This window comes from Allobosea sp. P1_A7, assembly GCF_056406775.1.
The window spans coordinates 1-53,877 of the sequence record NZ_JBFTZN010000029.1; the positions used below are offsets into that span (position 1 = coordinate 1).

Genomic DNA, 53,877 nt, shown 5'->3' on the forward strand with positions numbered 1-53,877 from the left:
CATCCAGGCCGTGCCGCATGGCCAGAGCGAGGCGTCTGCAGCGCTCGGGCTGCGTCCCGGCCAGATCCTGCGGCTCGTCGTCATCCCGCAGGCGCTGCGCGTGATCGTGCCGCCGATGACCAACCAATATCTCAACGTGCTGAAGAACTCGTCCTTCGGTGCGGCCATCGCCTATCCCGACGTCGTCAGCCTGTTCATGGGCTCGGCGCTGAACAATACCGGGCAGGCGATCGAGATCATCGCCATGACGCTAGCGGTCTATCTGGTGATCGGGCTTGCCGTCTCCGCCTTCATGAACTGGTACAATGCCAGGATCGCGCTGGTGACCCGATGAGCGCAGCGACCTTTCCGCTCTGGCGCCAGAGGCTGTTCGGCACGCCGGCAACCGCCGCCCTCACAGTGGTCCTCGCACTCGGCATCGCCTGGGTCGCGGTCCCGCTGATCCGCTGGGCGCTGATCGACGCGACCTGGTCCGGCACCACGCGCAATGATTGCACCGGCAGCGGTGCCTGCTGGGTCTTCATTCGGGCCCGCTTCGGCCAGTTCATGTATGGGCTCTATCCCGTCGACGAGCGCTGGCGGGCCGATCTCACCGGAGCAATCTTCGCACTCTCTGGGCTCGGCCTCTATCTCTCGCCGAAATCCATGCGGATCCGGCTCGCGATCCTGGCGCTGATCATCCTGCCACCGCTCGGCGTCTGGCTGCTTGCCGGCGGGTTCGGTCTGCGCCCGGTCGAGACGCGCGAGTGGGGCGGGCTGATGCTGACGCTCTTCATCTCGGTCTATTCCAGCCTGATCGCGATCCCGCTCGGCATCCTGCTCGCGCTTGGACGCCAGTCGCAGCTCAAGGTGGTGCGGCTGATCAGCGTGCTGTTCATCGAGTTCTGGCGCGGCGTGCCGATCATCGCGGTCATCTTCCTCGCCTCGCTGCTGCTGCCGCTGATCCTGCCGAGCGGCACGGGCATCGACCGCCTGGCGCGCGCCGTGATCGGGCTCGGCCTCGTCATCGCCGCCTATATGGCCGAAGCCGTCCGCGGCGGATTGCAGGCGCTTCCCTCCGGCCAGCGCGAGGCCGCAACCGCGCTGGGACTGACCTATTGGAAGGCAACCGGGCTGATCGTTCTGCCGCAGGCCTTGCGGATTTCGCTGCCGGCGATGACCAACGAATTCATCGCGCTGATCAAGAACACGACGCTCGTGCTCGTCGTCTCGATCCTCGACCTGCTCGGCATCGCCCAGGCCTCGCTTGCCGACCCCAACTGGGTCGGGATGAACATGGAGGCCTATGCCTTTGCCGGGGCGATCTATTGGCTGATCTGCTACGCGCTATCGCGCTGGAGCAAGCGCCTCGAGCGACGCAAACTGGGTTAAGCGACCGTAAAGTCGGGATCACCCGCTCCGCTCCCGCGGGCCCCAATGAAAAAGCCGGCCTTGCGGGGCCGGCTTCGATTTCAGATCCAAGGAGCCTTGGCTCAGGCGCGCACGACCTTGCGGTCGCGACGGCGATCGGCCGCGGGCTGATAGGCAATCCGGGCGTGGTAGCTGCAATAGGGCATGCCGGTCTGCGAACGGCCGCCGCAGAAGCGGAATTCCGCCGTGGTCGGGTCGCCCATCGGCCAGCGGCACATATATTCGCGCAGGTCCATGATGGTGACCCGATCGGAGAACGGCACCACGACGTCCTCAGGCAAAGCCGGCGCCTGTTGTGCCTCGACCTCGACCTCGGGCTCATATTGCGGCGCGAGCGCATTGGCGCCACGGGTCATGCCGGCATTGCCGCCGACAGGATGGCTCGGCGCGCGGGTCGGCGCCTTGCGGGGGCGCGGCGTCGACGAAGCGGCCGGGCTCTTGGCTCGCCCGGAAAGACCAAGCCGGTGCACCTTGCCGATCACGGCATTACGCGTGACGTTGCCGAGTTCGCCCGCAATCTGGCTGGCGCTCAGTCCGTCGCTCCAGAGCTTCTTGAGAAGCTCGACGCGTTCGTCCGTCCATGCTCCGACGTCGTTCATGGCTTCACCTGTCTCATCGGGCCAGCTCCTTCACGGAACCGGCCTATGGGCCGATCGTGGGCGGAATCCGAAACCGGCAGCTCCCGCTGTTAAACGGAGGCCGTTACACCCGGAATTGACGGTACAGGAGACGCCGCACGAGATGTCGTATCTGACAAACCGGACCATACAAGATGCCGGGACTCGGCCACAAGAGTCCCCGAATCGGAAATTGGTTTTTCCCCAGCCATTCGCGGATCGCGGGTCAAGCCCCCATCTGCGGAGCAACTGACCTTACGGCGCGGAATTGACAGCGGGGGACCGGTTTTGCATAGTCTCGCCGACCTAGCCGCCCTTCCACGGGCGGCGCTTATGTTTTTGACGGATCAAGGTCTTCTTGGTGATGCGGATGACGGCGCGACGAGACGTCGGGAACTGGCTGCGACGATAATGTCGCCGGCGGGTCGCAGAGGGCTGCCAATTCTTGCCCCGCGACTCCGTTCTTCGATCCAGCGCCCACCCGTTCTCATTCGCCCTTCCGTGAGGATCGCCTGTCATGACCCCTGCTCCCGTTAATCCCTCCCAGTCCGTGCTGTTGCCGACCTATGCTCGCGCGCCGATCGCGCTTGAGCGCGGCGAAGGCGCCTGGGTGGTCGCCTCGGACGGCCAGCGCTATCTCGATTTCGGCGCAGGCATCGCCGTCAATGCGCTCGGCCATGCGCATCCGCATCTGGTCCAGGCGCTGACCGAGCAGGCCTCGCGCATCTGGCACACCTCAAACCTCTACAGCATGCCGGAAGGAGAACGGCTGGCCCGGCGGCTCTGCGAGGCGACCTTCGCGGAACGGGCGTTCTTCACCAATTCCGGCGCCGAGGCCAATGAGTGCGCCATCAAGATGGCGCGCAAGTACCATGCTGCGAAAGGCCATCCCGAGCGCTATCGCATCATCACCTTCGAGGGCGCCTTCCACGGTCGTACGCTTGCGACCATCGCTGCCGGCGGCCAGCAGAAATATATCGACGGCTTCGGCCCGAAGGTCGACGGCTTCGACCAGGTGCCCTTCGACGACGAGGCCGCGCTGAAGGCCGCGATCGGGCCCGAGACGGCTGCGCTGATGATCGAGCCGATCCAGGGCGAGGGTGGCCTGCGCTCCGCGCCCGTGCGCTTCCTCAAGCTGCTCCGCGAGCTCTGCGACACGCATGGCCTGATGCTGATCTTCGACGAGATCCAGACCGGCGTGGGGCGCACCGGCAAGTTCTTCTCCTATGAGCTCTCGGGCGTCGCGCCCGACATCATGGCGATCGCCAAGGGCATTGGCGGCGGGTTCCCGATGGGCGCCTGCCTCGCCACCGAGGAAGCGGCTTCGGGCATGACGCTCGGCACGCATGGCACGACGTTCGGCGGCAATCCGCTCGCCATGGCGGTCGGCAATGCCGTGCTCGATGTCGTGCTGGCGCCGGGCTTCCTCGATCACGTCCAGCAGATGAGTCTGCGCCTGCGACAGTCGCTGGCCCAGCTCAGGGATCACCATCCCGACGTGATCTCGGAGATCCGCGGCGAGGGGCTGATGATCGGCCTGAAGCTCAACACGCCGAACACCGATTTCGTGGTCGAGGCGCGTGCGGCCGGGCTGCTGGTCGTCGCAGCCGGCGACAATGTCGTGCGCCTGCTGCCGCCGCTGGTCATCACCGAGGCCGATGCCGCGGAGGCGATCGTGCGGCTCGAAAGGGCTGCGCAAGCGGTCGAGGCCACCCTGAAGCGACCGGCGGCCGAATAACGAACCCTCCGCCCACGGCACGTTTTTTTTGAAGGAAGCGCCGACGATGCGCCATTTCCTCGATCTTTCCGATTTCTCCAGCGACCAGCTCCGCGCCATCCTGCGCGGAGATCGAGCTCGGCGAGCGCGAGACCATTGCCGATACCGCCCGCGTGCTGTCGCGCTATGTCGACGCCATCATGATCCGCATGCTCGACCATGATTCCGTGGTCGAGATGGCGAAATATGCCACCGTGCCGGTCATCAACGGGCTGACCAAGCGCCAGCATCCCTGCCAGGTCATGGCCGACGTCATGACCTTCGAGGAGCGCAGGGGGCCGATCACCGGCAAGCGCATCGCCTGGACAGGCGACACGAACAATGTCCTGACCTCCTGGGTGCACGCGGCCGGGCGGCTCGATTTCGAGCTTGCGATCGCGACGCCGGAAGAGCTGTCGCCCCCGCCGGCCCTGATCGACTGGGCTCGCAAGCAGGGCGCCAAGATCCGGCTGACCAGCCGGCCCGAAGCCGCGGTCGAGGGCGCAGATTGCGTCATCACCGATTGCTGGGTCTCGATGGGGGACGAGGAAGGCACGCGCCACAATCTGCTGCGCCCCTACCAGGTCGACGAGCGCCTGCTCGGTCGCGCCGAAAAGGATGCGATCTTCATGCACTGCCTGCCGGCGAGCCGCGGCGAGGAAGTCACCGATGCGGTCATGGACGGCCCGCAATCGGCCGTCTTCGACGAAGCCGAGAACCGGCTGCATGCGCAAAAGGGCATCCTGGCCTGGTGCTTTGGCGGCGTCGCAGCCTGATGGCCGTCGCTGACACCCCCTCGGAGACGGCGGCGCTAGACGATCGGGTCGTGCCGTTCACGGTCCCGGACCTCGACATTCGCGGCCGGGTCGTACGGCTCGGCGCCTCGATCGACACAGTCCTCGAGCGTCACAACTATCCGGAGCCGGTCTCGCGCGTCCTTGGCGAAGCAGCCGCGCTTACCGTTCTGCTCGGCACCGCACTTAAATTCGAAGGCCGTTTCCAGCTCCAGACCAAGAGCGACGGGCCGATCTCCATGCTGGTGGTCGATTTCAACGCGCCCGACAATTATCGCGCCGTCGCGCATTACGACGAGGCGCGGCTACAGCAGGCGGTCGCTGAGGGCACGTTGAGCACGGGCGATCTGCTCGGCAAGGGCCATCTCGGCCTGACGGTCGATCAGGGCTCGCAGTCGACGCGCTATCAGGGCGTGGTCGCGCTCGAACATCAGAGCCTCGAAGACGCGGCGCACCAGTACTTCAAGCAGTCCGAACAGATTCCGAGCCGGGTGCGGCTCGGCGTCGGCAGCGTCGTCACAGGCGCGGGACGGCAATGGCGAGCTGGCGGGCTGATCGTGCAGTTCATGCCGACCTCGCCCGACCGGCTACGCGCCGCCGACATCCATCCGGGCGATGCCCCGCAGGGGCACGAGATCCTGGCCAGCGACCACCCCGACGGGATCGCCGACGATGCCTGGGCCGAGGCCCGCTCGCTGGTCGAGACGGTCGAGGACCACGAACTGCTCGACCCGATGCTGGAAAGCGAGCGGCTGCTCTATCGCCTGTTCCACGAGCGTGGCGCACGCGTCTTCGAGCCGGTGATCGTGCATGAATCCTGCCGCTGCTCGCGTGAGCGCGTGCTCGGCATGCTGCGCGGCTTTTCCGCCGAGGACCGCCGGGCCATGGTCGCCGATGACGGCACGCTCGCCGTCACCTGCGAATTCTGCTCGCGGCGCTATGATTTCGACCCGACCGAGGTCGAGGCGGGGCTGAACACCTCGCCCTGACGCTGCCGCGATTCTCGCTCCGGCGCTGTTCTCTCAGAGCGACAGCCCGGCGGCCTTCATCAGAAGACGGAAGCCGAGGGCAACGACGCCGAGCGAGAGCACGCTTGCGCCCCAGATCAGGACGAGCCAGCCGAAGCGGCTGAGCCAGGACTTGCGAGGGGCAGTGACCGGCTCCATCAGTGGTAGCCCTCCCCCGCCTTCACCTTGCCGCGAAACACGTAATAGGACCACGCGGTGTAGGCGAGGATGATCGGGATGATAAAGAGCGCCCCGACCAGGGTGAAGCCCAGGCTCTGCGGCGGAGCCGCTGCCGCGCGGATCGAGATGTCGGGCGGGATGATGTTGGGCCAGAGGCTGATCGCAAGGCCGCTATAGCCGAGGAAGAGCAGCACCAGCGACAGCAGGAAGGGCGCTGCATGCGGCGACCGCTTCAGCACCGACAGGATCAGCGCGGCCGTCGCGAAGACAAGGATGGGGACGGGCGCGAAGAAGAACAGGTTCGGCAGCGTGAACCAGCGTTCCGCCACGCGCTGATGCAGCCATGGCGTCCACAGGCTGACAAGCACGATGGCGACGAGCAGGGCGATGACGATCGGGCGGGCGAGCGCGATCATGCGCTGCTGCAGCTGTTCCTCCGTCTTCATGATCAGCCAGGTGCTGCCCAGCAGCGCATAGGCCACCAGGAGACCAAGTCCGGTGAACAGGCTGAACGGTGTCAGCCAGTCGAGCGCGCCGCCGGCGAAGGCGCCGTCGCGCACCACAAAGCCATTGATGAAGGCGCCGAGCGACACGCCCTGGAAATAGGTGGCGATGTAGGAGCCCCAGGCAAAGGCCTTGTCCCAGAACGGCTTGTGCGCCTCATCGGCCTTGAAGCGGAACTCGAAGGCGACGCCGCGCCAGATCAGCCCGGCCAGCATCAGGACGAGCGGAAGATAAAGCGCGCTGAGGATCACGGCATAGGCGAGCGGGAAGGCGGCCATCAGCGCTGCGCCGCCCAGCACCAGCCAGGTTTCATTGCCATCCCAGACCGGCGCCACCGTGTTGACCATGGTGTCGCGATCCTCCCGCCCCTTCACGAAGGGGAACAGGATCCCGATGCCGAGGTCGAAACCGTCCATGATCACATACATCATCAGGCCGAAGCCGATGATCACCGCCCAGATGATCGGAAGATCGATACCCATCTCGCTCACGCTCCCTTGCCGGCGCCGCTGGGGGCATCGAGGTGATCCGGCGCGGCCGAGAGCGGCCGGGCCGGGCGTTGATTCAAGAGCTCATCGCCATGGGCTTCCGGCTCCGGGCCGTGGCTCTCTGGACCATGTCCCACCAGCTTCAGCATGTAGCTGACACCGGTTCCGAAGACCGCGATGTACATGACGATGAAGACGATCAGCGTCGCCGACAGCGCCAGTGCCGAGTGGTTGGAGACTGCGTCCTTCGTTCGCATCACGCCATAGACGATCCAAGGCTGACGACCGATCTCCGTCGTGAACCAGCCTGCGAGGATGGCGACCAGCCCCGACGGCCCCATCAGCAAGGCAAAGCGCAGGAACAGCTTCGACTCGTACAATCCTCCGCGCCAGCGCAGCCAGACGCTCCAGAGGCCGAGCGCCAGCATGAGGAAGCCGAGGCCGACCATGATGCGGAAGCTCCAGAACACGATGGTCGAATTGGGCCGGTCCTCGGGAGCGAACTCCTTCAGGCCCTGAATCTGGCCATTCCAGTCATGGGTCAGGATCAGGCTTCCCAGGCGGGGGATTTCGAGCTTGTAGCGCGTTGTCTCGGCTGCCATGTCGGGCCAACCGAACAGCACCAGCGGCACGCCCTCGCCGGGTTTGTTCTCCCAGTGTCCTTCCATCGCGGCGATCTTGGCCGGCTGATATTTGAGCGTGTTCAGGCCATGCGCATCGCCAACGGCAACCTGCAGCGGCGCGACGACCAGCAGCATCCACATCGCCATCGACAGCATCGTCCTGATCGCCGGCGTGTCGCGGCCGCGTAGCAGATGCCAGGCGCCGGAGGCGGCGACGAACAGGGCCGTCGCGAGAAAGGCGGCGATGGTCATATGCACGAGACGATAGGGGAAGGACGGGTTGAAGATGACCTTCAGCCAGTCGACCGGGATGACCCGGCCATCGATGATCTCAAAGCCCTGCGGCGTCTGCATCCAGCTGTTGGACGCAAGAATCCAGGTCGCAGAGACGAGCGTGCCCAACGCGACCATGATCGTCGCGAAGAAATGCAGGCCAGGTCCGACCTTGTTCCAGCCGAACAGCATGACGCCGAGGAAGCCGGCCTCGAGGAAGAACGCGGTCAGCACCTCATAGGTGAGGAGCGGCCCGGTGACGCTGCCGGCAAAGGAGGAGAAATAGCTCCAGTTCGTGCCGAACTGGTAGGCCATGACCAGCCCCGAGACGACGCCCATGGCAAAGTTCACGGCAAAGATCGCCGACCAGAAATGGTAGAGGTCGCGATAGACAGTGTCGCGCTTCCACAGCCACAGGCCTTCCAGCACGGCGAGATAGCTCGCGAGCCCGATCGTGATTGCAGGGAAGACGATGTGGAACGAGATGGTGAAGCCGAACTGGATGCGGGCCAGCTCGAGTGCGGTCAGACCGAACATCTCAGCTCCTCACCCATGCCGCTGCCGAGGCAGGTTTCCCGCAGGCGAGCGCCGAGATTGACGCGTTTTCCATCGCTTCACCAGAGTTCGGCGAGCAACGGATCATCGCTCGCTACATCCAATCAATGTCTGCATACATTATTACTAAGCGTATGCATTTTCCAGTGAAGCGTGCCGCGCGCAAGCGAGGCAAGACAGCGCAGGCGTCCCTGCACGGGCACCTGCGCTGCGACGTGTACGGCGTTATGCGAGCAAGTTCAGCACGGGCAAGACGACGCACCTGGCCGGGACGGTGCGCCGGGGCGCGCCGAACGGCAGAACATCGGGCTGCGGCTGGCTGGGCAGACCTCGCCCCCAACGCACCGAGGCGACGCTCGCCCCGGCGGCCTGCCGTCACCGATGCGGGGCTCAGAGCCTCTCAGCTCCGGCAGCTCTCCATCAGATCACGCATGAATGCCTCGCCGGCGGCGAGCTGTTCGAGCGTGATGAACTCGTCAGGCTGATGCGCCTGATCGATCGAGCCCGGGCCGCAGACGACCGTGGGCAGGCCGGCGCGCTGGAAATGTCCGGCCTCGGTCGCATAGGGCACGGCAATCGTGCTGTTGCGGCCGGCAAGCCGCATCGTGAGGGCCTCCGCCGTCGAGCCGGCATCGGGCCCGAGGCCCGGCACATCCGATGTCATCACGGTCGTGATCGTCGAGGACGGCGCGGTGCGGCGCATGCGCGCGAGCACCGTCTCGGCATAGGCGGCGAAGCGACCCGGCACCTCGTCGGGATCCGAGCCGGGCAGGGTGCGCACCTCCCAGCCGAGCTCGCAGCGATCGGCCAGGATGTTGCGGGCAATGCCGCCATGGAACTTGCCGACATGGACCGTGTCGTAGGGCGGATCGAAGCGATCTGCCGGGTCGGCCCGCTCCATCAGCTCCTGCGCCATCCGGTCGAGCTCGGCGGCGAGCAACGCCCCGGCATGGACGGCGCTGGCGCCGAGATGCGGCTTAGAGGAATGGGCGGCGAAGCCGGTGACGATCGTGTTGAAGGTGCGGATGCCCTTATGGGCGTCGGCAATTTCGAGCGAGGTCGGCTCGCCGACGATGACAGCGCGCGGCAGCGGCAGGTCGCGCCCCATGCGGGCAATGCCGTCCACCACGCCGAGGCAGGTAAGTTCCTCGTCATAGGACAGGAAGAGATGGATCGGCGTCGTCAGCCTGGCGGCCAGGAATTCCGGCACGAGGGCCAGTCCCAGCGCCACAAAACCCTTCATGTCGACGGCGCCTCGACCATAGGCCCTGCCATCGGCAATGCGCAGGGTGAAGGGGTCGCTCGACCAGGCCTGCCCCGCGACGGGCACGACATCGGTGTGGCCGGACAGGACGATGCCGCCACGATCGGCCGGGCCAATTGTGGCGAAAAGCGCAGCCTTGTCGCCCTCGGCATTGGGAATCCGGATCGAGGACACACCCCAACTCTCGAGATAGTCCGCAACGAAGGCGATGAGATCGAGATTGGACTTGGCGCTCACCGTGTCGAAGGCGACGAGGCGCGACAGCATTTCGAGCGGCGTGTAGCGCCGCGCGGCCGTGGTCGGAATGGTCAATGCAGAACCTTCTTCACATAGGGGGAATCGAGCGGAAACAGCGGCACCTCGACATCGAAGACCACACCATCCTCGCCCAGCATGGCGTAATAGCCACGCATCGAGCCGTCGGGCGTCATCAGCGGGCAGCCCGAGGTGTAGCTGAAGCTCTCGCCCGGCCGCAGCACCGGCTGCTTGCCGACGACGCCATCGCCGCGCACTTCATGGACCTCACCACGGCCATCGGTGATGAACCAGTGGCGGGTCATCAACTGCACGGTCTGTCGCGACTGGTTCACGATCTCGATCGTATAGGCCCAGAAATAGCGACCCTGCTCATGGGCGGATTCCCGTTCCATGAACTCGGGAACGGCGGTCACGCGCACGCCTCGGGTTTGCGCCTGATACATGCTCAGCGGCTCCGTGCCGTTGCGGTTCGCCGGCGGGCGGAATTGGGCCGGGAACGACGTCCCTGTTATGGACCGGCCGGCGGCAGCGTCAATCCCGAAGCCGCGCTGGCCAGTCCTGCGTCCGGCCCGGCGCGGCGGCGGGCAGAATGATTCCCGCATGGACAACCGCCCCGAAAACGGGCGATAGGACTGGCCCGCCTGGCCCTCATGCCAGGCTTCGCTAGCTCAGGCTGAACAGGTCCGACGCTCATGCTGCCCTTCCTGCCCGGCATCCAGCCCGACAGCCGCATCCGTGCCTTCATCGAAGAAGGTGTGATCAAGCTCGCGCGGCCGCCCGCAGAGGGCCAGATCCAGCCGGCCAGCCTCGACCTCAGACTCGGCGACAAGGCCTACCGCGTCCGCGCCAGTTTTCTGCCCGGCCCGGGATCGACCGTCGCACGGCGGCTCGACCAGCTCGCCCTGCATGAGATCGACCTGACCAGGGGTGCTGTGCTCGAGACCGGCTGCGTCTATGTCGCCGAGCTGATGGAAGGGCTGGCGCTGCCCCAGGGCCTGCGCGCCGCGGCGAACCCGAAGAGCTCGACGGGCCGGCTCGATGTCTTCACCCGCGTCATCACCGACCGGGCGCGCGAGTTCGATCTGGTCGAGGAAGGCTATGAGGGCCCGCTCTTCATCGAGATCTCGCCGCGCACCTTCCCCGTCCTCGTGCGCTCTGGCTCGCGGCTCTCGCAGATCCGCTTCCGAGCCGGCGATGCCCGGCTCGACGACCGCACGTTGGGCGAATTGCACGAGCGCGAGACGCTGGTCAGCGCAGCCACTCCCTCCTTCCAGAGCGGCGTTGCCGTCAGCGTCGATCTCGCCGGCTTCGACGGCCTCGTGGGCTATCGCGGCAAGCGGCATACCGCGCTCGTCGATGTCGACCGGGTCGGTGCCTACCGCGTCGCCGATTTCTGGGAGCCGATCCAGGCGGACGCCTCGCGCTCCCTGATCCTCGATCCGGACCAGTTCTACATCCTGGCCTCGAAGGAGGCGGTGCATGTGCCCCCGGACTATGCCGTCGAGATGACGCCATTCGATGCGCTCGTCGGCGAGTTCCGCGTCCACTATGCCGGCTTCTTCGACCCCGGCTTCGGCCATGGCGGCGCCGGTGGCAAGGGCTCACGCGCCGTTCTCGAGGTCCGCTCGCGCGACGTGCCCTTCATCATCGAGGACGGCCAGATCGTCGGCCGGCTGGTCTACGAGCACATGGCGGCACGCCCGGACGCGCTCTATGGCGCCGACCTGAAATCGAACTACCAGGGCCAGGCGCTCAAGCTCTCGAAGCATTTTCGCGACTGAGTGAATCGCAGGCTCCCATCCCGCACGATTGCCGGATGACACCCGCGCAGGAAGCCGCTATGAGATTCGTGTCCTCGCCGTTGATCTGCGGTCGCTGCGAGCGCATGCGGGCGTAGTTCAGTGGTAGAACGTCAGCTTCCCAAGCTGAATGTCGTCGGTTCGATCCCGATCGCCCGCTCCAAATCCTTTTTACGACAATATGTTAGAGCGCTGTTTCTCGAACAGCGCCGGTCATTCGACCCCTCCGGCATGGCCTGGCTGGGAACGCTGGCGAGCATCTTAAATCGCGCCGCGCAGGCATCTCAGCCGGTGCGTTCGGCGATAGCGGTCCCTGCGGCCCAGCCTGATGACCACGCCCATTGGAAGTTGTAGCCGCCGAGCCAGCCCGTGACGTCCACCACTTCACCGATGAAGTACAGGCCGTCGACCGTCCTTGCTTCCATCGTCCGTGAGTTCAGACCGGACGTATCGACACCACCGAGCGTCACCTCCGCGGTCCGGTACCCCTCCGATCCAATGGGCATGACCTCCCAGCCGTGAATGATGGAAGCGATCGCGGCCAGCTTCTTGTCGCTTGCGTCGCCGATGGGTCCCGTCCAACCGTGGGCATCTGCGAGATAAGCGGCCAATCGCTTCGGCAGAATATCACCAAGCGTATTTGCGATGCTTCTGCGGCCGTTTTCCTGTCTGGAAGCGCGCAAGTCGGCGAACACGTCCTGCGTGGGCAGGAACGCGATCCTGATCGGTTCCTTCTCGCGCCAGTACGACGAGATCTGCAGAATCGCAGGGCCGGACAGCCCGCGATGCGTGAACAGCAGCGCCTCATCGAATGTGGTCTTGCCGCGCGAGACCCGCGCATCCGCCGCGACGCCGGCAATCTCGCGAAACCCGGCAAGAACGTCTTCACCGAATGTCAACGGCACCAGGGCCGGGCGCGTTTCCGTCACCGCCAAACCAAACCGGCCGGCGATCTGATAGCCAAGGCTGGATGCCCCCATTTTCGGGATGGAATTTCCTCCGGACGCGACGACAAAATGCCGGCACCGAATTTTTGCAGCCCCATCGCCGGCAAGCGTGATCGCAAAGCCGTCATCAACCCGCTCAAGGCTTTCCAGTGTGGTTCTGAGGCGCAATTCGCATGCCGCGCGCGCCATTTCATCCATCAGCATTGCGATGATATCCTTGGCGGAATCATCGCAGAAGAGCTGCCCGAGCGTCTTCTCGTGATAGGCAATGCCGTGTTTTTCGACCAACGCAACGAAATCATGCTGCGTGTATCGGCCAAGCGCAGATTTTGCGAAATGTGGGTTGTTCGACAGAAAATTCCGCGCGCTCGTGCCGATATTGGTGAAGTTGCAGCGCCCCCCGCCTGAAATGCGGATCTTTTCGCCGGGTGCTTTGGCCTGATCGACGATGAGAACACGCCCGCCGCGTGATGCGGCATGGATCGCGCACATCATTCCAGCAGCACCCGCGCCCAGGATGACAGTGTCGAAACGCTCAATTGGCATCGAATGCTGCTAGCCCCAGACCAGCCCTGACGGGCATTGCGCGGCATTCCGGATGACATCGCGCTACACTCGGCTTCGGGTAGATGATCCGCGACCGTCCATCAACAGTGGGACTGCGATCGAGAGTTTTTCGTGCCCGGCGCTCCCGTCAGCTTTTCTGCCTGGGAGCGAGGAAGAGAGATTCGACGTCATAGAACTGCTCCCCAAGCCCAATACCGCCCGTTCGATCCCGATCGCCCGCTCTCGTCTCCTTGCACTCCCCCTGCGTCACGGTTGCCGCTTCCGGCCTCAGCCTGGCGCGGCTATGCTCGCGGTCATGACGCAATCGGACCAGACAGCCGCCGAGCATGAGGCCGAGGCCTCGCGGACCGGGCTATGGCTGCTCGGCGGCGGCGCTTTTGCGCTGCTGCTGACCGGGCTGCTGCTCTGGTGGCGCGAGGGCGACCGGCTCTTCACCGACGGCCTCATCGCCGCCATCGTTGCCTGTTTCTGAGGCGCCCCTGCGCCGTCCGAGTTTTTTCGAGGATCCCTGTGAACCGTCGCCTCATCCTGCCTCTCGTGGTCTTCCTGTTCGGCGCAGTCGCCCTGGCGGCTGCCGCGATCCTGACTTTCAGCCCGGTGCGTCAGGGCCAGAGCGCGACCTCGAGTGTCGGCGGCCCCTTCACGCTGACGACGGCCGAAGGCAAGCCGCTGACCGACGTCGATCTGCGCGGCGCACCCTTCCTCGTCTTCTTCGGCTTCACCCATTGCCCCGATATCTGCCCGACCAAGCTCTTCGAGATTTCCGAGACCCTGCGCGCCGCCGGCCCCAAGGGCGAAAAGCTGCGCGCGCTGTTCATCAGCGTCGACCCTGAGCGTGACACGCCGGAGGTGCTGAAGAGCTATCTTGGCAGCTTCGACCCGCGCATCGTCGGCCTGACCGGCGACCGCGCCGCGATCGACGCCACGATCAAGGCCTATCGCGCCTATTCCAAGAAGGTGCCGCTCAAGGAAGGCGATTACACGATGGATCACACCGCGCTCGTCTATCTCATGGACAAGAAGGGTGGTTTCGTCGGCGCCTTCAATATCGAGCGGCCGCCGGCGGAAGCGGCGGCGGAATGGCTCAGGCATCTGTGAGGCTGCGATAGCGCGCAATCCGCGCGCCTTCGGTTCGTCTTGCTCGCGCCCCGAGGGGATAGCACCGGCGCCCCCACGGACCACGGGTGGGGCCAAAGCGAGCAGGAAGCCGGCGGGCAAGCCGCGCGGCGCCTCTGGCCTGCTGGAGCGACAGGAGCGGCGCGCTCTCCGCTCAGCTCTGGGGAATGAGCGTGACGCCCGAATTGGCAAAGGAGAGCCCGACCTCGCGGCCATAAGGCAGCAGATCGCGCCCGCCCGGCTGGACGACGAAGAGCTCGCCGACCTCGGTCTCGATCATCAGATCAAGGTGGTTGCCGAGATAGGCGCATTTGCGGACGGTGCCGCGCAGGCCCGGCCCGGAGGCAGGCCCCATCAACAGGCTTTCCGGCCGGATCGCCGCCCTGGCCGGTCCGGCCACCAGGCCACGCGCCGGCAATTTCACCTTCGCCGAGCCGATCATCACATCGGCCATGCCTTCGGAAACCTCCGCGATCGTGACTGCGACCATGTTGGCATCGCCGATGAAGTCGGCGACGAAGGGATTGGCCGGCTCCTCATAGAGTTCGCGGGGCGAGCCCTCCTGCGCGATCCGGGCATTCGACATCACGATGATCCGGTCCGAGACGGCGAGCGCCTCCTCCTGGTCATGGGTGACATAGGCAACCGTCAGATTGAGGCTCTGCTGCAGCTCGCGGATCTCCTCCCGCACCTTGCGGCGCAGCTTGGCGTCGAGATTCGACAATGGTTCGTCGAAGAGCAGCACCTGCGGCTCGAGCACCAGCGCGCGCGCCACGGCGACGCGTTGCTGCTGTCCGCCCGAGAGCTCGGACGGGTAGCGCTTCTCAAAACCCTTGAGGCCGACGAGGGCGAGCTTGGTCAGCGCCATGTCCTGCGCCTCGGCCTTCGGGAGCCCCTTCACCAGCGGCCCGTAGGCGGCATTCTCCAGCACGCTCATATGCGGAAACAGCGCATAGGACTGGAAGACCATGCTGACGTCACGGTCGGCAGCCGAGAGCCGCGTGACATCCTTGCCGCCGATCAGGACCTGGCCTTCGCTCGCGATCTCAAGTCCGGCGATCATGCGCAAGGTCGTGGTCTTGCCGCAGCCGGAGGGGCCGAGCAGGGTCACCAGCTTTCCCGGCTCGATCGTGAAGCTGATATTGTCGACGGCAGTCACCGCGCCATAGCGCATGCTGACATTGCGGAATTCGACTGAGGCAGGTCCCGCCTTGGCCATGAGAGGTGCTGCTCCTTACTTGACGGGCTGTGCGGCGGATGTGGCGAGCGGGATCGCGCTGCGCCGTCCGAGCTTGCGCTCGCCGACGCCGAGCTGGATCAGGGCGATACCAACGGCCATGACCACGATCAGCACCGAGGAATAGGCAATGGCGAGCCCGAACTCGCCGGCCTCGACGCGCCCGACGATATAGGCCGTCGCCAGGTTGTACTCGGCGGAGACCAGGAAGATCACCGCGCTGACCGAAGTGATGCTGCGCACGAAGCTATAGACCAACGCGGAGACGAGCGCAGGGCGCAGCAAGGGCAGCACCACGCGCCAGAGCGTGGTGAAGCTGCGTGCCCGCAAGGTGATCGAAGCCTCGTCCAGGCTCTTGTCGATCTGCGACAAGCCGGCGATGCCGGAACGGACGCCGACGGGCATGTTCCGGAAGACGAAGGCGATGATCAGGATCAGCCCGGTCCCAGTGATCTCGACCGGCGGCACGTTGAAGGCGAGGATATAGGCGACGCCGAGCACCGTGCCGGGGATGGCGAAGCTCAGCATGGTGGTGAATTCGAGCACGTGGCGGCCGCGGAACTGCTGCCGCATCAACAGATAGGCGGTGAGCAGGCCGAGCACCGCCGTCAGCGGGGCCGAGATCGCCGCGACCTTCAGCGTCGTGAACAGCGAATCCCACGCCGCACCCTCGAAGAATATTCCACGGCTGAAATCGATGGCGAAACCGGTGCGGTAATGCTCCAGCGTCGGCGTGTGGTCGCGGCCCATGGTCTTCACGAAACCACCCATCAGGATGATCACGTAGATCACGAAGGTCAGCGCCACCCAGGGCACGATCACCAGTGCGGAGACGAAGGTGACCGGCTTCGGCAGTTTTGCCGGCAGGCCGGAATCACCCTTGCCGGTGACGGTCGTATAGGATTTGCCGCCGAGCCAGCGCTGCTGCACCCAGAAGGCGCCGAGCGTGAAGACGAGGAGCACCATCGCGAGCACCGCCGCCTGCCCCTGATTATGAGCGGCGCCGACCACGGCGAAGAAGATCTTGGTCGACAGCACCTCGAAATTGCCGCCGAGCACCAGCGGATTGCCGAAATCGGCCATGCTCTCGACGAAGCCGAGCAGGAAGGCATTGGCGAGGCCGGGCTTGAGCAGCGGCCAGGTCACCGTTCGGAAGGTCGCCCAGCGCTTGGCGCCCAGCGTCTGCGAGGCCTCCTCCAGGCTGGGGCTGATGCCCTGCACGACCCCGATCAGGACGAGGAATGCGATCGGCGCGAAGGCCAGGACCTGCGCCAGCAGCACGCCGGGCAGCCCGTAGATCCAGCGCGAGCGCGGAATCGAAAACCAGTCATAGAGCAGCCCGGAGACCACGCCGGAGCGGCCGAAGAGCAAAATCAGCGCGAGACCGATGACGAAGGGCGGCGTGATGATCGGCAACACGGTGAGCGCGCGCATCACACGTTTGCCGGGCATGCGCGTCCGCAGCACGAGCAGCGCGCAGGCAAGCCCGAGCAGCGTCGTGATGACGCCGGTCAGCACGGCAAGGATCAGCGTGTTCCAGGCGACGCCGCAATTGGTGTTCGCGGTGACGCAGCCAAGTCCCCAGATCGAGGAATCGAACAGGCGCGCGACGAAGATGCCCGGCGCGAAGGCGCCGGCCTGATCGACAAGCGCGCTTTGCAGGATCGTCGCCACCGGGAAGAAGATGAAGAGCCCGATCAGCAGGACGATGATGCCGATCGAGCTGGTGGTGAAGATGTCGCCCCGGCAGAAGCCGCGATAGGCGAGCCCATGACAGAGCAGCAGCAGGAGCGAAAGCACCGTCAGGAAGGCGCCGAAGCCCATGCCGCCCTGAGCCGCGCCGTTGCCGCCGAGCAACGCTGCGAGCCAGGGGATACCCTGGCCCTGCAGCGTGATGGCAAAGCCCTGCGCGAAGAACAGGACCATGCCGGTCAGCCCCGCCCAGATCAGCGTCCTGCCGACCGCAGCACTCTCGCTGCGGCCGAGCAGCAGCGTCACGGCCAGCAGCGCCACGCCAACCGGCAGCAGCCAGGGGGCCGTTCCGGACAGGGCCAGCGCGAGCGCCGTGCCGACCTTGCCGAACGGATACCCCGCGAGCCAGCCGAACTGGCTGAGACTGACGCCGTCAGGCAGGTACCAGGGAATGACCGCATAGCCGAGCCAGCCGAGCAGCAGGACGAGCCGTGTCGCAGGACGCATCGCAGGGGATCTCTTCAGAGCGCTGGACGGAAAATTACTTCGGCAGCGCCTTGACCTCCTTGTCCCACTTCGTCAGCAGCCGCGTCCGCTCCGCGGACGAGCCGTATTTGACGAAGTCGTAGTCGATCATCTTCATCTCGGACATCTTCGGCGCCTGCGGAGGCACCGTCGAGTTCTTGTTGGAGGGGACCTGATAGGACTTGGCGGGAGCCGCCAGCGCCTGAGCCGCCGGGGTCAGCGCCCAGTCATAGAACTTCTTGGCGTTGTCGAGATTGCGCGCGCCCTTGATGATCGACATCGAGCCGATTTCGTAGCCGGTGCCCTCGCAAGGCGCGACCGCCTTGATCGGATCTCCCTGGACCGCGAAGACGACCGCGTCGTGGATGAAGACGATGCCGACGGCGGTTTCGCCGAGGCTCGCGGCCTTGGCGGGGGCGGCGCCCGACTTGGTGTACTGGCTGACGTTCTTGTGCAGCTTCTTGAGATAGTCGAAGCCCTTCTCCTCGCCCATCAGCTGGACCACGGTCGCAAGCAGGTTATAGGCCGTTCCCGAGGAGTTCGGATCGGCGACCTGGACGTCGTCCTTGAGCTTCGGATCAAGCAGGTCAGCCCAGCATTTCGGCTCGTTCAGGCCCTTCTGCTTGATCTGCTGGGTGTTGAAGCCGAAGCCGAGAGCGCCGGCGTAAATGCCGACGGAGCGCTTCTGAGCCGCCTTCCACTGCGACAGCGCCCAGTCGTGAAGGTCCTTGTTGACCGGCGATTCATATTCGAGGGTCAGCCCTTCCTCGGCAGCCTGGAGATGGGGGTCACCCGTGCCACCCCACCAGATATCGCCGCGCGGATTGGCCGATTCCGCCTTGAGCTGGGCATAGATCTCGCCCGCCGATTTGCGGGTCATCGCGACCTTGATCCCCGTATCGCGCTCGAACGCGGTCGACATGGCGCGGCACCATTCCTCCTGGACGCCGCAATACATGACGAGTGCACCCTGGGCCTGTGCGGGGGCCGCCGCAAAAGCAGCCCCGCTGGCCAGCGCTGCCAGGACCCCGGTCCGGAGCCATTGAAATCCCTGCATGTCATCCTCCCGTTACGTGTCGTTCTTGGACTTGTTATTGGCTTGATAGTGACGTGTTGCCGGCAAAGATCAATCGTTCGCCTGCCGGCTCCCGATCTGCGTGACCTGTTCGAGTTCGCGGCGAAGCCCCGGCGTGCAGCACAGGATCGGGTTGCCTTTGGCAATACCGTCCCCGCTGAAGAAATCGCTGACATACGCGCCGGCTTCGGCTGCGATCACGACACCGGCCGCAACATCCCATGCGTTGATGTGGAGTTCGGCATAGGCCTCCGTCCGGCCATTCGCGACATGGGCCAGGCCGAGCGCGCCGGAGCCACCGCGCTTCACCGAGGCGCCTGCGGCGTAGCCACGCCCGATCATCGCGACATAGCGTTCGGCCGGGATGCGCGTCGACCAGCCCAGTTCGACATAGGCGCGCTTGATATCGGTCTGCCCGGACACCTTGATCGCCTCGCCATTCAGGGTCGCGCCTTGCCCCTTGCGTCCGACATAGATCTCGCCCAGCGCCGGCGCAGAGAGAATGCCGATTTCGGGAACGCCGTTCAGCAGAAAACCGATCGAGATGCACCAGTTGCGGTCGCCGCGGGCGAAATTCGAGGTGCCGTCGATCGGGTCGATGATCCAGACCGCGTCCGAGGCTTCGCCGCCACCCTCTTCGCCGATGATCGCATCCTGCGGGAACATCACGGCAAGGCGCTGCCGCAGGAAATCCTCGACAGCACCATCGGCGACGGTGAGCCAGTCCTGGGCGCCCTTCATGGTGACGCCAAGGCTTTCGCTCTTATTGAAATAGTCGAGCGCCATGAAGCCGGCCTGCTGGACGAGGCCCAGCACGGCATATTGGCGCAGATCGAGTTCAGCGGGCGTCATGATCAGATCGCCCCGAGATCGACAGCGACCGGCTTGCCGCTGCGAGCGGATTCGGTCGCCGCATCGGCCAGGATCTGTGCCTTCAGGCCATCTTCTCCGGAGGGCAGGGGCGCCGTCTTGCCCTTCAGGGCGGCGACGAAGGCATCGAGTTCGGCGCGATAGGCGGCGGCATAACGCTCGAGGAAGAAATTCTGCACCGGGTCAGCCCGGAAGCCGGCGCCGGTTGCGATCTCGACCGTGGTCTCGTGGATATTGCCGGCCCGCAGCATGCCCTTCGAGCCATGGACTTCGATGCGTTGGTCGTAGCCATAGCTGGCGCGGCGCGAATTCGAGATCTGCGCGATCTTGCCTGACGCGGTGCGCATCAGAACCGCAGCCGTATCGACATCGCCGGCCTGCCCGATCGCCGGATCGACCAGCGCCGAACCGAGCGCGAAGACCTCGACGGGCTCTTCGGCGAGGAGGAAGCGGGCCATGTCGAAATCATGGATCATCATGTCGCGGAACAGGCCGCCGGAGCGCTTGACATAGTCGACCGGCGGCGGCGAGGGGTCGCGCGAGATCACGCTGACGATCTCGATCGCGCCCGCCTCTCCGGCCCGCAGGCGGTTCTGGAGCGCAGCGAAGCTCGGGTCGAAGCGCCGGTTGAAGCCGATCATCAGCGGCCTGCCGGTCTTGGCGACGGTCTTGAGGCATGCCCGCGTCCGATCCGGCCGGCACCCAGCAATCCCATGCGCATCGTCATATGTCCTGTCGTCAAGGCTGTGGCTGCGGCAGCGTTACTGCCGCGCTCCAAGAATCGTCTGGTCGAAATCGATGTTCGAGCCAGTCATCAGACCAGATTCGGCCGAGGCCAGATAGGCGACGGCGCGGGCGACCTCTTGCGGGTCGAGCAGGCGGCCGAAGGGCTGGCTCGCAGCAGCCTGATCGAGCCAGCCATCCTGCGCGTCATGGCGCAACCGCATGATCGCGTCTTCGCCCGGCGTCGCCATCCAGCCGATATTCAGTCCATTGACCCGGATACGGTGCGGCAGGAGCCCGAAGGCGGCGTTGCGGGTCAGCGTCGCCAGCGCCCCCTTGGAGACGCTGTAGGCGCTCAGGAATGGCTGGCCGCCATGGGCCGACATCGACTGGATATTGACGATGGCGCCCGCGATCCCGAGCCGGCACATCAGCTCGGCGGCGCCCTGGATCAGAAAGAACGGCGCACGCAGATTGACCGCCATGATGCGCTCATAGAGCTCGGGCGTCGTCTCCAGGATGGAGCCGCGATCCGTGTCGCCAGCGGCGTTCACCAGGATGTCGAGGCGACCGAACGCCGCCTCGGCGGCCGGAACGATTGACTTGACCTGATCGAGATCGGAAAGATCGGCGGCGTGGAAACGAACATCGCAGCCAGCATTGCGAAGATCGCGGGCAACGGCCTCGCCGCGCTCGCGATTGCGGCCGGTCAGCAGCAGGGAAGCAATCCCGCGCGCCTGAAACTCGCGGGCGACGGCTTCGCCAAGCCCCTGGCTGCCACCGGTCACGATAGCGGCCTTGCCGGTCAGATCCCGACCGAATTCGTTCTTCCCTGACACCTGACGCCACGCTCCCCAGCGAAATTTTGATATGAATGGATTGTCTTTGTCTGATTTTGGAATAAACATTCCGCCGATCAGCGCTTGAAGTCAAGGCGCTTTAACCGGAACCGGCATGTCATCAGGATCACAGCCTCAGCCCACGGACAGGCCGGAATTCGACCGTTTCGTCGCTTTGCTGCGCGAACGGAGGCCATCCCTGCCGAAGCGGCTGAAACAAGTCGCGGATCATGCGCTTGCCCATCTCGACGACATGGCCTTCGGCTCCACCGCGCAGATCGCGGAAAAGGCCGGCGTGCAGGCCTCGACGCTGGTGCGTTTCGCACAGGCGCTCGACTATTCCGGCTTCAGCGAACTCCAGGAGGTGTTTCGCTCGCGACTGCGCCGGCATGCCGCCGATCACCGCGCGCGCCTGGCAGCCCTGCGAACGGCAGGAACAGGCTCGGGGGGCGGCGCAGCCCTGCTCGACGGCTTCATTCAGGCGAGCGAAGCGTCGCTTGCCCAGCTCAGGGCGGCTGTCAGGCCCGACCAGCTGGAAGAGGCGGCTGCCTTGCTGGCCAGGGCGCAAACCATCGTCCTCGTCGGCGCGCGACGCATGTTCCCGGTGGTGTCCTACCTCGCCTATGCCTTCGGCAAGCTCGGCATCAGGGCGGTGCTGGTCGACCATGTCGGCGGCCTCGGCCAGGAGCAGGCCGCCTTGGCCGGCCCAGCCGACGCCATTCTGGCGATCAGTTGCGCGCCCTACACCACTGCCACGGTCGAGATCGCTGCCGCCGCCCATCAGCGCGGCATCCCGGTGTTGGCCCTGACCGACAGCCCGCTCAGCCCGCTCGCCGAAAACTGTGAGCTCTGGCTCGATGTCGCGGAGGCGGATTTCGGCGCATTCCGCTCGATGGCGGCCAGCTTCACCCTGGCGATGGCGCTCGCGGTCGCTACTGCCGAACACGCCGGCGTCAGCGCCGATCCCGATCTCGCAGGTTAGTGCGGAAGGCCGAAGCTCCATGCCCGTCGCCCCTCAGCTCGACGTCATCACGATTGGCCGCTCCTCGGTCGATCTCTACGGCCAGCAAATCGGCGGCCGGCTTGAAGACATGGGCAGTTTCGTCAAAGCGGTTGGAGGCTGCCCGACCAATATCGCGATCGGCACCGCGCGCCTGGGCCTGAAATCGGCCGTGATCACCCGCGTCGGCGACGAGCAGATGGGCCGCTTCATCCGCGAACAGCTGGAGCGCGAGGGCGTCGAGACGAGCGGCGTGATCACCGACCCCAAGCGGCTGACCGCACTCGTCATCCTCGGCGTCCGCGACGAGAAGACCTTCCCGCTGATCTTCTACCGCACCGACTGTGCCGACGCCGCATTGCAGGAAAGCGAGATCGACGAGGCCTTCATTGCCTCCGCCAGGGCGATCGTCGTCACCGGCACGCATTTCGCCATTCCCAACGCCGCCGCGGCTCAGAAGAAGGCGATCGCGCTCGCCCGCAAGCATGGCCGCAAGGTCGTGTTCGATGTCGACTATCGGCCCAATCTCTGGGGACTTGCCGGGCACCAGGCCGGTGAGGAGCGCTATATCCGCTCCGAAACGGTGACCGAGCATCTCCAGGCGATCCTGCCCGATTGCGACCTGATCGTCGGCACGGAGGAAGAGCTCCACGCCGCCGGCGGCTCGGAGGATACGCTTCAGGCCATCCGCACGATCCGATCCTTGAGCGCCGCGACGATCGTCTGCAAGCGCGGGCCGATGGGCTGCGTGGTATTTCCCGGCGCGATCCCCGCGTCGCTCGAAGACGGAATCAAGGGCCCCGGCTTTCCGGTCGAGGTCTACAACGTGCTCGGCGCCGGCGACGCCTTCATGTCCGGCTTCCTGCGCGGCTGGCTGCGCGACGAGCCGCTTGCGACCTGCTGCGCCTTTGCCAATGCCTGCGGCGCCTTCGCCGTCTCCAGGCTGCTCTGCTCGCCGGAAAGCCCGACCTTCCCCGAGCTGCAATATTTCCTTGCTCATGGTTCGCCGCACCGGGCGCTACGCCGGGACGCCGAGATCAACCATGTGCATTGGGCGACGACGCGCCTGCCGCAGCCCGCGGGCGTGATGGCGCTCGCCATCGATCATCGGGCGCAGCTCGAGGAGATGGCCGACGCGGCAGGCGTGCCGCAGGAGCGGATCACCCATTTCAAGACGCTTGCGGTGAAGGCGGCCGCCCGGGTCGCCGACGGACGCCCTGGCTTTGGCATGCTGGTCGACGGCATCCATGGCCGCGAAGCCCTGTTCCGGGCGGAGGATCACGGCTTCTGGATCGCCCGCCCCCTCGAACTCCCCGGCTCGCGCCCACTCGCGCTGGAGACCGATGCGACAGGGTCTCTCGGCGCCACCCTGGCCGAGTGGCCGGTCAGCCATGTCGCCAAATGCCTGTGCTTCTACCATCCGGATGACCCCGAGGCTCTCAGAAGTGCGCAGGAGCAGGTACTGAAGCGCGTCGCCCTCGCCTGTCGACAGGTCGGGCGGGAATTGCTGGTCGAGATCATTGCCTCGAAGCACGGACCGGTTGCTGACGACACGGTTGCTCGGGTGATGACGCGACTCTACGCCATCGGCATCAAGCCCGACTGGTGGAAGCTCGAGGGCCAGCCCTCCCCGGCTGCATGGCGCGAGATCGATGCGGTCATCGCGGGCCATGACCCCTATTGCCGCGGCGTGTTGCTGCTCGGGCTCGACGCTCCGGAAGAGACGGTCGCGCAGGCCTTCCGGGCAGCGCAGGGCTCGGCATCGGTCAAGGGATTCGCCGTCGGCCGCACGATTTTCGGTGAAGCGGCGCGCGGCTGGCTTGCCGGCGGCCTCGATGACGAGGCTGCAACCGCTATGATGGCAGAACGCTTCGCCAGGCTGGTCGCAGCCTGGCAGGAACGCTGAGGAACTCCCAATGGGTACGATCCGCCTCACCATGGCGCAGGCGCTGACACGCGCCATGCAGGCACAGAAGACGGTGATCGACGGCAAGACCGTGCCGATCTTCGCGGGCGTCTGGGCCATCTTCGGGCACGGCAATGTCGCCGGGCTCGGAGAGGCGCTGCAAGCAGCTCGCGACACGCTGCCGACCTATCGCGCCCATAACGAGCAGGCCATGGCGCATGCTGCGATCGCCTTCGCCAAGGCTTCGCGCCGGCGCCAGATGATGGCGGTGACGAGCTCGATCGGACCCGGTGCCACCAACATGGTCACGGCCGCCGCCGTCGCGCATGTCAACCGCCTGCCGCTGCTGCTGTTGCCGGGCGATGTCTTTGCCGGGCGCCTGCCGGACCCGGTGCTGCAGCAGATTGAGGATTTCGGCGACGGCACGGTCTCCGCCAATGACTGCTTTCGCCCGGTCTCGCGCTATTTCGACCGGCTGACACGGCCGGAGCAGCTGATGCCGGCCTTCGAGCGGGCCATGGCCGTCCTGACCGATCCGGCCGGATGCGGGCCGGTGACGCTGGCGCTCTGCCAGGACGTGCAGGCCGAAGCCTATGACTATCCCGAGAGTTTCTTTGCCGAGCGGCTCTGGACGCCACGCCGCCCACGCCCGGACGAGCAGGAGCTGGTCGAGGCCGTCAGACTGCTCAAGGCGGCGAAGAAACCACTCGTCATTGCCGGCGGCGGCGTACTCTATAGCGAGGCCGAAGCCGCGCTCGCCGAATTCTGCGAGGCGCACGGCATTCCCGCCGCTGAGACGCAGGCCGGCAAGAGCAGCCTCGGGGCAACCCAAAGGCTCAATCTCGGCGCCATCGGCGTCACCGGCACGGCCGCCGCCAATGCGCTGGCGCGCGAGGCCGATCTGGTCCTGGCCGTCGGCACGAGGCTGCAGGATTTCACCACCGGCTCCTGGGCACTCTTCGCCAACCCGGCCTGCCGGATCGTCGGGCTGAACACGCAGGCCTTCGATGCCGGCAAGCACCGCGCGCTTCCGCTGGTCTGCGATGCCCTGGCCGGCCTCTCCGAGCTGGCTACGGCACTGGCGGGACATCGCGCTCCGGCGGCATGGACGGAGCGGGCGGAATCCGAGGGCAAGACCTGGCTTGGCCTCGCCGCGCGCTACACCGATCCCGGCAACCAGCCCCTGCCGAGCGATGCGCAGGTGATCGGCGCCGTGCAGCGCTGGAGCGAGCCGTCCGATGTCGTGCTCTGCGCCGCCGGCGGACTGCCCGGCGAGTTGCACAAGCTCTGGCAGGCCGGCGCGCCCGGCGGCTACCACATGGAATACGGCTATTCCTGCATGGGCTACGAAATCGCCGGCGGGCTCGGCGTCAAGATGGCCGATCCGAGCCGCGAGGTCGTCGTCATGGTCGGCGACGGCTCCTATCTGATGATGAACTCCGAGATTGCAACCTCGGTGATGCTCGGCCTGAAGCTGACGATCGTCCTGCTCGATAATCGCGGCTACGGTTGCATCAACCGGCTGCAGAATGCGACGGGCGGCGCCTCCTTCAACAACCTGCTGCGCGACACCCGCCACGAGACGCTGCCCGTAATCGATTTTGCCGCGCATGCCGCTTCACTCGGTGCCGTCGCCGCGAAGGCCGGCAGCCTCGCCGAACTGGACGAAGCGCTGCGTGCCGCCCGCGCGAATGCGCGCACCACCGTCGTGGTGATCGATACCGACCCGCTCGCCTCGACCGATGCCGGCGGCCACTGGTGGGATGTCGCGGTGCCGGCAACCTCCGCGCGCGCCGAAGTCCGGCAGGCGCGTGAGCGTTATGAGACCGCGCTGAAGTCACGCCCCTGATCCCGAAGGACACTTATCCATGCCCATCCGCATTGGTGCCAACCCGATTGGCTGGTCGAATGACGATCTCCAGGAGATCGGCGGCGCGACATCGCTCGAAACCTGCCTCGCCGAGGCGCGTGAGGCCGGCTTCACCGGCATGGAGCTTGGTCACAAGTTCCCACGGCAACCGGCAGCCCTGAGGGCGGCTCTCGCCCCCTTCGGCATGGACTGCATCTCGGGCTGGTATTCAGCTGAACTGCTTCAGCGCGACGCCGACGAGGAGATGCACCATCTGCGGCCGCATCTCAATCTGCTCAAGGCCATGGGCTCGACCGTGCTGGTCTTCGCCGAGACCTCGAATGCGATCCATGGCGACCGCTCGAAGCCGCTCTCGCAGCGCCCTGTGATGAGCGCGCAGGACTGGGCCGAGTTCGGCCGCCGGATCACGCAGGTTGCCGAGCGCACGCTGAGCGAAGGCGTCCGGCTGGTCTATCATCACCACATGGGCACGATCGTGCAGAGCGAAGCCGATATTGACGCCTTCATGGCGGCGACGGGCCCTGCCGTGCATCTCCTGCTCGACACCGGCCATGCCACCTGGGGTGGCTCGGACCCAGCCGCGCTCGCCGCGCGCTATCGCGAGCGGATCAGCCATGTCCACGCCAAGGACGTGCGCCCGCATGTCATGACGCAGGCAGCGGCGGAAGGCTGGAGCTTCCTTGATGCCGTGCTCGGCAAGGGCAGCGATCTCGGAATCTATACCGTGCCGGGCGACGGGATGGTCGATTATCCCGCCGTGTTCCGCGCATTGCCGGGCTATTCCGGCTGGGTCGTGGTCGAAGCCGAGCAGGATCCGGAAAAGGCCCATCCGCTGACCTATGCCAAGAAGGGCGTCGCCCATCTCAAGCACAGCCTGAAGGAGGCCGGGCTCGTCTGAGGCCCGGATGCGCCATGTCGAAGCTGCTCGTCAAACCATCCGCCCCAGATCAGGACGGCCGCATCCATCACGTCACCCCGGAATCGGCCGGCTGGAGCCATGTCGGCTTCGAAGTCTACCGGCTCGCCGACGGCCAGGTGCTTGAACGGGAGACCGGAGACCGGGAGGTCTGCGTCGTCCTGCTGTCCGGAAAGGCCGCAGCCATGGCCGGGGGCACCGATTTCGGCATCATTGGCGGTCGGTCCTCCCCGTTCGAACCCGACCCCTGGTCGCTCTACGTACCGGCCGGATTGTGCTTTGCCGCGACGGCGCAGGGCCCCTGCGAGCTGGCGATCTGCTCGGCGCCGGGAAAACCGGGTTCAAAACCCCGGGTGATCGCGCCAGGGGATGTCGGCTGCATGACGCGCGGCAGCGGTACGAACACCCGCCATGTCCGCAATATCCTGCCGGAGACCGAGCCCGCCGAAGGGCTGCTCGTCGTCGAGGTGATCACCCCGTCAGGCAATTGGTCGAGCTATCCGCCGCACAAGCACGACCAGGACAGGCTGCCGCAGGAATCGCTGCTGGAGGAGACCTATTACCACCGGCTCTCGCCGCCCCAGGGCTTTGCGCTGCAGCGCGTCTATACCGACGACCGTTCGCTCGATGAGACGCTCTGCGCCGAGGACGGCGATGTCGTGCTGGTGCCAAGGGGTTATCATCCGGTCGCAGCACCGCACGGCTATGAACTCTATTATCTCAACGTGATGGCGGGTCCGAAGCGGGTTTGGAAGTTCGCCAACGATCCGGCCCATGAGTGGATCGTCAAGCCCTGAACGGTCGGGCGCGGCGGGTCGCGCGAATGCAATCCGCCGCCTTGCGATGCCCCGGCGCTCAGCGGCGTTTCCGGATTTCCCGCAAGCGTTCGATATCGGCGCAGAGACGCTCGGCGATCTCCGGGGGATATCCACGCAGCACCCGGCCCCGTTCCAGCGAGGGTAGCCACAGCAGATAATCGACATCCCGCTCGTGGCACCATTCCGGCGAAGAAATCGCGACCATCTGCCCGGCCAGGTCAGACCAGATCATGCGTTCCCCGCCGCCGTTATCCTTGGTCATGCCCAGCCCCCCGCTGGAGATTCAGAACAGCGTTACCTGATATTTGTTCCAATCGCCTAGTATTTTGGCCATTCTAATTCTTGCGTTACTCCTCTCTCAGAGAGTCTGACGTGATATTTCTCAATAATACTTGAGAATCCGAAACCCTGAATTCCGCGACCGGCCCCATCGGCAATCACAGATCCGCCGCAAGTCGGGACCCTTCCAAAATATACGACCCAAAGACCCCGAGAACGATTTTCACAGTACAAATAAATCATAACATCGGTAAAATACCAGAGGACCATCTAACTGGATCGCTGAAGATGGCTCGGGGTCTCGTTTCAGATACTCCTGCCCTTCCGCGGAAGCTGCGGGCCAGCACGACTTGCACTCGCCTGAGAGAGGCGTCGCGCGCCGCCGCCGACATTACGCCATGGTCGACATGACCCTTGGCCAGGCCAGCATCTCCCTTGCGTAACGATCTCGTGAGGAAGGCCGTCACCAGGCGATCCCGTGCGCCCTTGCATCCCGCTTCACGCTGAAATATCCTCACTTGTAGATTTTATAGCAATCATCCGAGCAATGCCCCGATCCGAGCGATCCACTTCCCCCAGCCCAGCTCCGCGCCCTCGCGGTCGGCGGCTCAAGGACCAGATGTCGGGCCGCGAGGCTTTGCTTCTCGCTGCGACGAGCGCCTTTGCGCGTCATGGCTATGACAGCGTCGATCTGCGCAGCCTGGCCGCTGCCGCCAAGGTCGACCCCGGGCTGGTGCGTGTGCATTTTGGCGGCAAGGAGGGGCTCTGGCTCGCGAGCATCGACCATGTCGCCTCGTATACGACGCAGCTGCACGCCGAGATCCGACGCCTGACGGCCGAGACACGCCCGCTCAGGGACCGCGTGACCGATGCCATCCGCCTGACGGTGCTTTTCCATTTCAGCCACCCGGAACTCGGCCTCTTCATCGCGCAGCAGGCGAGGGAGAGCGGGGCGCGACTGGCCGCATTGAAGGAACTCCTGCTTCGTCCCGCGCTCGATGCCTTCATACCGCTACTCGATCAGGCGGTTCGCGAAGGTGTCACGCATGCGAGCGACCCCTTCATCGCCTTCTCCATTCTCGCCGGCGCATTCTTCTGGCCCTCGACCGCGCCCGACCTCGTTCAATCCCTGTCCGCGAGCCCGATGGATCGCGGACAGTTTCAGGAGCATTTCCTTGAGAATCTCGTCGCCGTATTCCTGTCCAAGCCTGACTAGAGGGAGGACACCCCTGCCTCATGCCCCCGCAAAGATGATGAAGGCTGCCCGCGCTTCCGGTGGGCAATGCTCGTGGTTGGATACGGGCCTTGCTCGTGGAAGACTGCGCGATGCTCCGACGGCGACCGCGCCGCGACCTGCACCACTGGAAGGATGCGACGGATGACCACCTACACGCCGCGGCGCCGTTTCGCGCTCTTCAGCCTTGCCTTCATCTGGCCGCTGCTTGGCGCAGCAACCCTGGCCCAGGCGCAGGGGGCCGCGCCCGCGCCTCAGGTGACCGTGGTCGAGGTCAAGGCCGGCAAGGTGCCGCTGACATTCGAGTATGCCGCACGCGTCGAGGCCTCGCGGGAGGTTCAGGTCCGGGCCCAGGTCGGCGGGATTCTGCTGAAGCGTAACTTCGTCGAGGGCGCCGAGGTCAAGGCCGGCGACATCCTCTTCGAAATCGATCCGAGGCGCTACGAGGCGGACGTTGCCAAGGCCAAGGCACAGCTCCAGCAGGCGGAGGCGCAGCTCGCCCAGGCGACGCGTGATGCCGAGCGCTATACGCGGCTGGCCCTGACCGGCTCCGGCACGGAAAAGGCGCGCGATGACGCCCTCTCCGCCAAGGAACTCGCAACGGCTTCGGTCGCCGTCGCTCACGCCGACCTGAACGTCGCGGAACTCAATCTCGGCTACACCAATGTGAGGGCGCCGATCAGTGGGGTCACGAGCCGCGAGGAGTTGCCCGAGGGCAGCCTAATCGGCACCACGGGCGACAGCAGCCTGCTCACCAAGATCACCCAGCTCGACCCTGTCTACGTCATCTTCAACTCCAGCGAGAGCGAAGTGGCCGAGGTCAGGGCCCTGCTCGAGGCACAGGGCATCTGGGAGCGTGCCGGGGAGGTCCTCTCGGTCAAGCTCACCTACGGCGATGGCCGCGTCTATGCGCAGCCCGGCGTCATCGATTTCGCCTCCTCCGGCCTTGATCCGGAAACCGGGACGCTGCGGCTGCGTGCCGTTGTCCCCAATCCCGAGCATCGCCTGCTGCCCGGCCAGTTCCTGCGCGCGATCGTGATGGGGGTCGTGCTCAACGACGCCATCGTCGTTCCGCAGGCAGCCGTCTCGCAGGGACCGCGCGGACAGTTCGTCTACACAGTCGACAGCCAGGGGAAGGCCGAAGCCCGCCCCGTCGTACTCGGACGTCAGGTCGCCGACGGCTGGATCGTCACCTCGGGCCTCAAGCCCGGCGACAAGCTCATCACGGAGGGGATCATCAAGGTTCGTCCCGGCGCGCCGGTCTCGATCGCCGCTGCGGCGCCCGGAGCTGCCAAGCCATGAATCGCTTTTTCATCGACAGGCCCGTCTTCGCCGCCGTCATCTCGATCGTCATCGTGCTTGCCGGCCTCGTCGCGATCCGGGCGCTTCCGATCGCGCAATATCCCGAGCTGACGCCGCCGCAGATCGTCGTCAGCGCCACCTATCCCGGCGCCAGCGCCGAGACGATCGCGCAGACGGTGGCAGCGCCGCTCGAGCAGCAGATCAACGGCGTCGAGGGCATGCTCTACATGCAGTCCTCGAACTCCAGCAGCGGCCAGATGTCGCTGACGGTGACATTCGCTCAGGGCACCGATCCCGATCAGGCAACGATCAACGTCAATAATCGCGTCCAGCGCGCGACGCCGACCTTGCCGCAAGAGGTCACCCGGCTCGGCGTGACGGTCAGCCAGCGCTCGACCTCCATCCTCGGCCTCGTGGCGATGTATTCGGAGAACGACCGCTTCGACACGACCTATGTCGGCAACTATGCCCTGCTGAACGTCATTGACGATCTGAAGCGCATTCCTGGCGTCGGTGACGCGGCATTGCTCGGCCAACGCGACTACTCGATGCGGATCTGGCTGAGCCCCGACAAGCTCGCCCGCTACGGCCTGACGACCACCGATGTCGCGGCAGCCATTCGCGAACAGAATGCCCAGTTTGCAGCCGGCCGTTTCGGCGATGAGCCGAACGACCCATCGACCCCCTTCACCTATTCCGCCACGACCCAGGGGCGTCTCCCGGATGCCGAGGCGTTCGGCAACATCATCCTGCGCTCCGACATCAACGCGGCGACGCTCAGGCTCAAGGATGTGGCGCGGGTCGAGCTCGGCTCGGCCAGCTATACCGTCGACAGCAAGCTCAACGGCAAGCCTGCGGTGCCGCTTGCGGTCTATCTTCAGACGGGAGCGAACGCGCTCTCGACCATGGAGGCGCTCAAGAGCCGCATGGACGAGCTGAAGCAGTCCTTCCCGGAGGGCATGGCCTACAGCATTCCCTACGACACGACGAAGTTCATCCAGGTCTCGATCGAGGAGGTGGTCAAGACCTTCGTCGAGGCCATCGTCCTGGTCATCCTCGTCGTCTTCCTCTTCCTGCAGAACTTCCGGGCGACCCTCATCCCGGTCATCGCGGTGCCGATCTCGATCATCGGCACGTTTGCCGGCATGTACATGTTCGGCTTCTCGATCAACCTGCTCACCCTGTTCGGCCTCGTCCTCGCCATCGGCATCGTCGTCGACGACGCGATCGTGGTTCTGGAGAATGTCGAGCGCATCATGGCGACCGAGCACCTGTCGCCGCGAGAGGCTTCGATCAAGGCGATGAGCGAAGTCACCGGGCCGGTCATCGCGATCGTCCTGGTGCTGTGCGCGGTCTTCATCCCCGTGTCGTTCATGGGCGGGTTGGCCGGCGCGATGTACAAGCAGTTCGCGGTCACGATCGCCCTGTCGGTCACGATCTCGGGCATCGTCGCGCTGACCCTGACTCCGGCTTTGTGCGCGCTGATCCTGAAACCGGGCCATCAGGAGCCGGCATTGCCGTTCCGGCTGTTCAACCGCTTCTTCGACAAGCTGACGAACGGCTACGTCTCCGGTGTCGGCTTCCTGGTCAAACGCTTCGCCATCGGCCTTGTGCTCTTCGCCGTGCTCATCGCCGGCACCGGCATCCTGTTCCGGACCATTCCGGGCTCGCTGGTTCCAGACGAAGACCAGGGCGTGCTGCTCGGGGTGGCCATCCTGCCTCCGGCCGCCTCGCTGAACCGCACCGTGGCGGTGATGGATGAGGCTGCGACCAATATCGGCAGGCACCCGGCTGTCGAAAACGTCTTCGCCATTTCGGGGTTCGACCTTCTCTCCGGAAGCGAGCGGACCAGCGCCGCCACGACCTTCGTGACGCTGAAGGATTGGAGCGAGCGCCGAACCCCGGACCTCGATGCGCGCAACCTGGTCAAGACGTTCACCGGCATGAATATCGGGATCAAGGACGCCATGGTCCTGTTCTTCAATCCGCCGCCGATCAGCGGGTTGAGCACCACGGGCGGGTTCGAACTCTATGTGCAGGATCGCACGGGTGGCGGCGTCCAATCGCTCTCCGCCGCCACCGCACAACTGGTCGAAGCCGCCTCGAAACGTCCCGAACTGGCCGGCGTGCGCACGACCTTCGACACCGGCGTTCCGCAGTACCGGCTCGACCTGGACCGCGACATGGCCAAGGCGCTCGGCGTGCCGATCAGCTCCGTCTTCGAGACGATGCAAAGCACGTTCGGCAGCCTCTACGTCAATGACTTCACGCTCTATGGGCGCAACTACCGCGTCAACCTGCAGTCGGAGGCCGCTTTCCGTCAGGCACCGAAGGATCTCAAGCAGGTCTTCGTGCGCTCGAGCAACAACAAGATGGTGCCGCTCGATACGCTGGTGAAAGCCGTGCGCGTCGCCGGCCCCGACCAGTTCGAGCGCTTCAACGCCTTTGCCGCGGCCAAGGTGATGGGCAATCCGGCGCCCGGATACACATCGGGCGCGGCGATCGCTGCGATGCAGGAGGTGGCGCGCGAGCTGCCGCAGGGCTTCCAGATCGCCTGGACGGGCTCGGCCTATCAAGAGCTCGCAACCAGCGGGACCGGCTCGCAGGCCATGATCTTCGGCATCATCATGGTGTTCCTGATCCTCGCCGCACAGTACGAGAAATGGAGCCTGCCGCTGGCGGTCATTCTCGCGGTTCCGTTCGCGCTGTTCGGGGCGCTGCTCGCGGTCTGGCTCCGCGGCCTGACCAACGACGTCTACTTTCAGATCGGCCTCGTCACGCTGATCGGTCTGGCCGCCAAGAACGCCATCCTGATCGTCGAATTCGCCGTTCTGGTGCGGCAGGAGGGCATGAGTGCCGCCGAGGCTGCACTCGAAGCAGCGCGGCTGCGCTTCCGGCCGATCGTGATGACCTCGCTCGCCTTCATTCTCGGCGTCGTTCCGCTCGCGATCAGCAGCGGAGCGGGCTCCGCGAGCCGGCACTCGATCGGCACGGGCGTGATCGGCGGCATGCTGGCGGCGACCTTCATCGCCACCTTCTTCATCCCGATGTTCTACCGGCTCATCGACTGGCGCGACCCTCGCCCGGACAAGGATGCAGGGTCGGCGGCGAAAGTCGAGGTGACGGCGGAGAAGGCGGGAAGCTCGATCTGAACCTCGGACCGGTCTCGTATCCACCTCGCTCACGTGGCGCGCGGCCGGGATGATCGCGCGCGACAAATCGGGTGTCGGGCACTAGGCTCGACGCCGCAACCAGCACGATGTGATGGGACACACCATGAGCGAATTCAGAATTGCCGTCGTGATCGGCAGCCTTCGTCGCGATTCCTTCAATCGCAAGCTTGCCACGGCCATCGCCAAACTCGCCCCGCCCGAATTCAGGTTTCATCAGGTCGCGATCGGCGATCTGCCGCTCTACAATCAGGATGACGACGCGAACCAGGCCCCGGTCGTGAAGCGACTGAAGGCTGAAATCACCGGCTCCCAGGGCGTCATCTTCGTCACTGCCGAGTATAACCGCTCCATCCCCGGCGTGCTGAAGAACGCGATCGATCAAGCCTCGCGGCCCTATGGGCAGAGTGCCTGGGCCGGCAAGCCGGCCGGTGTTCTCGGCGTGTCGGTCGGCGCTATCGGAACAGCGATTGCGCAGCAGCATCTGCGCAATGTCCTCGCCTATCTCGACATGCCGACGCTCGGACAGCCGGAAGTCTTCATCCAGGCCAAGGATGGCTTGTTCACCGAGAGCGGCGAGATCGGTGAATCCAGCCGGGCTTTCCTGCAAGGCTGGATGGATGCCTATGTCGCCTGGGTGAAGAAGCACTCAGCCTAAGGCGACCTTTCTGGGAAAATCTAACGACGACATCCCGGCTCTGTGCCGCTGAAGCGGCCTGACCGGGATGAGCGCCGAGCTTGCGCGGCCTCCTGCGCACGCCATTACGCGCCGGCGAGAAAGGGCTCCGCCTGCCGAAATGCCGCTGCGGCCTCCTTCATGGCGCGCGCGGCCTCGGCATTCGCGATTGTTCGCGCGGCCTCGTCGAACAATTCCGGCCTGGGCGATTCCGTCCTGAACCGCCCCAGAGCCGCGAGATCCTGCGCAATCAGCCGCCGATCCTCGTCCCCGAGCCCTCCCTCAGACATCAACCGCTGCAGCGCCGTCGCCGCGATGCCGAGATTGAGCACGCCAAGCAGGCCATGCGCAGCGCCGCCATCGCCCTCTCCGGCTCGGACGAGGTGCAGAGTGAGGCGCATGATCTGCCGGGTCATGCCCTGATCCCAGCTTGCCCCGCGCCTGGCCTGCGGATTGGCGAGGAGCCGCTCGAGGTCTCGTCGGATATCCTCGCGGGTCCTTGCCGCGTGCCGGTCATGCCTGCGCGGCAGCAGAATGAAGCTGCTTGTCACCAGCGCCGCAGCGGCGACAAGCGCGCCGGCCTCGCTCAGGATTGCGGCGGGTCTGGTGACGGCCGGCAACACCGCCTGGCTGGCCAGGAGAAAACACATATTGGCGTCGATCGCCGCGATTGCCGTCCTGCGGCTCGCGCGCGCCAACCCTCCAAGCAGGAGGAACGGTGCCACCGAAACCAACAGCTCCGGCACGGTCTGGACATGCGGCTGCACGCCGAAGCGATAGATCAGGGCAGCCACCACCCCAGCCAGCACCCCCTTCAGCATATGCGGCGCAACGGCCTGCGGCTGCGCCAGCGAGCCCAGGACCATCGAGAAGATGCAGACTCCCAGCGCTGCGAGCTCCGCGACCGGCCAGTTTGCAGCATAGGCTGCAGAGGCAGCCAGCCAGGTGGCCAACCCCGACACCGCGCCGGCGGTGGTGCCCAGCGACCAGTCGCCATGAGGATTGTGCAGGAAGACAGGCACCAGGCCGGAGAGCTCATCTCCGGCCGGGCGGTCCGCACTGAGCGCGGCTTCTGCTGCGACCAGCCCCCGCAGACTGTCCGACAGGCGGGAATCCAGCCCTTCGGCACGGGGCACCTCCCCTTGCGCCTCTGTCTCCCGTTCGAAACGTTGCGCCAACCGGTCAAGTTCTGCCAGAGCCCTGGCGTTGGTCTCCTCCGACGCCTCCCGCGACGCAGCCGCGCGCCCTGCCGACATCACCAACAAGGCGGCCGCGACCAGTGCATCGACGCGCTTGCGACGCCGCGAGCCCCGCAGCGAGCCTGCCGTCATCTGATCCGCCGCCTGGGTGACGCTGCTCATCTCGGCGAGAAGCTGCCGTTCGGCTACGGCAACCCGATCCTGCGGAACGCCCTGGAGCGCCAAGGCTGCGAACCGCACCGCTTGCCGGGCCATCAGCCGCGCCCGGGACATGAGAGCAGAACGCGATGCTGACGGCGTGAACAGCGCCGTGACCAGCGTCACCACCGCCACGCCGATCAACGTGCACTCGACCCGTGCAATGGCGATGTCCCAGGATCGTTCCGGAGAGAACACCGTTGGCAGGATGACGATGGCCGCGGTCATGCCGCTCATCAAGGCGCCATAGGCGGTGACGCCGCGCAGCACATGCGTCAGCGCAGTGTTGAAGCCGACCCAAAGACCAAGCGCGAGCAACAGAAAATAGTGGTTGGGAATCAGATGCAGCAGGCCGAAGCCGACGGCTGCACCAATCAACGTTCCGAGAATCCTGAGAAAGCCACGGGCGAACAAGAGCCCGCGCGAGGCTTGCGCCACAACCCAGACCGGCATTGCGGCCCAATAGGCGTTGGTGATGTGAAGCGACGATGCGAGAGCAAATGCGAGCCAGGCGGCAAGAGCCAGCAGCGCTGCTTGCCGGAGGCCCGCACCATCCAGCCCCAGCCGGAGCAAGGGCGAGGACCTCACGGCCACGGCTCGCGCATGTCCTGAGCAGCCTTCTCCAAGCGGACCTCATGTCGGTCGGTTGCCCGGCACCAAGCCCGGCGGGCGTTCACGCCACCATACCGCATGAGGCCGGTGGACGAGCCTGCATCGGCGGGCACGACCATGTCGATGACTGTGACCGACCGTTTCCAGCGCAGGCAGATTGGAGCTGCACCAATGATAGTGTAGGATTTGTGGCTACGGATGCGCCGGCCGGCCTGCTGCGTGTGGTGGGGCGAACCGAACCCGAAGGAGGCCCTTCGATGATACGCTTGGCCTTGACGACCGTCCTGCTTCTCCCCCTCCTTTCCCATCCAGTCATTGCCGCAGCAGACGCCACCTCCGGCGAGAAGATCTTCCTGCGATGTCGTGCCTGCCACCAGATCGGCGAGACCGCGAGGAATGCGGTCGGCCCGAAGCTCAACGGCCTGATTGGGCGCCCGGCAGGGTCCGTCGAGGGCTACAGCTACTCGGCTGCCAACAAGAACTCCGGCATCACCTGGGACGAGCCGACGTTCCGCGATTACATCAAGGCGCCTCAGGCCAAGATCCCCGGTACGAAGATGGTGTTCCCCGGCCTGAAATCCGATCAGGAGATCGACGATATCGTCGCCTTCCTCAAGCAATTCGACGCCGACGGAAAGAAGAAGTAGCCGCCTTCGACGCGCAGGTGCGGCGATAGCGCGGCTGGCTCAACGCCGGCCTCGATTGACAACCAGCGAACGCGGCCGGACAATATTCAGCGACCATAGGCTGAGAAGCGGAGCGCTTTGCAGCCTGGGCGGGAGCTTTGCGTCACATGTGACGCGTAATCGTCTGACGAACCGGGAGGTTCGGCGATGGCGAGCAGGAAGCGACGCTTGAAACCGGTTGACGCGCTCGTCCGAGCCCGCGCCACGCGATCCCTCTGCGCCAAGCCTCCCGTCTTTCTCCCTGCCCCCTTCACGCCGCTCTCCGACACCGCCATGCGCAGGCGGTATCGTTCTCGGGCCGACGAGAAGCCCGCTTTCACGACGTCGCCACGCTCTTATCGCGTCGCGGCGCCGACCGGACCCCGTTCATCGCCGCCATAGGCAAGGGTGACTGACCATGGGTGTTGCCGTCGTACTTGCGCTGGTCGTGATCGGCTCGGTGGCGTTCCACGTGCTGAGCCCATGGTGGTGGACCCCGATCGCTTCCAACTGGCACTATATCGACAACACCATCATCATCACCTTCTGGATCACCGGCACCGTCTTCGCTGCCGTGGTGCTGTTCATGGCCTATTGCCTGTTCCGCTTCCGCCATCGCGAAGGACATCGGGCAGCTTATGAGCCGGAGAACAAGCGGCTGGAATGGTGGCTCGCGATCGGGACCGGCATCGGTGTCGCCGCCATGCTGGCGCCTGGCCTCGTCGTCTGGAAGCAGTTCGTCACGGTGCCGGCCGATGCCGCAACGGTCGAGATCGTGGGCCAGCAATGGCAATGGAGCTATCGCCTGCCCGGGGCCGATGGCCGGCTCGGAGCGACCGACGTGACCCTTGTCAGCCCCGAGAACCCGCTTGGCCTCGATCCAAAGGATGCACGCGGTCAGGACGACGTCATCATCCAGGGCGACCAGCTTCACCTCCTGCTCGACAAGCCGGTGAAGGTGCTGTTGCGCTCACTCGACGTCGTCCATGATTTCTACGTGCCCGAGTTCCGCGCCAAGATGGACATGATCCCGGGCAACGTCACCTATTACTGGTTCACGCCGACCCGGACCGGCACCTTCGAGGCGCTGTGCGCCGAACTCTGCAGCACCGGCCATACCTTCATGCGCGGTGGCGTGGTCGTCGAGCCGGAAAGCGAATACCGCGCATGGCTGCAGCAACAGAAGACCTTCGCACAGCTCACTGCAGCGGCGCGGGCGCAGGCGAGAAACTAGGGGATGGACGACGGCTGAGCCTCCGACGAGGCGTGCCGTCTGATGGAGAGCGGGAGGCGGTTTGATGGTCGATGTGCCGAGTGACGCTGCCGGACCTCTCTCGACCGCCGACGTCGAGGATGTCGAACTCTATCATCCGAGAAGCTGGGTCACGAAATATGTCTTCTCCCAGGACGCCAAGATCATCGCGATCCAGTACTCGTTGACGGCGCTGGCGATCGGCCTCGTCGCCCTCGTCCTGTCCTGGCTGATGCGGCTGCAGCTCGGCTTCCCCGGTCTCGTCTCCTTCATCGACCCGGAGCGCTATTACCAGCTCATCACCATGCACGGCATGATCATGGTGATCTACCTGCTGACCGCGCTGTTCCTCGGCGGCTTCGGCAACTACCTGATCCCGCTGATGCTCGGCGCGCGCGACATGGTCTTTCCCTATGTCAACATGCTGAGCTACTGGATCTATCTGCTTGCCGTGCTGGTGCTCGTCGCGGGTTTCTTCGTGCCGGGCGGAGCGACCGGGGCCGGCTGGACCCTCTACCCACCGCAGGCGATCCTCGCCAACACGCCCGGGCAGCCCTGGGGCATCATCGTGATGCTGGTCTCGCTGATCCTCTTCATCATCGGCTTCACCATGGGCGGGCTGAACTATGTCGTGACCGTGCTGCAAGGGCGGGCGAAGGGCATGACGCTGATGCGCATGCCGCTCACCATCTGGGGCATCTTCACCGCGACCGTGATGGCGCTTCTGGCCTTCCCGGCTCTCTTCGTCGGGGCGGTGATGATGCTGCTCGACCGGCTGATCGGAACGAGCTTCTTCATGCCGTCCATCGTGGCTCTGGGAGAACAGCTCCCCTATCGCGGCGGCAGCCCGATCCTGTTCCAGCACCTGTTCTGGTTCTTCGGGCACCCTGAAGTCTACATCGTCGCGTTGCCGGCCTTCGGGATCGTCTCCGACCTGATCAGCACCCATGCACGCAAGAACATCTTCGGCTATCGCATGATGGTCTGGGCGCTGGTGGGGATCGGCGCGCTCAGCTTCGTCGTCTGGGCGCACCACATGTATGTCAGCGGCATGCATCCCAGTTTCGGGTTCTTCTTCGCGACCACGACGCTGATCATCGCCATCCCGACCGCCATCAAGGTCTATAACTGGGTGCTGACGCTCTGGCGCGGCGACATCCATTTCACCTTACCCATGCTGTTCGCGCTCGGCTTCATCGTCACTTTCGTCAATGGCGGTTTGACCGGGCTGTTCCTCGGCAATGTCGTCGTCGATGTGCCGCTCTCGGACACGATGTTCGTCGTCGCGCATTTCCACATGGTGATGGGTGTCGCTCCGATCCTCGTCATCTTCGGCGCGATCTATCACTGGTATCCCAAGGTCACCGGGCGGATGCTCGATACCACCCTCGGAAAACTGCATTTCTGGGTCACCTTCCTCGGCGCCTACCTGATCTTCTTCCCGATGCACTATATCGGCCTGATGGGCGTGCCGCGCCGCTATCACGAGATCGGCGACATGGCCTTCGTTCCGGCATCGACGGCGACGCTGAACGGCTTCATCACCATCGTCGCCCTGATCGTCGGCGCCGCCCAGCTCATCTTCGTCTTCAATCTCGCCTGGAGCCTGAAGCGAGGCCGGCCAGCTGGCGGCAACCCCTGGCGCGCGACCACGCTGGAATGGCAGACGCCCGAGACACCGCCGGCCCATGGCAACTGGGGCAAGACGCTGCCCGTGGTCTATCGCTGGGCCTATGACTACAGCGTGCCCGGCGCCGCAGAGGATTTCCTGCCGCAGAACCAGCCTCCCGATCCGCAAACGGCGTGAGGAGGCAGCATCGTGGTCGTCATCCTCCTGTTCATGGTCCTGATGGCAACGCTCGCCGGCTGGTGGCTGTCGCATCAGCGGCTGACAGCCAAGCCCTGGCTCGAAGTCGGGATCATCGACGAGGCCGGAGATCCGGGGACGCGATCTCCCCGGATCGCGAAGCTCGGCCTCGGCGCCTTCCTCGCCGTTGCCGGCTCGCTCTTCGCGCTCCTGATCAGCGCTTATTCAATGCGCATGAGCATGACGGACTGGCGCTCTCTGCCGATGCCGATCGTGCTCTGGTTCAACACCGGGCTGCTCATGCTTGCGAGTGTCGCCCTGCATTCGGCGGTAATCGCTGCGCGCTGCGACGAACCGTCCAGCATTCGCTCTGGACTGCTGGCTGCAGGGGTCTGCTCGCTGGCCTTCCTCGCCGGACAGGTGCTGGCTTGGCGCGAACTCGCGGCTGCCGGCTATTTCAGCGCGGCGAACCCGGCGAGCGCCTTCTTCTATCTGGTCACCGCAATCCACGGCCTGCACATGCTTGGAGGTCTCGTGGCGCTGGGGCGGACGACGGCCCGGTCTTTCGCGCCGACCGAGGGTACCCCCCAGGCATCGGGCGCCTTGCGCCTCAGCGTCGAGCTCTGCGCGATCTACTGGCATTTCCTGCTGCTGGTCTGGCTCATTCTCTTCAGCCTGCTGATGCGCTGGACCGACGACCTGATCGAGATTTGTCGCGGATTGCTGAGCTAGGAGGCGCGACCGATGAACGAGCTATCGCCAACCGCCCTGAAGCCCGAAAGCATAGATCTCACCGGCTGGAGCAGTGTCGAGGCGGACTGGTCCGCGGATCAGCGGGCGTTCAGGACGGCCTCCTGGGGGAAGGCCATGATGTGGATCTTCCTGCTCAGCGATACATTCATCTTCGGCACCTTTCTGATCTCCTACATGACGGTCAGGATGTCGACGGTCGTGCCCTGGCCCAATCCGAGCGAGGTCTTCGCGCTTGAGATCGGCGGCCACCACCTGCCGCTGATCCTGATCGCCATCATGACCTTCGTGCTGATCAGCAGCAGCGGCACCATGGCGATGGCCGTCAATTTCGGCTACCGGCGCGACCGCCGGAAGACGGCGATCCTGATGCTGCTGACCGCACTGCTCGGCGCAACCTTCGTCGGCATGCAGGCCTTCGAATGGTCGAAGCTGATCGCGGAAGGGGTCCGTCCCTGGGGCAATCCCTGGGGCGCCGAGCAGTTCGGCTCGAGTTTCTTCATGATCACCGGCTTCCACGGCACCCATGTCACGATCGGCGTGATCTTCCTGCTGATCATCGCGCGCAAGGTCTGGCGCGGCGATTTCGACCAGGAGCGCCGCGGGTTCTTCACGAGCCGGAAGGGCCGCTACGAGATCGTCGAGATCACCGGCCTGTACTGGCACTTCGTCGATCTCGTCTGGGTCTTCATCTTCGCGCTGTTCTATCTCTGGTGAGGTCGCCATGGCTCAATCAAACACTCCGCACGGCGATACGCAGCAGCATCCCGTCCGGCTCTATCTCGTCGTCTGGGCCTGGCTCTTCATCCTCAGTGCCTGCTCCTACATGGTCGATTACTTCGGCCTCGTGGGCTATCTGCGCTGGTCGCTGATCCTGCTCTTCATGGCGCTGAAGGCAGGGTTGATCATCGCGGTCTTCATGCACATGGCCTGGGAGCGCCTTGCGCTCGCCTACGCGATCCTGCTGCCGCCTGCGGCGTTGATGGTCTTCGTCGCGATCATGGTCTTCGAAGCGCACTACACGCTCTTCAACCGGCTGACATTCTTCGCGACGGGATGACGTGCCCGGCCGCCCGGCGCGCTACGCCACGACCAAGCAAGCGGCCTCCCCTCCCGACGGCCCCGGGCAGGCGGTCAGGAGGGCGAGGACGCACCGCTATCAGGCGTTGCCGACGCTGCCATAGACCATGCGCCCGCGATGGAATGTGGCGCTGCGTGCGGGCAGGCGGGCGACCGCCTCGGCGGAACAACTGGCCCCGACCAGCGTGAAGGCTGCGTCATCGCCGGCCTTTGGCCAGACGCGATTGCCACCATTGTCCAAGGGCAGCACCCCGCCGGTGGCGATCGCCATGGCACGCGACAACCGGAACTCATCGCTGCCCCGGTAGAGCTGAGCATACAGGTTGGCTTTTTCCAGCATGTCGGCGCAACCGAACGGCGACCAGTGATCGATCACGCTGTCGGTCCCGGTCATCACGAAGACGCCTGCTTCGCTCAACCGAGGCAGCGGCATCATCAGGCCGCCGATCGGTACCGTCGAGGCGATGGTCATCTGCTGCGCCGCCAGACGGGAGGCGGTTTCGGCCAGAGCGTCCGGAGGGAGCGTGGTGAGCGCGAAGGCGTGGCTGATGGTCACCTTGCCGCGCAGTGCCGGATTCTTCTCCACCGTATCGATCATGTGGTTGATCGCGGCGACCCCGGCCGGACTGGTCTCATGCAGGTGGATATCGACGCCCTTGCCGGTATCGAGAGCGATCTGGAACATCGCATCGAGCGATTTCTGCATCGAACCGTCGACATTGGTCGGGTCCAGACCGCCGACATAGTGCACGCCCATCTGCATGGCTTCGCGCATCAGGCCGTCGACCTGGGAATGCAGCAGGCCGTGCTGCGGGAAGGCGACGATCTCGCAGCTGAAATCGCTGCGGTGATTCTCCAGCGCGCGCTGCAGGTGCTCCAGGCTCTTCAGGCCGCTGACCGGGTCGATGTTGCAATGGCTGCGCGCCACGGTCGTTCCCTTGGACTGCAGCAGGGCAATCAGCTGCTCGGCGCGCTGTTGCGAGGTCGGCAACAGCTTGGGGAGCAGATTCTGTTCGAGCGCGATCATGTCCAGGATGGTCTTGCCCTGGCGCGGTCGCGGCGCCTGCCATGGGCCACCGTAGAAGGTCTTGTCCAGGTGAATGTGCATGTCGCGCATTGCCGGGAGCATGAGCTGGCCATGCGCCTGATAGCGCGGCACGCCGGCGGGCGGAGCGGTGTTTGCCGGGTGCAGCGCAGCGATCTTGCCGTCCTTGATCTCAAGCGTGTGGAGCGCGGTGCGGGTGCCGATGACCGTGTCGCCATCATACTCGAAGCCTTCTTCGAGCCGCACGTCGCTCAGGTAGTAATGCCGATCGGTCAGCGTACTCGCGCCGGCCTCGGAGGGGCGGCCGGCGCTGGCCGGCGCGGCCTGTGCGCCGCCACCGGCCAGGCCGATGACTGCGCAGGCGGTGGTGAGTTTCCCGGTCTGGCAGAGAAAGCCCCTGCGGCTGTGTTGATGGACGCTTTCCACGTTTGTTTCCTTAACCTCGGGTCTGGGCGTTTCGGCTCCTAGATTACGAATGGGCTGCGCGGGTTGGCAGCGATATTTGCCAATGATGACTATTCGATTTGGCAATGATGTCCGTCGCGGACATAGCATCACCGTCAACTCGGGCCCGCTCACCGTTCCAGGTGGCAGAACTCGGCCAATCTTTCTGCCAGCATGACGGCCGCGGCGGGCGCGTTGTCGCGGTAGTACAGCGCCAGCTCGAAATCGTTCACCGGCGGCAGGCCTTCCGCCGTGCCCAGAATTCGGTGGTCGGGCAGCCGGCAGCCGGCCGGCAGCAGGGTTACGCCCAGCCCGGCGGCGGAGGCGGCAGCGAGCGCAGCCAGGCTGGCGCTGCTGTAGCTTACACGCCAGCGAATGCCGAGGCTGTCCAGCGCCTGGCAGAGCTCCTCGCGATAGAGACCGTTGAGCGGGAACACCGCCAGCGGCACCGGCGAGCGTTCGATGGCCGGGTGCGCCTGGCTGTCCAGCCATAGCAACGGTTCGAGCCTGGCCGCGCGCGGCGGCTGACGGCGGCGCTGCTTGACCAGGATCAGGTCCAGCTCTTCGCGCTCATAGGCGCTGCGCAAATCGGCGCTGAGGCCGCTGGTGACGTCCAGCCGCAGATGCGGCTGCTCACGGCTGAATGCCGCCAGCAGGTCGACGGTGGGGACCGTAAAATCCTCCGGCATGCCCAGCCGCAGCACGCCGTCGCGCCAGAAGCCGGTCAAGGCGTCATGCGCCTCCTCGTTCAGGGCGATGATGCGCCGTGCATAGCTCAGCAGCCGCCCACCCTCCTCGGTCAGCTCAACCTGATGCGAGGAGCGCTCGAAGAGCGGCTTGCCCAGCATCTCCTCCAGACGCCTGACCTGCTGGCTGACGGTGGACTGCGACAGGGACACGCGGTCGGCGGCGCGGGTGAAGCTCTGGCTCTCGCAGACCGCGACGAAGCTGAGCAGCAGCTGCGGGTTGAACATCGGATAGCGATTCATGGGCCCGCCGCCAGCATTTCATGAGCCGATTTGCCCGATACTAGGCGGTGCGGGTGGTCATGGCCAAGGCGAAGCAAGCCTTCGCGGGCGAATATCCGCGCGTTGGCGTCGGACTCAGCAGCCGCTGAATCCCGTCCTTGAGCTGCGCGCGGCAATCTGCCCGGCACTGGCCTTCGCTCACTGCGCCTGTCGGCCAGACGGAGCGGCGTTGGTGCTTGGCGCCACTGAGGGTCCCCTCAGCGGTGATTCGGAAAGATCTCCGGGATCGAGAGACATCTGTCGGTGAGCCCCTGTTCCCGGGAATAGCGGGCCATGGCCTCGATCGCCGTGCGGTTGGGCTCGATCCCATAGGGCCAGTAATCCTTGCCCATGACCTCTTCGGTCTGGCGCAGCGCCGCCTCCTGCCAGGGCAGCATCGCCGTGTCATAGGCAAACTGATGCAGCTCGTTGGCGGCGAAGGCCTTGGCCTGCTCGAAGGCCACGGTCAGCGACGCAGCCAGGTCGGGATGGCGATCGGCGATGTCGGAACGGATGCCGATCAGATGCATCGGCGGGAACAGGCCGGTCTTTCGGAAATAGGCCCTCTCAGCCGCCGGAACATCCGGAAACAACCGCCGGATCGCCGGATGCCCGTCGGCGAAGGCCTTCGGCGCGCGCGGCGCGATGATGGCATCGAGCTTGCCCTCGAGCAGCCACTGCCAGAGCGTCTCGCCGGCGGGCAGCCGCGTCGTCTCGAACCGGGCGGGCAGGGTGACCGGCACCTTCTCCTCGCGACCGGGCGCATCGATGCCGCCGATGATCCAATGGACTGCTTCCGGCCGCACGCCATATTCGTCGGCGAGGAGGCCGCGCACCCAGACATTGGCCGTGAGCTGATATTCCGGGACGCCGACGCGCCGGCCGGCGAAATCCTCCGGCCGCTCGATCCCGGAATCGCTGCGGACATAGAGCGCGCTGTGGCGAAATTTGCGCGAAACGAACAGCGGCAGGCCCAGATAGCGACAGGTGCCGCGCGAGCGCAGCAGGAGGTAGGTCGAGAGCGACATCTCGGTTATGTCGAACTCGCCTCCAAGCATGCCGCGCAGGAAGACCTCCTCCGGCGGGAGCACCGACCAATTGAGCGTATAGCCCTTCGGCCGGAACATGCCCGCGATCAGCGGCCAGGTCCGGTCATAGGCGCCGCAGCCGACGGTGAGCCGCGTGTCCTCTCCCAGGGGCCCGTTCATCGGTCGGAATAGCCGGGGATGATCAGCGCATCGATGATGTAGCGACCGCCGGCCGCGACAACGGCAGCGCCCCGCTCCAGCTCGGCGAGCAGCTCGTCGACGCTACGGACCGAAACAGCCCCTTCGAAACCCTGCGCGCGCGCCAGCCCGATGATGTCGGGCGCCGGATCATCCAGCCGCTGGCCGATCCACTTGTTCTCGACCGGCCGGCCGCGCTGGCGTGCCATGCGCTCCTGATGGACCTCGTCGTTGAAATAGGACCGGTTATTGGCGACGACGAGCAGCATCGGCACGCGCTGATGCGCGGCTGTCCAGAGTGCGTTCACTCCCATCAGGTAATCGCCGTCGCCGATGACTCCAATCGTCATCCGGCCGCTGCCCTTCAGCGCAATCGCGGCGCCGATCGTGTGGCCAGGCCCTGTGCCGACGGCGCCGCCGCCATCCTTGCCGAGAAAATCCAGTGGCGTGCGGAACCGGCAGGCGCTGCGCGGCCAGCCGAAGGAGAGACGGGCGAACGTCACCTCCCGATCGCGCGCGAAGGCAGAGATCGTGAAGGCCATCTGTTCGGCGTTGAAGGGCGCGGTACGGTCCGGGCCCTCCGAGGCTGTCTGCGTCCAGTGGCTGCCTTCGGACACCAGTGACGGCGCCGGTTGCCAATCCGTGCCGACAGCCTCCAGCAACTGGCTGACGAAGCGATCCGGATCGGCCGCGATCCTGACATCGCAGGCCGGCAATGCCTGATGGTCCATGCTCCAGCCATTGGCGACATGGCCGTCGAGCGAGCAGTGGACGATCGCGGTCGTCAGCGGCTCCTGCGTCTGCGAGGCACCGCAGCGGGCGCTGAGGAAGCCGGCCAGATCGTGCCAGTCGAGGCTGACGATGGCATCGGCCTCGCGCAGCAAGTGCTGCTCAGCGTCGTTCGGGCGCTCGCCGACCGGGGCCAGCGCATGAAGCCGGTGCTCGGTCGGAAAGCCTGACGCATTATGCGTGGTCGTCAAAACCGTCGCCCCCAGCCGCTCGGCCAATGCGATACGGCGTTGCCAATCGCCAGCATGGCGCGAGACCCGGCCGATCAGAAGCAAGGGCGCACGCGCATTGCGCAGGATGTCCAGGGTCCGAGCGATGTCCTCGGCGGGAGCCGCGGCCGGCCGCGGCGGCGCAAAGCGGCGGATATCGGGGACCCTTACCGCGCGGTCGAGCCGGCTTTCCTGCATCTCGGCGTCGAGGCAGACATAGACCGGGCCGGTCGGAGCGGTCCGCGCGATCTGGTCGGCGCGCAGCACGGATTCGACCGCGGCCTCGGCCGAGGCCGGCTGGTCGTCCCATTTGGTGTAATGCCGGACCAGCGCGCCCTGGTCGCGCGCAGTGTGGATCCAGTCGATCCAGGGCCGGCGGCGATGCGCGTCGACCGGGCCCGTCGCGCCGAGGATCAGCATCGGCCGGCGATCGCACCAGGCGTTGAAGATCGTCATCGTCGCATGCATCAGCCCGACATTGGAATGCAGGATGACGGCCATCGGCTCCTGCGCCACCCGCGAGAATCCGTCGGCGATCGCCACCGCGTGTTCCTCGTGCAGGCAGACGATCATCGCCGGGTCATGGTTGCCGAGGTGGTTCACCAGGCTGTCATGCAGGCCCCGGAAGCTCGCGCCTGGAACCAGTGCGACATATCTGTAGCCCAGCGCCCTGATCGTCTCGGCAACGACGTCGCTGCCCCATCTTTCGGTCGCCGGCGCCACGGCGCCCCCCTCGGTCTGCATGGTCATGTCCATCTGGCTGTCGCGCTTATTCGCTGAAGACCTCGTCGCGGCCCTTACGGATCGCCGGTAGGATGGCGACGGTGAGCATGGCGAACGCGATCAGGATGAGGATGGCGGCGATCGGCCGCTCGACGAAGGTCATGGGGTTGCCGCGCGAGATCATCAGTGCCTGACGGAGGTTTTCCTCCATCATGCGTCCGAGCACGAAGCCGAGGGTCAGCGGCGCCGGCTCGAAGCCGAACTTGGTGAGGCCGTAGCCGAACACGGCCAGCGCTCCCATGATCAGGATGTCGGCCGGCTCGTTGTTGATCGAGTAGACGCCGATGCAGCAGAAAATGACGATGCCGACGAACATCAGGCGATACGGCACTTTCAGCAGTTTCACCCAGAGCCCGACCGCCGGCAGATTGATGACCAGCAGCATCAGGTTGCCGACCCACATCGAGGCGATCAGCCCCCAGAACAGGTCGGGCATCTTGGTCATGATCTGCGGGCCAGGCACGATGCCGTGGATCGTCATTGCGCCGACCATCAGGGCCATCACCGCATTGGGCGGGATACCGAGCGTCAGCAGCGGAATGAAGGAGGTCTGAGCTCCGGCATTATTGGCCGATTCCGGCCCGGCGACGCCCTCGATCGCGCCGCGGCCGAACCGGCGCGGATCGCGGGCCAGCTTCTTCTCGAGCGTGTAGGAGGCGTAGGGCGCGAGCACGGCACCGTTGCCCGGCAGGATGCCGAGGATCGAGCCGAGCAGGGTTCCGCGCAGGATCGGCTTGGCCGAAGCGCGCAATTCCTCGGGGCCAGGCAGCAGCCGGCCGATATGGGTCTGGCGTACCTGCCGTGACTCGCCATGCTCGAGGCTGCGAAAAACCTCGGCGATGCCGAACAGCCCCATGCCGAGCAGGGCGATCTCGATACCGTCGGCGAGCCAGGTCGCTCCGAAGGTGAGGCGCAGCTGGCCGGTTGTCAGGTCTGGCCCGACAGTCGAGAGCAGCACGCCCACCAGGATCATCACCACGGCCTTGAGCACGGATCCGCGCGCCAGCAGGACTGCGAATGCGAGCCCCATCAGCATGAGCGCAAAATACTCCGCTGGCCCGAAGATCAGCGCGATGCTGGCCAACGGCGCGGCGAGGGCGGCAATCACCAGTGTCGCAATCGTGCCGGCGACGAAGGAGCCTATCGCCGAGATCCCAAGCGCAATGCCCGCTCGGCCTTGGCGCGCCATCTCATGGCCGTCGATTGCGGTGACGACAGCGCTCGACTCGCCGGGGATATTGAGCAGGATCGAGGCGGTGGAGCCGCCATACTGGGCGCCGTAATAGATGCCGGCCAGCATGATCAGCGCGGCGGTAGGATCGAGCCCGAAGGTCAGCGGGAGCAGGATCGCGATGGTCGCGATCGGCCCGATCCCAGGCAGGACGCCGATCAGCGTCCCCAGCATGCAGCCGGCAAAGCAGAGCAGGATATTGGTCGGCGACAGCGCGATGCCGAGGCCGTGGCCGAGATTCTGCAGGAGTTCCATGCGCGCCTCAGAAGTTGATCGAGAACGACGGGAGCACCAGCATCGGGATCGGCTGGTTAAGCGCGAAGCGGAACAGAAGGGCACAGGCGACCGTCATCGCCAGCGCAAAGACAACGAGCTCGCGCGGCCTGACCTCACGCGAGCCGAAGCCGGCGACGAGCATGGCAAGCGGCGCCGCGACGATGAAGCCGGGCTCACGGATCGTCGCGGCGAAGAGCACGATTCCGGCCAGTACGAAGGCCGGCCCGCGCAGATGCCAGCGTTCGAGCGCGTCGCCATCCTCGATGAAACTCAGCACGACGAGGACAGCACCGCCGATGCCGATCGCGATCGCCGTCCAGCGCGGCACCATGGCCGGGCCGATGACGCGCAGCGTGCCCTGCGCGAGATTGCCGAGCATCAACACGACGACGGTCGCCGCTGCGATGAGGATCAGGCCGGAGACCAGATTCTGCGGAGAACGCACGGCGCGTTTCCACCGGGGGAGAGGCTCGGACTGGCTCATGACATTTTCGCCCTGGCTTGGGAGGCGGCGCGTTGCGGCCGGCTCGGCGTCATTCGACGGTCACGCCGACGGTGCGCACCATCTCGCCCCATTTGGCGACCTCAGCCTTCAGATAGGTCGCGACCTGGGGAGCCGAGCGGACATGGAGTTGGTAGCCCATGCCCAGGAGCTTCTCCCGCGTCTGCGGCTCGCTGACGATCTCGTTGATCGCGGCGTTGAGCTGCTCGACAATGGCCGGCGGCGTCTTGGCCGGGGCGAGCACGGCGACCCAGGATTCGGCGACGAAGGGGAATCCGGACTCGGTGTAGGTCGGAACATCGGGCATCGCCGCGACACGCGTCTCGCTCGCAACGGCCAGTCCCTTGAGCTTACCCTCCGCGACCTGCGGGATGATGCCGAAGGACGATGCAACCATGTCGACCTGGTTGCCGAGTGCCGCCTGCACCGAGAGCGCGCCGCCGCGGAAGGGAATATGCGAGGCCGGCTGCATGGCGAGGCGTTTCAGGAAATACTCGGTCGCCAGATGCGAGCCCGAGCCGACACCGGCGCTGGCGAAGGTGATCTCCTCCTTCTTGGCCCAGGCGAGATAGTCCTTCAGATTGCCGGGCTTCGATGGATGCGTCGCGATCGTCTCCGGCGACGAAACCGCAATGGCAACCGGGATGAGCTGATCGAGCGCGTAGTCGCGCTTCTTGTAGAGCGTCTCGTTGATGGCGATCGCCGTCGAGGTGACGAGCAGCGTCAGCCCGTCGGGCTTTGCATGCGCGACGATTGCAGCGGCCGTATTGCCGCCGGCGCCGGCCTTGTTCTCGACGGTGACCGCCTTGCCCCATTTCTCGTTGAGCTTCTGGCCGACAATGCGTGCGAAGGTATCGACGAAGCCACCGGCGGCAAAGGCGACCGTCATGTTGATGCGGTCGGACGGGTAGGCCGGCGCCTGCGCCGAGGCGAGGCCGGCAGAAGCCGAGAGCGCGATGCCGGCTCCGACGAGACGGGCGGCAGCGCCAGTGAGACTACGCATGTTTCTCCCTCCGTTTATGTATTTTTATGACCCGCGAGCAGTCACGCGGTCTTTCCGATCGCTCCTGTCAGCTTCTTGCCGGCCGCTTCAGGTTGACGTGGATGTGCTTTTCTTGGGTGTAGCTGAGCAGTTCTTCGAGGCATTCCTCGCGACCCAGACCTGATTGCTTGTAGCCCCCGAAGGGTGTGCCGAGGAAATGCCGCGAGACCTCGTTGATCCAGACAAAGCCGGCCTCGACCTCGCCGGCGAGACGGTGCGCGTTGCGGACGTCATTGGTCCAGATCGAGCAGGTCAGCCCGTATTCGACGCTGTTGACGGTCTCGAGCATGCTTGCCTCGTCCGACCAGCGGAAGACCGCAAGAACCGGTCCGAAGACCTCCTCGCGCGCCAGCCGCATCGCAGGCGTCACCTCGGTAAACACGGTGGGCTCGACGAAATTGCCGTTGGCGAGCGCCGGATCGAGCGGGCGGCCGCCACCACAAAGCAGGCTCGCGCCCTCCGCCTTGGTGTCCGCGATGAAGCCCATCACCTTGTCCAGCTGGGCACGGCTGATGATGGCGCCCATCGTGGTCGCCGGATCGGTCGGATCGCCGGGGCGGAATTGCTTCACACGCTCGGCGATACGCGCCACGACCGCGTCGTGGATTGCCTCGTGGATGAAGGCCCGGCTGGTCGAGCCGCAGGACTGGCCGCACCAGATGAAGTTCATGCCGGCGACCACGGCGGCCGCGACCTCGTCGGGATCGGCATCGGCAAGCGCGATCAGCGCATTCTTGCCGCCGAGTTCGAGCAGGACCGGCTTGATGGTATCGGCACCGGCCTTCATGACGGCGCGCCCGGCCTGGACGCTGCCGATGAGCGAGATCATCGCGACGCCTGGATGGGCGGCAAGCGCCGCTCCGGCCTCGCGACCGCCTGGGAGTACGTTGAAGACGCCGGGAGGCAGCACCCCGTCGATCAGCTCGGCAAAGCGCAGCGCGCTCAGCGGCGCCTGGTCCGGCGGCTTGACGATGACGGTGTTGCCAGCCGCGAGCGGCGCAGCCGACTTGGCGGCGCAGAACATGAACGGGTGGTTGAACGGGATGATGCGGCCGATGACGCCGCGCGGCTCGCGCACCGAGAAATTGACCGAGTCGCGGCCGAGCGGCACCGATTGGCCCTTCATCTCGGTGACGAGGCCGGCGAAGAAATCAAGCTGAGAGGCGGCGTTGGCAACGTCCCCGAGCATCTCGTGGACCGGATTGCCGCCGTCGATTGCGTCGATGAGCGCGAGTTCCCGCGCGTTGTCGCGGACGATCTGGGCGATTCGCCTGAGGATCTTGGCGCGCTCGGCCGGGGCGACGTTCCGCCAGCCGCGATAGGCGGCGCCAGCGGCCCGGACCGCTGCATCGACATCACTGCTTCCGGCCTGCGCGACGAAGCCGAGCGACGCGCCCGTCGCCGGGCTGGTCAGTTCGAGACCGCCGGTCTCGGCCGCCTCGCGCCAGCTGCCGTTGATGTAGAGGTTCCGGTTCCGCGGCAAGACATCGGGCGATGCGCTTGCAGTTGCTGGCGCGATCGGGTCGCGCATGTCCTGGTCCATCGTCTGTCTCCCCTTCCGGCGAGGCCGGTCGCGCCGGCTTGCTGCGCCGGCGCATTTTCTTGCTTGCTTATTGGGTATCGGCTTCGCCCGGAGCGGTCTTCGCGGTGTTTCGGGCTTCAGCTATAACTTTCGCGACTATGAGGGCTCCGGCTTCTGCCCGGAGAGTGCGGCGCGTACGGCATCGAGCATCGCGAAACCGTCTTCGGGCTCGGCCTGCAACGGCAGGCGCCCGAGTCGTTCCTGCTGGAGGACGACGCCCTCTGTGACGGCCGGGTCGATGCCAAGCTCGCGAAGCGTCAGCGCGACCTCGCGCATTTCGGCGGCACGCCGGACGCCATGCTGCAGCATACGGCTGACATTGTAGGGAACGACTTTTGGCCAATCGAGGCCAGGATAGCTGCGCCCGAGGGAGTCGAGGATCACCGGGTCGATTCCGGCGACACGCGCCGCCATGAAACACTCATAGGTCAACGCCTCCAGCCCCTTGACCATGACGCTGCGGATCATCTTGATGATCGTTGCCGATCCGATCTGCGGACCCGCCGGCCCGAGTTCCATGCCGAAGCCACCGAAGATCGCGATGAAGCGCTCGGCCGCCTCGCCGGCGACCAGGCAAGGTGTGGCGTGGCGCTTGGGGTGAACCGGCGCCATGATCGCGAGATCGAGATAGGCACCAGGCGAAGCAAAGGCTGCGGCCGCCTCGCGCTTGCGGCCGGGCGAGACCGAATTGACGTCGACGAAGACCTGGCCGGATACAAGATGCGGCGCAACCTGGCGGGCGGCGTCGAGACTGTCGGCTGCGGTGACGGCCGAGAATACGAAATCGGCACCGGCCAGCGCGGCCTCGAGGCTGTCGGCGAGGCGGACGCCCAGGTGCTCTGCCGGCTTGCGGACGCGCTCCTGCGTACCCGCGGTGTCGAAGGCGGCGATCTCGACGATGCCGGCTTCGAGCAGGCCGCCGGCGAAGGCCTGTCCGGCCTCGCCGAAGCCGATGAAGCAGAGTCGCGGCGGGTTGGTGCGCGGAGAAACGGTTTGCAGCATGATGCCCTCCGCGATCAGAGAATCTGGCAGATATCGTCGAAGTCGAACCGCGCGGCGCGCGGCCTGACGCTCGCCGGGTCGCCATGACCGATATTGATCAGGAAATTGGACCTGACCTCACCGCCTGGGAAGAATTCGGCGTCCACGACATCATGCAGGACCCCGGACATCGGGCCGCAATCGAGCCCCAGCGCACGCGCCGCCATCAGCAGGTAGGCGCCCTGCAGGGTCGCGTTGCGAAAGGCCGCCCGGGCAGCAAGGTCGGGATCCGCGAGATAGCCCGCGCGCTTGTCGACCGCATGCGGCGCCAGGCGCTCCAGATGATCGAAGAAGCGGCTGTCGATGCCGAGGATCGCAGTCACCGGCGCCGCCATGGTCTTGTCTACATTGCCGGGTTTCAGCCCGGGCCGCAGCCGCTCCTTGGCCTCTTGCGAGACGACGAAGACGATGCGCTGGGGGCTGATATTGCTGCTCGTCGGCGGCATCCGCGCGAGTTCGTAGAGCTCGCGCAGCTGCGCGTCGCTCACCGCCTTCGGCAGCCAACCGTAATAGGTTCGCGCCTCGCGGAAGAGAATGTCCAGGCAATGCTCGGATACGCATTGTCTTGTCGTCTGTTGAAGCATGAGCTGCGAACCTGCGGATGAGACGCCGGAACGCTATCCGCAGGATGCCCGTCGCGTCTTCATGTGCTGGTTCACAAGAGCTATAAGTGCCGGGAATATCAGATGCCGGTGAGCGTATCCGGCGAGGCGCCGTCCTCGTCGAGGAGGCCGGTCGCCCGCAATTCGCGCAGATGGTCTCGCAGCGCCGCCAGCAGGGCCCCGACGCTCGGCGACCGTCGACGATGGCGCAATGTGATGATTCCGGCCGGCCGGCTGCCTGAGAC

The 53,877-nt window shown here is 65.5% G+C and carries 46 protein-coding genes, 1 tRNA gene and 2 pseudogenes; 24 read left to right on the plus strand and 25 right to left on the minus strand.

Going from position 1 to position 53,877, the window contains the following annotated elements; translation table 11 throughout:
- The coding region (locus tag AC1D34_RS07315) for an ABC transporter permease subunit (protein ID WP_476823889.1) at nucleotides 1-334 on the plus strand (334 nt) is incomplete at its 5' end.
- Nucleotides 331-1,371 carry an amino acid ABC transporter permease gene (locus tag AC1D34_RS07320; RefSeq protein WP_441491934.1) on the plus strand — a complete coding sequence of 347 codons (1,041 nt, stop codon included), beginning with the start codon at nucleotides 331-333 and terminating at the stop codon, nucleotides 1,369-1,371. The genes AC1D34_RS07315 and AC1D34_RS07320, both read left to right, overlap by 4 nt.
- 101 nt (nucleotides 1,372-1,472) lie before the next feature.
- Here AC1D34_RS07320 and AC1D34_RS07325 read toward each other — a convergent pair whose 3' ends face one another.
- Entirely contained in the window at nucleotides 1,473-2,009 is a 537-nt protein-coding gene (locus AC1D34_RS07325) for a GcrA family cell cycle regulator (RefSeq protein WP_113516797.1), read from the minus strand.
- 535 nt (nucleotides 2,010-2,544) lie between these two features.
- On the opposite strand from AC1D34_RS07325, the gene AC1D34_RS07330 reads away from it, so the two are divergent.
- The 3 genes and pseudogenes from AC1D34_RS07330 (at nucleotide 2,545) to AC1D34_RS07340 (ending at nucleotide 5,566) form a co-directional block, all read left to right on the plus strand.
- Nucleotides 2,545-3,765: an aspartate aminotransferase family protein gene (locus tag AC1D34_RS07330; RefSeq protein WP_113516796.1), complete on the plus strand. Its 1,221-nt coding sequence runs from the start codon at nucleotides 2,545-2,547 to the stop codon at nucleotides 3,763-3,765.
- 104 nt (nucleotides 3,766-3,869) lie between these two features.
- Nucleotides 3,870-4,559, plus strand: a pseudogene (argF, locus tag AC1D34_RS07335) (ornithine carbamoyltransferase); the annotation flags it as partial.
- Nucleotides 4,559-5,566 (plus strand): Hsp33 family molecular chaperone, encoded by a 1,008-nt coding sequence (locus tag AC1D34_RS07340; RefSeq protein ID WP_441491936.1) that lies wholly within the window; start codon nucleotides 4,559-4,561, stop codon nucleotides 5,564-5,566. The pseudogene argF and the gene AC1D34_RS07340, both read left to right, overlap by 1 nt.
- Nucleotides 5,567-5,599: 33 nt before the next feature.
- Here AC1D34_RS07340 and AC1D34_RS07345 read toward each other — a convergent pair whose 3' ends face one another.
- The 5 genes from AC1D34_RS07345 to apaG form a co-directional block, all read right to left on the minus strand.
- On the minus strand, nucleotides 5,600-5,743 hold the full coding sequence (locus tag AC1D34_RS07345; protein ID WP_113516794.1) for a DUF2474 domain-containing protein: 144 nt from the start codon (nucleotides 5,741-5,743) through the stop codon (nucleotides 5,600-5,602).
- Nucleotides 5,743-6,750, minus strand: coding sequence for a cytochrome d ubiquinol oxidase subunit II (cydB, locus tag AC1D34_RS07350; protein ID WP_476775089.1), 1,008 nt, complete (start codon nucleotides 6,748-6,750; stop codon nucleotides 5,743-5,745). Before cydB ends, AC1D34_RS07345 begins: the two co-directional genes overlap by 1 nt.
- A 5-nt stretch (nucleotides 6,751-6,755) precedes the next feature.
- A complete protein-coding gene (locus AC1D34_RS07355) occupies nucleotides 6,756-8,189 on the minus strand; it encodes a cytochrome ubiquinol oxidase subunit I (protein ID WP_476823890.1) in 1,434 nt (477 codons plus the stop codon).
- A 418-nt stretch (nucleotides 8,190-8,607) separates the two neighbouring features.
- A complete protein-coding gene (gene argE / locus AC1D34_RS07360; RefSeq protein ID WP_441491939.1) occupies nucleotides 8,608-9,783 on the minus strand; it encodes an acetylornithine deacetylase in 1,176 nt (391 codons plus the stop codon).
- Nucleotides 9,780-10,172: a Co2+/Mg2+ efflux protein ApaG gene (apaG, locus tag AC1D34_RS07365; protein WP_069878462.1), complete on the minus strand. Its 393-nt coding sequence runs from the start codon at nucleotides 10,170-10,172 to the stop codon at nucleotides 9,780-9,782. The genes argE and apaG overlap by 4 nt, the downstream gene beginning before the upstream one ends.
- Before the next feature lie 249 nt (nucleotides 10,173-10,421).
- On the opposite strand from apaG, the gene AC1D34_RS07370 reads away from it, so the two are divergent.
- Together AC1D34_RS07370 and AC1D34_RS07375 are read left to right on the plus strand one after the other, a co-directional pair.
- Nucleotides 10,422-11,510, plus strand: a complete 1,089-nt coding sequence (locus tag AC1D34_RS07370; RefSeq protein WP_441491940.1) for a 2'-deoxycytidine 5'-triphosphate deaminase — start codon at nucleotides 10,422-10,424, stop codon at nucleotides 11,508-11,510.
- A gap of 106 nt (nucleotides 11,511-11,616) precedes the next feature.
- Nucleotides 11,617-11,691, plus strand: a tRNA-Gly gene (locus tag AC1D34_RS07375).
- 121 nt (nucleotides 11,692-11,812) lie between these two features.
- Here AC1D34_RS07375 and AC1D34_RS07380 read toward each other — a convergent pair.
- Nucleotides 11,813-13,015 (minus strand): BaiN/RdsA family NAD(P)/FAD-dependent oxidoreductase, encoded by a 1,203-nt coding sequence (locus tag AC1D34_RS07380; protein WP_476823907.1) that lies wholly within the window; start codon nucleotides 13,013-13,015, stop codon nucleotides 11,813-11,815.
- 322 nt (nucleotides 13,016-13,337) lie between these two features.
- Here AC1D34_RS07380 and AC1D34_RS07385 point away from each other — a divergent pair, with 322 nt between their 5' ends.
- Together AC1D34_RS07385 and AC1D34_RS07390 are read left to right on the plus strand one after the other, a co-directional pair.
- Nucleotides 13,338-13,514 carry a hypothetical protein gene (locus AC1D34_RS07385; RefSeq protein ID WP_441491941.1) on the plus strand — a complete coding sequence of 59 codons (177 nt, stop codon included), beginning with the start codon at nucleotides 13,338-13,340 and terminating at the stop codon, nucleotides 13,512-13,514.
- Nucleotides 13,515-13,546: 32 nt separating this feature from the next.
- Nucleotides 13,547-14,140: an SCO family protein gene (locus tag AC1D34_RS07390; RefSeq protein ID WP_476823908.1), complete on the plus strand. Its 594-nt coding sequence runs from the start codon at nucleotides 13,547-13,549 to the stop codon at nucleotides 14,138-14,140.
- Nucleotides 14,141-14,312: 172 nt separating this feature from the next.
- Here the strand turns inward: AC1D34_RS07390 and AC1D34_RS07395 are convergent, their stop codons facing one another.
- From AC1D34_RS07395 to AC1D34_RS07420, 6 genes and pseudogenes are all read right to left on the minus strand, one after another.
- Nucleotides 14,313-15,377 carry an ABC transporter ATP-binding protein gene (locus tag AC1D34_RS07395; RefSeq protein WP_476823891.1) on the minus strand — a complete coding sequence of 355 codons (1,065 nt, stop codon included), beginning with the start codon at nucleotides 15,375-15,377 and terminating at the stop codon, nucleotides 14,313-14,315.
- Nucleotides 15,378-15,392: 15 nt separating this feature from the next.
- Nucleotides 15,393-17,594 carry an ABC transporter permease gene (locus tag AC1D34_RS07400; protein ID WP_476775092.1) on the minus strand — a complete coding sequence of 734 codons (2,202 nt, stop codon included), beginning with the start codon at nucleotides 17,592-17,594 and terminating at the stop codon, nucleotides 15,393-15,395.
- A gap of 34 nt (nucleotides 17,595-17,628) precedes the next feature.
- The gene (locus AC1D34_RS07405; protein WP_441491944.1) at nucleotides 17,629-18,669 is read right to left on the minus strand and encodes an ABC transporter substrate-binding protein; all 1,041 of its coding nucleotides are present in this window, start codon (nucleotides 18,667-18,669) and stop codon (nucleotides 17,629-17,631) included.
- Between the two features lie 69 nt (nucleotides 18,670-18,738).
- Entirely contained in the window at nucleotides 18,739-19,539 is an 801-nt protein-coding gene (locus AC1D34_RS07410; RefSeq protein WP_441491945.1) for an inositol monophosphatase family protein, read from the minus strand.
- 2 nt (nucleotides 19,540-19,541) lie between these two features.
- Nucleotides 19,542-20,249: pseudogene (locus tag AC1D34_RS07415) on the minus strand (Gfo/Idh/MocA family protein); the annotation flags it as partial.
- 69 nt (nucleotides 20,250-20,318) lie between these two features.
- Entirely contained in the window at nucleotides 20,319-21,119 is an 801-nt protein-coding gene (locus tag AC1D34_RS07420; RefSeq protein ID WP_441491947.1) for an SDR family oxidoreductase, read from the minus strand.
- A gap of 115 nt (nucleotides 21,120-21,234) precedes the next feature.
- Here AC1D34_RS07420 and AC1D34_RS07425 point away from each other — a divergent pair, with 115 nt between their 5' ends.
- From AC1D34_RS07425 to iolB, 5 genes are read left to right on the plus strand one after another with little or no spacing between them, the layout of a single operon-like run.
- Nucleotides 21,235-22,101, plus strand: coding sequence for a MurR/RpiR family transcriptional regulator (locus AC1D34_RS07425; protein WP_476823892.1), 867 nt, complete (start codon nucleotides 21,235-21,237; stop codon nucleotides 22,099-22,101).
- A gap of 19 nt (nucleotides 22,102-22,120) precedes the next feature.
- The gene (locus AC1D34_RS07430; RefSeq protein ID WP_476823893.1) at nucleotides 22,121-24,025 is read left to right on the plus strand and encodes a bifunctional 5-dehydro-2-deoxygluconokinase/5-dehydro-2-deoxyphosphogluconate aldolase; all 1,905 of its coding nucleotides are present in this window, start codon (nucleotides 22,121-22,123) and stop codon (nucleotides 24,023-24,025) included.
- 10 nt (nucleotides 24,026-24,035) lie between these two features.
- Nucleotides 24,036-25,874: a 3D-(3,5/4)-trihydroxycyclohexane-1,2-dione acylhydrolase (decyclizing) gene (gene iolD, locus AC1D34_RS07435; RefSeq protein WP_476823894.1), complete on the plus strand. Its 1,839-nt coding sequence runs from the start codon at nucleotides 24,036-24,038 to the stop codon at nucleotides 25,872-25,874.
- 19 nt (nucleotides 25,875-25,893) lie between these two features.
- A complete protein-coding gene (gene iolE / locus AC1D34_RS07440) occupies nucleotides 25,894-26,793 on the plus strand; it encodes a myo-inosose-2 dehydratase (RefSeq protein WP_476823895.1) in 900 nt (299 codons plus the stop codon).
- A 14-nt stretch (nucleotides 26,794-26,807) separates the two neighbouring features.
- A complete protein-coding gene (iolB, locus tag AC1D34_RS07445; protein WP_441491952.1) occupies nucleotides 26,808-27,608 on the plus strand; it encodes a 5-deoxy-glucuronate isomerase in 801 nt (266 codons plus the stop codon).
- Between the two features lie 58 nt (nucleotides 27,609-27,666).
- On the opposite strand, the gene AC1D34_RS07450 is transcribed toward iolB, so the two are convergent.
- The gene (locus AC1D34_RS07450) at nucleotides 27,667-27,891 is read right to left on the minus strand and encodes a hypothetical protein (protein WP_441491953.1); all 225 of its coding nucleotides are present in this window, start codon (nucleotides 27,889-27,891) and stop codon (nucleotides 27,667-27,669) included.
- A 636-nt stretch (nucleotides 27,892-28,527) separates the two neighbouring features.
- Here AC1D34_RS07450 and AC1D34_RS07455 point away from each other — a divergent pair.
- The 4 genes from AC1D34_RS07455 (at nucleotide 28,528) to AC1D34_RS07470 (ending at nucleotide 34,272) form a co-directional block, all read left to right on the plus strand.
- Nucleotides 28,528-29,124, plus strand: coding sequence for a TetR/AcrR family transcriptional regulator (locus AC1D34_RS07455; RefSeq protein ID WP_441491954.1), 597 nt, complete (start codon nucleotides 28,528-28,530; stop codon nucleotides 29,122-29,124).
- A 162-nt stretch (nucleotides 29,125-29,286) separates the two neighbouring features.
- Nucleotides 29,287-30,444 (plus strand): efflux RND transporter periplasmic adaptor subunit, encoded by a 1,158-nt coding sequence (locus tag AC1D34_RS07460; RefSeq protein ID WP_476823896.1) that lies wholly within the window; start codon nucleotides 29,287-29,289, stop codon nucleotides 30,442-30,444.
- Nucleotides 30,441-33,596, plus strand: coding sequence for an efflux RND transporter permease subunit (locus AC1D34_RS07465; RefSeq protein ID WP_476823897.1), 3,156 nt, complete (start codon nucleotides 30,441-30,443; stop codon nucleotides 33,594-33,596). Before AC1D34_RS07460 ends, AC1D34_RS07465 begins: the two co-directional genes overlap by 4 nt.
- Before the next feature lie 124 nt (nucleotides 33,597-33,720).
- Entirely contained in the window at nucleotides 33,721-34,272 is a 552-nt protein-coding gene (locus tag AC1D34_RS07470; RefSeq protein WP_476823898.1) for an NADPH-dependent FMN reductase, read from the plus strand.
- A 104-nt stretch (nucleotides 34,273-34,376) separates the two neighbouring features.
- Here AC1D34_RS07470 and AC1D34_RS07475 read toward each other — a convergent pair whose 3' ends face one another.
- On the minus strand, nucleotides 34,377-36,275 hold the full coding sequence (locus tag AC1D34_RS07475; protein ID WP_476823899.1) for an FUSC family protein: 1,899 nt from the start codon (nucleotides 36,273-36,275) through the stop codon (nucleotides 34,377-34,379).
- Between the two features lie 281 nt (nucleotides 36,276-36,556).
- Between AC1D34_RS07475 and AC1D34_RS07480 the strand changes: the two genes are divergently transcribed.
- The 6 genes from AC1D34_RS07480 to AC1D34_RS07505 all read left to right on the plus strand — a co-directional run bounded on the left by AC1D34_RS07480 (nucleotide 36,557) and on the right by AC1D34_RS07505 (nucleotide 41,833).
- Nucleotides 36,557-36,946 carry a c-type cytochrome gene (locus AC1D34_RS07480; protein WP_441505046.1) on the plus strand — a complete coding sequence of 130 codons (390 nt, stop codon included), beginning with the start codon at nucleotides 36,557-36,559 and terminating at the stop codon, nucleotides 36,944-36,946.
- Nucleotides 36,947-37,382: 436 nt separating this feature from the next.
- Nucleotides 37,383-38,198 (plus strand): cytochrome c oxidase subunit II, encoded by an 816-nt coding sequence (locus AC1D34_RS07485; protein ID WP_476823900.1) that lies wholly within the window; start codon nucleotides 37,383-37,385, stop codon nucleotides 38,196-38,198.
- Nucleotides 38,199-38,262: 64 nt separating this feature from the next.
- Entirely contained in the window at nucleotides 38,263-40,023 is a 1,761-nt protein-coding gene (locus tag AC1D34_RS07490) for a cytochrome c oxidase subunit I (RefSeq protein ID WP_476823901.1), read from the plus strand.
- A 12-nt stretch (nucleotides 40,024-40,035) separates the two neighbouring features.
- Nucleotides 40,036-40,755 (plus strand): cytochrome c oxidase subunit 3, encoded by a 720-nt coding sequence (locus tag AC1D34_RS07495; RefSeq protein ID WP_476823902.1) that lies wholly within the window; start codon nucleotides 40,036-40,038, stop codon nucleotides 40,753-40,755.
- Between the two features lie 12 nt (nucleotides 40,756-40,767).
- Nucleotides 40,768-41,490 (plus strand): heme-copper oxidase subunit III family protein, encoded by a 723-nt coding sequence (locus tag AC1D34_RS07500; protein ID WP_476823903.1) that lies wholly within the window; start codon nucleotides 40,768-40,770, stop codon nucleotides 41,488-41,490.
- A 7-nt stretch (nucleotides 41,491-41,497) separates the two neighbouring features.
- Complete coding sequence (locus AC1D34_RS07505) at nucleotides 41,498-41,833, plus strand: cytochrome C oxidase subunit IV family protein (protein WP_476823904.1); 336 nt, start codon at nucleotides 41,498-41,500, stop codon at nucleotides 41,831-41,833.
- Between the two features lie 99 nt (nucleotides 41,834-41,932).
- Here the strand turns inward: AC1D34_RS07505 and AC1D34_RS07510 are convergent, their stop codons facing one another.
- From AC1D34_RS07510 to AC1D34_RS07555, 10 genes are all read right to left on the minus strand, one after another.
- Complete coding sequence (locus tag AC1D34_RS07510; RefSeq protein ID WP_476823905.1) at nucleotides 41,933-43,324, minus strand: amidohydrolase family protein; 1,392 nt, start codon at nucleotides 43,322-43,324, stop codon at nucleotides 41,933-41,935.
- A gap of 149 nt (nucleotides 43,325-43,473) precedes the next feature.
- A complete protein-coding gene (locus AC1D34_RS07515) occupies nucleotides 43,474-44,331 on the minus strand; it encodes a LysR family transcriptional regulator (RefSeq protein ID WP_441491967.1) in 858 nt (285 codons plus the stop codon).
- 236 nt (nucleotides 44,332-44,567) lie between these two features.
- On the minus strand, nucleotides 44,568-45,557 hold the full coding sequence (locus tag AC1D34_RS07520) for an ABC transporter substrate-binding protein (protein WP_441491968.1): 990 nt from the start codon (nucleotides 45,555-45,557) through the stop codon (nucleotides 44,568-44,570).
- The gene (locus AC1D34_RS07525; RefSeq protein WP_441491969.1) at nucleotides 45,554-47,323 is read right to left on the minus strand and encodes a thiamine pyrophosphate-binding protein; all 1,770 of its coding nucleotides are present in this window, start codon (nucleotides 47,321-47,323) and stop codon (nucleotides 45,554-45,556) included. The genes AC1D34_RS07520 and AC1D34_RS07525 overlap by 4 nt, the downstream gene beginning before the upstream one ends.
- A gap of 19 nt (nucleotides 47,324-47,342) precedes the next feature.
- Nucleotides 47,343-48,842: a tripartite tricarboxylate transporter permease gene (locus AC1D34_RS07530; protein ID WP_441491970.1), complete on the minus strand. Its 1,500-nt coding sequence runs from the start codon at nucleotides 48,840-48,842 to the stop codon at nucleotides 47,343-47,345.
- A gap of 7 nt (nucleotides 48,843-48,849) precedes the next feature.
- Nucleotides 48,850-49,308 carry a tripartite tricarboxylate transporter TctB family protein gene (locus tag AC1D34_RS07535; RefSeq protein WP_441491971.1) on the minus strand — a complete coding sequence of 153 codons (459 nt, stop codon included), beginning with the start codon at nucleotides 49,306-49,308 and terminating at the stop codon, nucleotides 48,850-48,852.
- A gap of 88 nt (nucleotides 49,309-49,396) precedes the next feature.
- Nucleotides 49,397-50,368, minus strand: a complete 972-nt coding sequence (locus AC1D34_RS07540; RefSeq protein ID WP_441505054.1) for a Bug family tripartite tricarboxylate transporter substrate binding protein — start codon at nucleotides 50,366-50,368, stop codon at nucleotides 49,397-49,399.
- Between the two features lie 67 nt (nucleotides 50,369-50,435).
- Nucleotides 50,436-51,950: an aldehyde dehydrogenase family protein gene (locus AC1D34_RS07545; RefSeq protein WP_476823906.1), complete on the minus strand. Its 1,515-nt coding sequence runs from the start codon at nucleotides 51,948-51,950 to the stop codon at nucleotides 50,436-50,438.
- Nucleotides 51,951-52,085: 135 nt separating this feature from the next.
- A complete protein-coding gene (locus AC1D34_RS07550) occupies nucleotides 52,086-52,991 on the minus strand; it encodes an NAD(P)-dependent oxidoreductase (protein ID WP_441491974.1) in 906 nt (301 codons plus the stop codon).
- Nucleotides 52,992-53,005: 14 nt separating this feature from the next.
- On the minus strand, nucleotides 53,006-53,614 hold the full coding sequence (locus AC1D34_RS07555) for a malonic semialdehyde reductase (RefSeq protein ID WP_441491975.1): 609 nt from the start codon (nucleotides 53,612-53,614) through the stop codon (nucleotides 53,006-53,008).
- Between the last annotated feature and the right edge of the window lie 263 nt (nucleotides 53,615-53,877).

Excerpts from the sequence above, each read along its gene's own strand:
- AC1D34_RS07500 (WP_476823903.1), top strand. The coding sequence starts at position 40,768 with ATGAACGAGCTATCGCCAACCGCCCTGAAGCCCGAAAGCATAGATCTC.
- AC1D34_RS07450 (WP_441491953.1), bottom strand. The coding sequence starts at position 27,891 with ATGACCAAGGATAACGGCGGCGGGGAACGCATGATCTGGTCTGACCTG.
- AC1D34_RS07460 (WP_476823896.1), top strand. The coding sequence starts at position 29,287 with ATGACCACCTACACGCCGCGGCGCCGTTTCGCGCTCTTCAGCCTTGCC.
- AC1D34_RS07545 (WP_476823906.1), bottom strand. The coding sequence starts at position 51,950 with ATGGACCAGGACATGCGCGACCCGATCGCGCCAGCAACTGCAAGCGCA.
- iolD (WP_476823894.1), top strand. The coding sequence starts at position 24,036 with ATGGGTACGATCCGCCTCACCATGGCGCAGGCGCTGACACGCGCCATG.
- AC1D34_RS07455 (WP_441491954.1), top strand. The coding sequence starts at position 28,528 with ATGTCGGGCCGCGAGGCTTTGCTTCTCGCTGCGACGAGCGCCTTTGCG.
- AC1D34_RS07395 (WP_476823891.1), bottom strand. The coding sequence starts at position 15,377 with ATGGCCAAGGCGGGACCTGCCTCAGTCGAATTCCGCAATGTCAGCATG.
- AC1D34_RS07330 (WP_113516796.1), top strand. The coding sequence starts at position 2,545 with ATGACCCCTGCTCCCGTTAATCCCTCCCAGTCCGTGCTGTTGCCGACC.
- apaG (WP_069878462.1), bottom strand. The coding sequence starts at position 10,172 with ATGTATCAGGCGCAAACCCGAGGCGTGCGCGTGACCGCCGTTCCCGAG.
- AC1D34_RS07485 (WP_476823900.1), top strand. The coding sequence starts at position 37,383 with ATGGGTGTTGCCGTCGTACTTGCGCTGGTCGTGATCGGCTCGGTGGCG.
- AC1D34_RS07480 (WP_441505046.1), top strand. The coding sequence starts at position 36,557 with ATGATACGCTTGGCCTTGACGACCGTCCTGCTTCTCCCCCTCCTTTCC.
- AC1D34_RS07515 (WP_441491967.1), bottom strand. The coding sequence starts at position 44,331 with ATGAATCGCTATCCGATGTTCAACCCGCAGCTGCTGCTCAGCTTCGTC.
- AC1D34_RS07345 (WP_113516794.1), bottom strand. The coding sequence starts at position 5,743 with ATGGAGCCGGTCACTGCCCCTCGCAAGTCCTGGCTCAGCCGCTTCGGC.
- AC1D34_RS07465 (WP_476823897.1), top strand. The coding sequence starts at position 30,441 with ATGAATCGCTTTTTCATCGACAGGCCCGTCTTCGCCGCCGTCATCTCG.
- AC1D34_RS07385 (WP_441491941.1), top strand. The coding sequence starts at position 13,338 with ATGACGCAATCGGACCAGACAGCCGCCGAGCATGAGGCCGAGGCCTCG.
- AC1D34_RS07430 (WP_476823893.1), top strand. The coding sequence starts at position 22,121 with ATGCCCGTCGCCCCTCAGCTCGACGTCATCACGATTGGCCGCTCCTCG.
- AC1D34_RS07340 (WP_441491936.1), top strand. The coding sequence starts at position 4,559 with ATGGCCGTCGCTGACACCCCCTCGGAGACGGCGGCGCTAGACGATCGG.
- AC1D34_RS07320 (WP_441491934.1), top strand. The coding sequence starts at position 331 with ATGAGCGCAGCGACCTTTCCGCTCTGGCGCCAGAGGCTGTTCGGCACG.
- AC1D34_RS07325 (WP_113516797.1), bottom strand. The coding sequence starts at position 2,009 with ATGAACGACGTCGGAGCATGGACGGACGAACGCGTCGAGCTTCTCAAG.
- AC1D34_RS07520 (WP_441491968.1), bottom strand. The coding sequence starts at position 45,557 with ATGAACGGGCCCCTGGGAGAGGACACGCGGCTCACCGTCGGCTGCGGC.
- AC1D34_RS07425 (WP_476823892.1), top strand. The coding sequence starts at position 21,235 with ATGTCATCAGGATCACAGCCTCAGCCCACGGACAGGCCGGAATTCGAC.
- AC1D34_RS07550 (WP_441491974.1), bottom strand. The coding sequence starts at position 52,991 with ATGCTGCAAACCGTTTCTCCGCGCACCAACCCGCCGCGACTCTGCTTC.
- AC1D34_RS07470 (WP_476823898.1), top strand. The coding sequence starts at position 33,721 with ATGAGCGAATTCAGAATTGCCGTCGTGATCGGCAGCCTTCGTCGCGAT.
- AC1D34_RS07540 (WP_441505054.1), bottom strand. The coding sequence starts at position 50,368 with ATGCGTAGTCTCACTGGCGCTGCCGCCCGTCTCGTCGGAGCCGGCATC.
- AC1D34_RS07525 (WP_441491969.1), bottom strand. The coding sequence starts at position 47,323 with ATGACCATGCAGACCGAGGGGGGCGCCGTGGCGCCGGCGACCGAAAGA.
- AC1D34_RS07555 (WP_441491975.1), bottom strand. The coding sequence starts at position 53,614 with ATGCTTCAACAGACGACAAGACAATGCGTATCCGAGCATTGCCTGGAC.
- AC1D34_RS07490 (WP_476823901.1), top strand. The coding sequence starts at position 38,263 with ATGGTCGATGTGCCGAGTGACGCTGCCGGACCTCTCTCGACCGCCGAC.
- AC1D34_RS07355 (WP_476823890.1), bottom strand. The coding sequence starts at position 8,189 with ATGTTCGGTCTGACCGCACTCGAGCTGGCCCGCATCCAGTTCGGCTTC.
- iolB (WP_441491952.1), top strand. The coding sequence starts at position 26,808 with ATGTCGAAGCTGCTCGTCAAACCATCCGCCCCAGATCAGGACGGCCGC.
- cydB (WP_476775089.1), bottom strand. The coding sequence starts at position 6,750 with ATGGGTATCGATCTTCCGATCATCTGGGCGGTGATCATCGGCTTCGGC.
- AC1D34_RS07505 (WP_476823904.1), top strand. The coding sequence starts at position 41,498 with ATGGCTCAATCAAACACTCCGCACGGCGATACGCAGCAGCATCCCGTC.
- AC1D34_RS07400 (WP_476775092.1), bottom strand. The coding sequence starts at position 17,594 with ATGCGTCCTGCGACACGGCTCGTCCTGCTGCTCGGCTGGCTCGGCTAT.
- iolE (WP_476823895.1), top strand. The coding sequence starts at position 25,894 with ATGCCCATCCGCATTGGTGCCAACCCGATTGGCTGGTCGAATGACGAT.
- AC1D34_RS07410 (WP_441491945.1), bottom strand. The coding sequence starts at position 19,539 with ATGACGCCCGCTGAACTCGATCTGCGCCAATATGCCGTGCTGGGCCTC.
- AC1D34_RS07370 (WP_441491940.1), top strand. The coding sequence starts at position 10,422 with ATGCTGCCCTTCCTGCCCGGCATCCAGCCCGACAGCCGCATCCGTGCC.
- AC1D34_RS07530 (WP_441491970.1), bottom strand. The coding sequence starts at position 48,842 with ATGGAACTCCTGCAGAATCTCGGCCACGGCCTCGGCATCGCGCTGTCG.
- AC1D34_RS07405 (WP_441491944.1), bottom strand. The coding sequence starts at position 18,669 with ATGCAGGGATTTCAATGGCTCCGGACCGGGGTCCTGGCAGCGCTGGCC.